44 protein-coding genes and 1 other RNA gene (1 of these 45 only partly in view) are annotated in these 57671 nt (G+C 72.4%); 19 read left to right on the forward strand and 26 right to left on the reverse strand.

What is annotated here, in order from left to right; translation table 11 throughout:
* From ACFZBT_RS29210 to ACFZBT_RS29225, 4 genes are all read right to left on the reverse strand, one after another.
* The coding region (locus ACFZBT_RS29210; RefSeq protein ID WP_391109540.1) for a hypothetical protein at positions 1 to 242 on the reverse strand (242 nt) is incomplete at its 3' end.
* Between the two features lie 105 nt (positions 243 to 347).
* A complete protein-coding gene (locus tag ACFZBT_RS29215) occupies positions 348 to 1499 on the reverse strand; it encodes a uroporphyrinogen-III synthase (protein WP_391109718.1) in 1152 nt (383 codons plus the stop codon).
* Between the two features lie 116 nt (positions 1500 to 1615).
* The gene (locus tag ACFZBT_RS29220) at positions 1616 to 3001 is read right to left on the reverse strand and encodes a NarK family nitrate/nitrite MFS transporter (RefSeq protein ID WP_391109543.1); all 1386 of its coding nucleotides are present in this window, start codon (positions 2999 to 3001) and stop codon (positions 1616 to 1618) included.
* Positions 3002 to 3154: 153 nt separating this feature from the next.
* Positions 3155 to 4099 (reverse strand): hypothetical protein, encoded by a 945-nt coding sequence (locus ACFZBT_RS29225; protein ID WP_391109545.1) that lies wholly within the window; start codon positions 4097 to 4099, stop codon positions 3155 to 3157.
* A 124-nt stretch (positions 4100 to 4223) separates the two neighbouring features.
* Here ACFZBT_RS29225 and ACFZBT_RS29230 point away from each other — a divergent pair, with 124 nt between their 5' ends.
* On the forward strand, positions 4224 to 4775 hold the full coding sequence (locus tag ACFZBT_RS29230; protein ID WP_391109548.1) for a hypothetical protein: 552 nt from the start codon (positions 4224 to 4226) through the stop codon (positions 4773 to 4775).
* Here the strand turns inward: ACFZBT_RS29230 and ACFZBT_RS29235 are convergent.
* The 10 genes from ACFZBT_RS29235 to ACFZBT_RS29280 all read right to left on the reverse strand — a co-directional run bounded on the left by ACFZBT_RS29235 (position 4758) and on the right by ACFZBT_RS29280 (position 15134).
* Positions 4758 to 5348 carry a hypothetical protein gene (locus tag ACFZBT_RS29235; protein WP_391109551.1) on the reverse strand — a complete coding sequence of 197 codons (591 nt, stop codon included), beginning with the start codon at positions 5346 to 5348 and terminating at the stop codon, positions 4758 to 4760. The two genes, ACFZBT_RS29230 and ACFZBT_RS29235, sit on opposite strands and share 18 nt — an antisense overlap.
* A gap of 8 nt (positions 5349 to 5356) precedes the next feature.
* Positions 5357 to 6748, reverse strand: coding sequence for a putative T7SS-secreted protein (locus ACFZBT_RS29240; RefSeq protein WP_391109554.1), 1392 nt, complete (start codon positions 6746 to 6748; stop codon positions 5357 to 5359).
* Positions 6745 to 7050 (reverse strand): hypothetical protein, encoded by a 306-nt coding sequence (locus ACFZBT_RS29245; protein WP_391109556.1) that lies wholly within the window; start codon positions 7048 to 7050, stop codon positions 6745 to 6747. The genes ACFZBT_RS29240 and ACFZBT_RS29245 overlap by 4 nt, the downstream gene beginning before the upstream one ends.
* Positions 7047 to 7676, reverse strand: coding sequence for a hypothetical protein (locus ACFZBT_RS29250; protein WP_391109558.1), 630 nt, complete (start codon positions 7674 to 7676; stop codon positions 7047 to 7049). Before ACFZBT_RS29250 ends, ACFZBT_RS29245 begins: the two co-directional genes overlap by 4 nt.
* Positions 7677 to 7919: 243 nt before the next feature.
* Positions 7920 to 9131, reverse strand: a complete 1212-nt coding sequence (locus ACFZBT_RS29255) for an acyltransferase family protein (protein ID WP_391109561.1) — start codon at positions 9129 to 9131, stop codon at positions 7920 to 7922.
* Positions 9128 to 11320 (reverse strand): glycosyltransferase, encoded by a 2193-nt coding sequence (locus ACFZBT_RS29260; protein WP_391109564.1) that lies wholly within the window; start codon positions 11318 to 11320, stop codon positions 9128 to 9130. The genes ACFZBT_RS29255 and ACFZBT_RS29260 overlap by 4 nt, the downstream gene beginning before the upstream one ends.
* 133 nt (positions 11321 to 11453) lie before the next feature.
* Positions 11454 to 12428, reverse strand: a complete 975-nt coding sequence (locus ACFZBT_RS29265; protein WP_391109567.1) for a hypothetical protein — start codon at positions 12426 to 12428, stop codon at positions 11454 to 11456.
* Positions 12429 to 12646: 218 nt separating this feature from the next.
* Positions 12647 to 13612, reverse strand: coding sequence for a LysR family transcriptional regulator (locus tag ACFZBT_RS29270; protein WP_391109570.1), 966 nt, complete (start codon positions 13610 to 13612; stop codon positions 12647 to 12649).
* A 409-nt stretch (positions 13613 to 14021) separates the two neighbouring features.
* Positions 14022 to 14876, reverse strand: coding sequence for a hypothetical protein (locus tag ACFZBT_RS29275; protein ID WP_391109573.1), 855 nt, complete (start codon positions 14874 to 14876; stop codon positions 14022 to 14024).
* Positions 14877 to 14888: 12 nt separating this feature from the next.
* A complete protein-coding gene (locus ACFZBT_RS29280; RefSeq protein WP_391109576.1) occupies positions 14889 to 15134 on the reverse strand; it encodes a hypothetical protein in 246 nt (81 codons plus the stop codon).
* A gap of 211 nt (positions 15135 to 15345) precedes the next feature.
* On the opposite strand from ACFZBT_RS29280, the gene ACFZBT_RS29285 reads away from it, so the two are divergent.
* Together ACFZBT_RS29285 and yicI are read left to right on the forward strand one after the other, a co-directional pair.
* On the forward strand, positions 15346 to 16566 hold the full coding sequence (locus ACFZBT_RS29285) for an MFS transporter (protein WP_391109579.1): 1221 nt from the start codon (positions 15346 to 15348) through the stop codon (positions 16564 to 16566).
* Positions 16567 to 16652: 86 nt separating this feature from the next.
* Positions 16653 to 18845: an alpha-xylosidase gene (gene yicI, locus ACFZBT_RS29290; RefSeq protein WP_391109583.1), complete on the forward strand. Its 2193-nt coding sequence runs from the start codon at positions 16653 to 16655 to the stop codon at positions 18843 to 18845.
* A 62-nt stretch (positions 18846 to 18907) separates the two neighbouring features.
* Here the strand turns inward: yicI and ssrA are convergent.
* The 5 genes from ssrA to ftsE all read right to left on the reverse strand — a co-directional run bounded on the left by ssrA (position 18908) and on the right by ftsE (position 22851).
* Positions 18908 to 19311, reverse strand: a transfer-messenger RNA (tmRNA) gene (gene ssrA / locus ACFZBT_RS29295).
* Between the two features lie 129 nt (positions 19312 to 19440).
* On the reverse strand, positions 19441 to 19920 hold the full coding sequence (smpB, locus tag ACFZBT_RS29300; protein WP_391109586.1) for an SsrA-binding protein SmpB: 480 nt from the start codon (positions 19918 to 19920) through the stop codon (positions 19441 to 19443).
* Positions 19921 to 19966: 46 nt separating this feature from the next.
* Positions 19967 to 21136 (reverse strand): S41 family peptidase, encoded by a 1170-nt coding sequence (locus tag ACFZBT_RS29305; RefSeq protein ID WP_391109589.1) that lies wholly within the window; start codon positions 21134 to 21136, stop codon positions 19967 to 19969.
* A gap of 68 nt (positions 21137 to 21204) precedes the next feature.
* The gene (gene ftsX, locus ACFZBT_RS29310; RefSeq protein WP_391109592.1) at positions 21205 to 22122 is read right to left on the reverse strand and encodes a permease-like cell division protein FtsX; all 918 of its coding nucleotides are present in this window, start codon (positions 22120 to 22122) and stop codon (positions 21205 to 21207) included.
* Positions 22123 to 22161: 39 nt separating this feature from the next.
* A complete protein-coding gene (ftsE, locus tag ACFZBT_RS29315) occupies positions 22162 to 22851 on the reverse strand; it encodes a cell division ATP-binding protein FtsE (RefSeq protein ID WP_184593314.1) in 690 nt (229 codons plus the stop codon).
* Between the two features lie 237 nt (positions 22852 to 23088).
* Between ftsE and ACFZBT_RS29320 the strand changes: the two genes are divergently transcribed.
* Positions 23089 to 23280 carry a hypothetical protein gene (locus ACFZBT_RS29320; protein ID WP_031113103.1) on the forward strand — a complete coding sequence of 64 codons (192 nt, stop codon included), beginning with the start codon at positions 23089 to 23091 and terminating at the stop codon, positions 23278 to 23280.
* A 109-nt stretch (positions 23281 to 23389) separates the two neighbouring features.
* Here the strand turns inward: ACFZBT_RS29320 and ACFZBT_RS29325 are convergent, their stop codons facing one another.
* The 4 genes from ACFZBT_RS29325 to ACFZBT_RS29340 all read right to left on the reverse strand — a co-directional run bounded on the left by ACFZBT_RS29325 (position 23390) and on the right by ACFZBT_RS29340 (position 29304).
* Positions 23390 to 24034 carry a hypothetical protein gene (locus ACFZBT_RS29325; protein ID WP_391109596.1) on the reverse strand — a complete coding sequence of 215 codons (645 nt, stop codon included), beginning with the start codon at positions 24032 to 24034 and terminating at the stop codon, positions 23390 to 23392.
* A 291-nt stretch (positions 24035 to 24325) separates the two neighbouring features.
* Entirely contained in the window at positions 24326 to 25432 is a 1107-nt protein-coding gene (gene prfB, locus ACFZBT_RS29330; RefSeq protein ID WP_189723994.1) for a peptide chain release factor 2, read from the reverse strand.
* Positions 25433 to 26239: 807 nt separating this feature from the next.
* Entirely contained in the window at positions 26240 to 27487 is a 1248-nt protein-coding gene (locus ACFZBT_RS29335) for a protein kinase (protein ID WP_391109600.1), read from the reverse strand.
* 122 nt (positions 27488 to 27609) lie between these two features.
* Complete coding sequence (locus tag ACFZBT_RS29340; protein ID WP_391109603.1) at positions 27610 to 29304, reverse strand: protein kinase; 1695 nt, start codon at positions 29302 to 29304, stop codon at positions 27610 to 27612.
* A 366-nt stretch (positions 29305 to 29670) separates the two neighbouring features.
* Between ACFZBT_RS29340 and ACFZBT_RS29345 the strand changes: the two genes are divergently transcribed.
* The 8 genes from ACFZBT_RS29345 (at position 29671) to ACFZBT_RS29380 (ending at position 46545) form a co-directional block, all read left to right on the forward strand.
* A complete protein-coding gene (locus tag ACFZBT_RS29345) occupies positions 29671 to 33873 on the forward strand; it encodes an FHA domain-containing protein (RefSeq protein WP_391109606.1) in 4203 nt (1400 codons plus the stop codon).
* Positions 33874 to 34071: 198 nt separating this feature from the next.
* Positions 34072 to 35484 (forward strand): extracellular solute-binding protein, encoded by a 1413-nt coding sequence (locus ACFZBT_RS29350; RefSeq protein ID WP_391109609.1) that lies wholly within the window; start codon positions 34072 to 34074, stop codon positions 35482 to 35484.
* A 4-nt stretch (positions 35485 to 35488) separates the two neighbouring features.
* Positions 35489 to 36835 (forward strand): ABC transporter permease subunit, encoded by a 1347-nt coding sequence (locus tag ACFZBT_RS29355; RefSeq protein WP_391109612.1) that lies wholly within the window; start codon positions 35489 to 35491, stop codon positions 36833 to 36835.
* Positions 36832 to 37692 (forward strand): ABC transporter permease subunit, encoded by an 861-nt coding sequence (locus ACFZBT_RS29360; RefSeq protein ID WP_391109615.1) that lies wholly within the window; start codon positions 36832 to 36834, stop codon positions 37690 to 37692. The genes ACFZBT_RS29355 and ACFZBT_RS29360 overlap by 4 nt, the downstream gene beginning before the upstream one ends.
* Positions 37693 to 37834: 142 nt before the next feature.
* Positions 37835 to 40093 (forward strand): CDP-glycerol glycerophosphotransferase family protein, encoded by a 2259-nt coding sequence (locus ACFZBT_RS29365; RefSeq protein ID WP_391109618.1) that lies wholly within the window; start codon positions 37835 to 37837, stop codon positions 40091 to 40093.
* A 190-nt stretch (positions 40094 to 40283) separates the two neighbouring features.
* Positions 40284 to 42494: a CDP-glycerol glycerophosphotransferase family protein gene (locus ACFZBT_RS29370; RefSeq protein WP_391109620.1), complete on the forward strand. Its 2211-nt coding sequence runs from the start codon at positions 40284 to 40286 to the stop codon at positions 42492 to 42494.
* An 8-nt stretch (positions 42495 to 42502) separates the two neighbouring features.
* Entirely contained in the window at positions 42503 to 44743 is a 2241-nt protein-coding gene (locus ACFZBT_RS29375; protein ID WP_391109623.1) for a CDP-glycerol glycerophosphotransferase family protein, read from the forward strand.
* Positions 44740 to 46545 carry a hypothetical protein gene (locus ACFZBT_RS29380; protein ID WP_391109626.1) on the forward strand — a complete coding sequence of 602 codons (1806 nt, stop codon included), beginning with the start codon at positions 44740 to 44742 and terminating at the stop codon, positions 46543 to 46545. Before ACFZBT_RS29375 ends, ACFZBT_RS29380 begins: the two co-directional genes overlap by 4 nt.
* A gap of 47 nt (positions 46546 to 46592) precedes the next feature.
* Here the strand turns inward: ACFZBT_RS29380 and ACFZBT_RS29385 are convergent, their stop codons facing one another.
* The gene (locus ACFZBT_RS29385) at positions 46593 to 47813 is read right to left on the reverse strand and encodes an RNA-guided endonuclease TnpB family protein (protein ID WP_391109629.1); all 1221 of its coding nucleotides are present in this window, start codon (positions 47811 to 47813) and stop codon (positions 46593 to 46595) included.
* A gap of 241 nt (positions 47814 to 48054) precedes the next feature.
* Between ACFZBT_RS29385 and ACFZBT_RS29390 the strand changes: the two genes are divergently transcribed.
* Complete coding sequence (locus ACFZBT_RS29390; protein ID WP_391109632.1) at positions 48055 to 49317, forward strand: hypothetical protein; 1263 nt, start codon at positions 48055 to 48057, stop codon at positions 49315 to 49317.
* Here the strand turns inward: ACFZBT_RS29390 and ACFZBT_RS29395 are convergent.
* Positions 49307 to 49720 (reverse strand): Ohr family peroxiredoxin, encoded by a 414-nt coding sequence (locus ACFZBT_RS29395; RefSeq protein WP_391109635.1) that lies wholly within the window; start codon positions 49718 to 49720, stop codon positions 49307 to 49309. The two genes, ACFZBT_RS29390 and ACFZBT_RS29395, sit on opposite strands and share 11 nt — an antisense overlap.
* A 94-nt stretch (positions 49721 to 49814) precedes the next feature.
* Here ACFZBT_RS29395 and ACFZBT_RS29400 point away from each other — a divergent pair, with 94 nt between their 5' ends.
* The 3 genes from ACFZBT_RS29400 (at position 49815) to galE (ending at position 53070) form a co-directional block, all read left to right on the forward strand.
* The gene (locus tag ACFZBT_RS29400) at positions 49815 to 50318 is read left to right on the forward strand and encodes a MarR family transcriptional regulator (protein WP_391109638.1); all 504 of its coding nucleotides are present in this window, start codon (positions 49815 to 49817) and stop codon (positions 50316 to 50318) included.
* A 57-nt stretch (positions 50319 to 50375) separates the two neighbouring features.
* Positions 50376 to 51992 carry a glycosyltransferase gene (locus ACFZBT_RS29405; RefSeq protein WP_391109641.1) on the forward strand — a complete coding sequence of 539 codons (1617 nt, stop codon included), beginning with the start codon at positions 50376 to 50378 and terminating at the stop codon, positions 51990 to 51992.
* 97 nt (positions 51993 to 52089) lie between these two features.
* Positions 52090 to 53070, forward strand: a complete 981-nt coding sequence (galE, locus tag ACFZBT_RS29410; RefSeq protein ID WP_391109644.1) for a UDP-glucose 4-epimerase GalE — start codon at positions 52090 to 52092, stop codon at positions 53068 to 53070.
* 168 nt (positions 53071 to 53238) lie between these two features.
* Here the strand turns inward: galE and ACFZBT_RS29415 are convergent, their stop codons facing one another.
* Positions 53239 to 53898, reverse strand: coding sequence for a TetR/AcrR family transcriptional regulator C-terminal ligand-binding domain-containing protein (locus tag ACFZBT_RS29415; protein ID WP_391109647.1), 660 nt, complete (start codon positions 53896 to 53898; stop codon positions 53239 to 53241).
* Between the two features lie 190 nt (positions 53899 to 54088).
* Between ACFZBT_RS29415 and ACFZBT_RS29420 the strand changes: the two genes are divergently transcribed.
* From ACFZBT_RS29420 to ACFZBT_RS29430, 3 genes are all read left to right on the forward strand, one after another.
* Complete coding sequence (locus tag ACFZBT_RS29420) at positions 54089 to 55015, forward strand: ABC transporter permease (RefSeq protein ID WP_391109650.1); 927 nt, start codon at positions 54089 to 54091, stop codon at positions 55013 to 55015.
* Positions 55008 to 55856, forward strand: coding sequence for an ATP-binding cassette domain-containing protein (locus ACFZBT_RS29425; protein ID WP_391109653.1), 849 nt, complete (start codon positions 55008 to 55010; stop codon positions 55854 to 55856). Before ACFZBT_RS29420 ends, ACFZBT_RS29425 begins: the two co-directional genes overlap by 8 nt.
* A gap of 80 nt (positions 55857 to 55936) precedes the next feature.
* Positions 55937 to 57671, forward strand: partial view of a CDP-glycerol glycerophosphotransferase family protein gene (locus ACFZBT_RS29430; protein WP_391109656.1) — the 5' portion only. Its footprint extends 461 nt past the window's final position; 1735 of the gene's 2196 nt are visible here — the first part of the coding sequence; its start codon is at positions 55937 to 55939; the stop codon falls past the right edge of the window.

A 57671-nucleotide genomic window follows, 5' to 3' on the forward strand; every position in this document is an offset into this window, starting at 1 on the left:
GCGACCAGCCACGACGCGCCCGCACCCGAGGTCGACGACGCACCCCCACGGCGCTCGCGCACCGACCCGAGCGGCGCGTGCCGCACGTGCGGCTCACCAACGCCCTCCAGCCCGGCCCGCCAGCACGCACCCGTCCCCAGGGGCGCGGGGAACTGCGCGACCAGCCACGACGCGCCCGCACCCGAGGTCGACGACGCACCCCCACGGCGCTCGCGCACCGACCCGAGCGGCGCGTGCCGCACGTGCGGCTCATCAGCCAGTGCCCCGGGGCGGCGCCTCCCAGCCCGGTAGGCCGGAGAGACGGCGTGTGCCTCGATGGCGACTTCTCGCCCGACCCCGGGGCGGCCTCACACGTCCGCGTACTTCGTCTCCGCTGCCGGGTCCAGGGCCAGGCGGTAACCCCGTTTGACCACCGTCTGGATCAGTTTCGGGGCGCCGAGGGCCGTGCGGAGGCGGGCCATGGCCGTCTCGACGGCGTGTTCGTCGCGGCCGGCGCCGGGCAGGGCACGTAGCAGGTCCGCGCGGGCGACGACCCAGCCGGGGCGGCGGGAGAGGGCACGCAGGAGGGCCATGCCGGCGGGCGGTACGGGCTTGAGGTCGCCGTCGACCAGGACGGCGTGGCCACGGATCTCCACCCGGTGCCCGGCGATCGGCAGCGAGCGCGCCCGCGAGGGCAGCTCCTGGCAGAGGAGCTGGACGAGCGGCCCGAGCCGGAAGCGTTCGGGCTGGACCGTGTCGATGCCGTGGCCCTGCAGCGGCAGCGCGGTGACCGGGCCGACACAGGCCGGCAGGACGTCGTGGCCGAGCGCCGCCAGCACCTCGGGAAGCAGTCCGCGTTCCTCCGCCCGGGAGAGGAGGGAGGCCGCGGCGGGAGCGCTGGTGAAGGTCAGCGCGTCGACGCCGCGGGACACCGTAGCGTCCAGGAGACGGTCGACCGGCCCGATGTCCTCCGGCGGCATCCACCGGTACACGGGCACCCCGACGACCTCGGCACCACCCGCCCGCAGCGACTCCACGAACCCGGGCAGCGGCTCACCGTGCAGCTGGATCGCGATCCGCAGACCGTCGACGCCCTCCTCCAGCAGCCGGTCGAGCACCTCGGCCATGGACTCCGACGACGGCGACCACTCCTCCGTGAGCCCGGCGGCCCGGACCGCGCCCTTGACCTTGGGCCCGCGCGCCATGATCCGTACGCCGCCCAGCCGCGCCAGCAGGTCCTCCCCCAGACCCCAGCCGTCCGCCGCCTCGACCCAGCCCCGGAACCCGATCGCGGTCGTCGCCACGACGATGTCCGGCACCTGGTGGATGATCTCCTTCGTCGCGGCCAGCAGCTCGCTGTCGTCGGCGAGCGGCACGATCCGCAGGGCGGGGGCATGCAGGACGGTGGCGCCGCGCCGCTGGAGCAGCGCGCCCAGCTCCTCGGCCCGGCGCGCGGCCGTGACGCCCACGGTGAATCCCGCCAGTGGGCCGTGTTCCGGTCGCTGTTGTTCCTCGTGCATGCTCTCGTCCCGCATTCGAGTCGTCGTACTCCATGGGTTCGGCGTACGTGTACGCCGAAGGAGCCTGTCAACGGCTCGTGACAGGCTCGGTTCGGCTTGATGTCCGCGGTGTTACTTCACACCTTGGCGTAGCTGAGCTGCGGCTTCGCTTCCGAGGTCGCCGTGGTGACGGGTACCCGCGGAGTCGTACGCCGAAGGTATACGGCCCAGGTGATCCCGAAGCAGACCGCGTAGAAGGCGAGGAAGGCGACGAACGCGCCGGTGCCGGAACCGTAGGAGAGGAAGGACTGGCGGAAGGCGAGGTTGATACCGACACCGCCGAGCGCGCCCACCGCGCCGATGAGTCCCATGGAGGCTCCGGAGAGCCGCCGCCCGTATGCCGCGGCCTCTTCCCCCTCCAGCCCCTTGGCCAGGGCCTTGTTCTGGAAGATGCCCGGGATCATCTTGAACGTCGAGCCGTTGCCGAGACCGCTCAGCACGAAGAGCACCACGAACGCCCCGGTGAACAGCGCCAGCGACTTCTCCATGGAGGCACCGATCAGGACCGCCGTGGCGACGCCCATGGCGACGTAGTTCCACAGGCTGATCTTCGCGCCGCCGTACTTGTCGGCCATCCAGCCGCCCAGAGGCCGGATCAGCGAGCCGAGGAGCGGACCGATGAAGGTGACGTACGCCGCCTCCAGCGGGGTGCGTCCGAACTGGTTCTGCAGGACCTGCCCGAAGGCGAAGCTGTATCCGATGAACGACCCGAACGTGCCGATGTAGAGGAAGGACATGATCCACGTGTGGGCGTCACGCGCGGCGTCCTTGGCGGCGCCGGTGTCGTTCTTGACGTTCTCCAGGTTGTCCATGAAGAGCGCGGCCATGACGGCGGCCACGAGGATGAGCGGAATGTAGATCCCGAGCAGCACGCGCGGCCCGCCGCCCGCGCCGATGATCGCGAGCGCGGCCAGCTGGATCACCGGCACGCCGATGTTGCCGCCGCCCGCGTTCAGGCCGAGGGCCCAGCCCTTCTTCCGCAGCGGGAAGAAGGCGTTGATGTTGGTCATGGAGGAGGCGAAGTTGCCGCCGCCGATACCGGCGAGCAGGCCGACGAGCAGGAACGTGGAGAAGGAGGTGCCCGGCTCCATCACCGCGAAGGCGGCGCAGGTCGGGATCAGCAGGAGGGCCGCGGAGATGATCGTCCAGTTCCGCCCGCCGAAGATCGCCACGGCGAAGGTGTAGGGGACGCGGACGACCGCGCCGACCAGCGTGACCATCGAGGTCAGCATGAACTTGTCGGCCGGGGTCAGCCCGTATTCCGGGCCCATGAAGAGCACCAGCACGGACCACAGGGTCCAGATCGAAAAGCCGATGTGCTCCGACAGAACCGAGAAGAAGAGGTTGCGGCGGGCGACCTTCTCCCCGGTCTCGTTCCAGAAGGTCTCGTTCTCCGGATCCCAGTGCCGGATCCAGCGTCCGCCCCTGCTCGGGGGTACGGGTGCCGTGCCAGGGCCTGTCATGACGCCTCCACTTGCTCCGGGACTCGGTCTTACTACGAGTGGCTGATTCCGAAGGTAGGGAGGGCGCGTTTCGTGACTGTGCCGTCGAGTGACCTCGAGGGAACTTTGCTCTCACCCCGGGCCCGGGCGGGATGAGAGGTTCGGCGGCTTGTGTCAGCGTTGCGGGTGCTGCCAGTGGGGGTTCTGCGGCGCGTAGGGGCCGGGCTGCTGCGGCGGATACGGCGCGGCAGGGGGCTGCGCCCCGTACGGACCGGGCCCGGGCGCGGGCTGCGGCGGGTAGGGGCCCGGGGCGGGCTGGGCGTACGGGCCCGGGGCGGGTGCCTGCCCAGGCTGCTGATGTCCGTACCCTCCAGGCGCCTGCCCCGGCTGCTGCTGATGTCCGTAACCCGCGGGCGCCTGCCCTGGCGCACCCTGCCCAGGCACTCCACCGGCCTGCCCCGGCGCACCGCCGTAAGGCCCGCCACCGTACGGCCCGCCGCCGAAGGGGTTGCCATGCCCGGGCAGCTGCGCCCCCGGCGGGAGGTAGCGCATCCGGCCGTTCTCGTCCGTCACCGGCATGAAGCCGGCCGCCTGCAGCCGGGCGGCGAACTTCGCGTTGCGCTTGCGGGTGACCAGGAGGCCGATGCCGAAGACCGCCATGAAGAGCAGCCAGATCACGCCCGCGGCGATGAAGGCGAAGGCGTCCCCTCCGGTGCGGAAGGCGAGGATCACGCAGCCGGCGGTGAGGCCGAGGGCCGCCCAGCCCATGCGCTTCTCGGCGCTCTTGCCGGTGAGGTCGAAGTTGATGCGGGCCTTGAGGAGCTCGAAGGCGTCGGGCACGAGCGGCGGCAGGGAGACACCGTCGGCGGCGTTCGGATACTGCGCCCAGTTCTGCGCGGCCCGGGACCGGGCGTGCGGGCTGGGGTCGGGCAGGATCAGCATCGTGAGCGCGCCGTTGCGGCCGCTGCTCTGCCGGACGTCCGCGTACTCGTAGCCGAACTGCTGGGCGACGAAGGCCAGCCGGGCCAGCTTCTTCACGGACGCCATCGGGCTGGTGAGCTCGACCGGCTCCCCGCTCGCCATCAACCGCAGCATCTTCTGTGTCTGCCGCTTACTCATCCCACCGCTCCCCCGGGCCACTTTGTTCACAAGCGCAACCCGGGCAGTTTTCCATACCGGGAAGGACCACCGGAACGGGGTCCCGTTATCCTCATGCGGACCCCACCCAGGAAGGGGAGAGTCCATGTCCGCTGAGTCCGGGGCCGAACGGCCCGAGACGCGGCGTCCGCGGCGCTCCGCCGCCTCGAGCGCCGCCTTCGCAGCCGGAGTGCTCCTCGTGCTGGCCACGGCGACGCTCGGCGCGTTCGCGGCCGTGACGCTGCTGGGCCGGGCGGTGGACGCGGCCCCGCTGTCGGCCATGGTGCCCGACGACGGGAACAACGCCCTGATCGTGGGAGGCATCGCGGTCGGCGGTCTGACCGGGCTGATGCTGCCGGTGATCCTCTTCGGCATGGTGCGGGGCAACGAGGAGACGCCCCGGGTCACTCCCGCGGCCGCCGCCCGCAAGTCGCTGGCCATCCTGGTGTTCGACGTCCTGCTGCTGGTCGTGTCGGTGCTCGTCGCCCAGCTGGGCTGGTTCCTCCCGACTCAGCTCACCACGGTCGTGGCCGTGTTCGCGGTCGGGTTCAGCTGGATGCCGCTCGCGATGGTGCCCTGGGAGCGGCTGGGGCTCGGCGACGGGTTCGGCAAGCTCCGCGGCCCGTCCGGTCCGTCCACGTCACACCAGGCGCAGTGACTCCGCCAGCTCGTCGGCGACCTTGACGAGCTCGGCCCCGAGCCCCAGGGACGTCCACAGCACCCGGCACTCCAACGCCGTCGGGTGCCTGCGCGGCAGGACGTAGTGGGCGACGCCCTCCACGACCGTGCCGCTGTCCGCGTCCGGGTCCGTCGGCTCCTGGCGGTGCACGCGCAGGGCCGCTCCCAGGGGCAGCTCGACCTCGGTGAGCACCGGGCCGTCCCCGAAGTACGGCCCCTCCGCGCGCTCCAGCTCGGCCCGGAGGGCGGCCGGGGTGCGGGACTCCGGCGGGACGTTCAGCTCCCGCACCGTGCAACTCGCCACGACCGGCCCGTCCTGGGGCGCCAGGACCGCCGCGCACAGGGCGCCCTGCCGTACGGCCGCGGCCCAGTACCAGAGCAGGTCCGTCGCGAACGCCTCACGCCACGGCTCGGGCGCCTCCTCGCCGAGGTGCTGCCCGGCGAGTGTGCGCGCCCAGGTCTCGGGGTCCTCGCTGTGGAGGTCAAGGACCAGCCAGTTCTGGTGGGCGGGCAGGTCGACCCGGCACTCCCGCCACTCCCCCGGGTTGGTCATGGCGGTGCTCACACCCCGGCCAGCGACGCGTCGGAGCCGGTGACATCGGGCTGCGGGTCGCCGCCGAACAGTCCGACGAAGCTGTTGGTGTCGGAGGCCGCGCCCGTCCCGGTGCCGCCGAGGCCCACCGCGTTGTAGGCCATGGCCTGCTTGAACGCGTCGGGCGTGCCGATGAAGGCCAGGTCCGCCGGGTCGATGTTCTTGATGCGGGAGAGTTCGTCGACCATGCCGGGACCGGCGTACATGCTGGCCAGACCGCGTGGACCGGCTGCCTGGTAGGCGTCACGGGCCGCGGAGAGGTTGTCGCCGACCTTGAACAGGTCGCGCCAGTTGCCGCGGATGGACGCCAGATCGTCCGCGAAGGAGCTCGGCAGGCCGCGGAAGGCCGCCCTCAGACCCACGTCGGGCAGGGCCGCCCCGGGGCGCGCTCCGGCCCGGGCCCCGACCATCGACTCGACGAGCGCACGGCGCGCCGCCGAGTTCATGCCCGGGTTCCAGCCGCGCACGTACTGCGTGGCCGCCGTCCAGACGCGACTGCGGCCGACCGTGGCGGCGGCCTTGGCGCCCGCGGAGAAGACGCGGCCGATGCCGAACGTGGCGAGGCCGAGCACGTCGATCGCCACGTCGCCCCAGGAGCCGTCGCCGTTGATGGCGAGCAGCACATGGCAGACCAGTGAGATCGCGGTCATCACCAGGGCGATGGTGCCGAGGACGCCGGCCAGGGCCTGTCCGATGACGGGGATCCAGCCGACGAGCAGCGACAGCACCCCGCAGACGGCGGCGATGGCCCCGGTGATGTCGCTGACGATCTTCAGGGTGTCGCGCAGGTCGTCCAGCCAGCCGTCGTTGAGGCCGTCGCCCTCGGTGGTGTCGTGGATGCGCTTGGCGGCCTTGTCGCCGGCCTCCTTGTGACGCGTCTTCAGCTTGCCGAGCTGCCCGCGCAGCCCGTCGATGCCCTCCTGGAGGTCGCTGACGGCCTTGTCGAGCTTGTCCTGGCCGGCGTCGTCGGTGCCCTTGGGCGGGTTCTCGGCCTTGGACTTCGCCGTGGAAAGGGTGCTCTGCTTCGTCTCGGCCTGGGTGAGGAGGGCGTCCGCCTCGCCCTGGATCGTCTCCAGTTCTGTGGAGTAGTCCTTGAGGGCTACCCCCGCGTCGGAGTAGCGGTCATGGGCCTTGCTGACGGTCTTGGCCGTCTCGGTCGCCTTCTCGGCGAAGGCGCGGCCGGCCTCGGAGTCCCAGCTCTCCAGGTTGCCGATGCGGCGCAGGGCGTCGGCGGTCTTGGTGATGGTGGAGGCGGTGGCGGTGAAGCGGCGGGCGAGGGCCTTCATGTCGTGGACGTCGCCGGGCACCGGGTCGCCGCTCTCGCCCAGCACCTCCCACCGGTGGTCGGCGGGGCGCGTCACTTCTTCTTCCCCTTCTTGCCCGTGAGCGCGTCGTACAGCGCGGTGTCGAGCTCGGTGTAGGCCTTGCCGGCCTCCTTGGCGATGGTGCCGAGGCCCTGGATCTCCTCGATCATCTTCTTGCGGTTGTCGTCCCAGCCGTCGGAGAACTCCTGGAGCCGGTCGTGCAGCGTCTGGTGGCCGACGGTGCGCCGGTCGTAGGCGTCCATGAGCTTGTCGAGCCCCTCCAGCTCGGTCGCCACCGTCCGCAGTCCGGTTCCGGCCGTGTCGAGATCCTGCGTCGAGACCCTGAGCCTCTTGCTCACTCCCGCTCCTCCCCCGTCGGTTCCTCGTCGCGGTGCTGCCAGCGCAAGGTTCCGGCCACCGCGTCGAACAACTCCACCATGGCGTCCGCGATCGGCTCCAGCGGTGTGCTGAAGGTGAGCATCAGCACCTCGTCGCGGTCCGGGACCGGAACGAAGTACTCGACGACGGTGTCCGCGAACTCGGAGCCCAGCTTCCGCGAGTGCTTCGTCCGCTCCTGCCGCCGCACCCGGGCCACGCGTCCCACGGCGGGCAGCGACTCCAGCGTGACCTCGCCGGTGCCGGCCAGGGAGGCGACCACGTCGAGGCCGTCGAACCTCTCCTGGATGCGGGAGACCAGCAGGGAGGCCGACAGCGGGATGCCGCCGGCCTCCAGGAACGACAGGTACAGCACGACACCGCCCTGGCCGACCGCGGTCTCGGCCGTGCCGAGCAGCTGTTCCTCGGCCTTGCGGCGCAGCACGGGCTGGTCGTCGACGCCCGTGAACTGCCGCTTGATCAGCGCCTCGACGGACGCCTCGCGGCGGTCGGCGGGCAGCAGCGGGACGCGGTACCAGTCCTCGGGCGTGATCAGCCCGAAGACCGGTGCGCGCGGCCCGGCCGGTTCTGGCGTCGGGGCTTGTGTCACTGGCGTTCTCTCGTATGCGGCCGGAAAGGAACCCTCGCCGAGGGCCTCATCGTCCGCCCCCGCCGATGCCGGGCCAGTTTAGGGGTCCTTTCACTATGCCCGCCCGGGTCGCGCGGCCTGGCACCGCACCTCGCCGCGTTGCCGGAGAGCCCTCGTAGCTCCGCTACGAGGGCTCTCCGGCGCCTTGCGATGCACGGCACCAGACCACGCGACCTGATCGGGCGCTCATAGTGAAAGGACCCCTTAGCCGCCACGTGCCGAGCGCCTCCGGCTCCCGCGAACCCTCACCCGAGGCTCACTTTTCGGCCACAACCGGGGTCGCTGCTTCGCCGCCAGGTCCTCCACCCAGCCGAACGCCAGCACACAGCCGCCGAGCAGCACCCAGACCAGGACCAGCACCGGCCAGACGCTCTCCAGCAGCCCGGGCACGTTCTGCTCCAGCACGGGGAAGCCCCACAGCCGGTCCCACAGGGTCGCGGCGATCAGGATGCAGGTGTTGTGCCACAGGTAGATCGTCACGGCACGGGAGTTGAGCAGGGTGATCGCCCCGGCCCAGCGGCGCAGCCGGCGCGGCCACTCGGACCAGGACGGGCTGATGTGCAGCAGCAGGAACACCGTGCCGAAGGACCACAGGGCCTGCGCCAGGGGCATGCTGTCCAGGTCGTTGCCGGTGCCGAAGTCGTGGCGCAGGGCGTACCAGAGGCCGGCCAGGGCGATGACGGGTGCCACCGACGGGACGATGTAGCGCGGCAGTCGCTTGAGGACGCCCTCCTGGTGGGCCATGCCGAGGATCCAGCAGGCGCCGAAGGTGGAGAAGTCGGTGAGCGCCGAGGGGAACCGCTCGCCGGGCAGCACGAGGTAGCTGTGCTCGAAGGCGACCGCCAGGGCGATCGGCGCCAGGAGCGTGACCACCGGCAGGGCGCGCAGGGCCTTCAGGAGCAGCGGGGACAGCAGGACGAACCAGAGGTAGGCGCGGATGTACCAGAGCGGGCCGGCGAGTTCGGCGGCCCAGTCCTCGCCGATGAAACCGTGGACGCCGGGCAGTCCCTCGGCGTACGGCGGGTCGCTGAGCGGGACGATCCAGAAGGTGAGGTGGAGCCACCACCAGCCGGGATGGCCGTCGGCGTCCGGACCCCAGCCCTGGAGGACCATGCCCGTGACGCCGACGACGCCCAGCAGCCACAGCGGAGGCAGCAGCCGCCGCAGCCGGCCGCGGATCACCTGGACGGGCGGGCGCTTGAGCGAGCGGGCCATCAGGTTGCCGGCGAGGGCGAACATCACGCCCATCGACGGGAACACCAGCGGCAGCCAGGCCCAGCCCGTCAGGTGGTACAGCACGACGCGGAACAGTGCGAGGGCGCGCAGCAGGTCGAAGTACCGGTCGCGGACGGGGCCGGTGGAGCCGGTCCGCTCCTTCTCCGGGGCAGGGGCGACGGCTTCGGGGTGCGTGGTCACCCGGCCTGCCTCCCGCCCACCGGCTGCTGGGGCGTGCCGCTGCCCGGCCCGGGCAGACCGACCGCGCCGGTGCGCCGCAGCTTCTGCCAGCGCAGCCGGCCGCCGGTGAGGGCGGTGATCCAGGACTGGAGCAGCACGACGTACATGAGCTGGCGGTAGAGGAGTTGCTGGAGCGGGAGCGAGATCAGGTGGGTCATGCGTTCCTTGTCGAGGTGGAACGCGTAGGCCGCGCACACGCCCTGCACCGCGAGGACGCCCAGCCAGGCGCCGATGGTCTTCTCCGTCGGGCCGAACACCAGCCCGTACAGCAGGAACACGTCGATGAGCGGGGCCAGCAGCGGCGCCACGACCATGAACAGCGACACCAGCGGCATGCCCACGCGCCCGAAGCGGCCCGAGTGCCCGCTCTCCACGAGGGACCGGCGGTGCTTCCAGATCGCCTGCATCGTGCCGTACGACCAGCGGTAGCGCTGGGACCAGAGCTGCTGGACGGACTCGGGGGCCTCGGTCCAGGCGAGGGCCTTCTCCGCGTATACGACGTGCCAGCCGTCGCGGTGCATGGCCAGGGTGATGTCGGTGTCCTCGGCGAGCGTGTCGTCGCTCATGCCGCCGACGCGTTCCAGCGCGCTGCGCCGGAACGCCCCCACCGCGCCGGGGATGGTCGGCATGCAGCGCAGCACGTCGTACATGCGCCGGTCGAGGTTGAAGCCCATCACGTACTCGATGTGCTGCCAGGCGCCGATCAGCGAGTCCCGGTTGCCGACCTTGGCGTTGCCCGCGACGGCGCCCACGCGCGGGTCGCCGAAGGGCTGCACGAGTTCGCGGACGGTGGCCGGTTCGAAGACGGTGTCGCCGTCCATCATCACGATGAGGTCGTACTTCGCGTTGGCGATGCCCCGGTTGAGCGCGGCGGGCTTGCCCGCGTTCAGCTGGCGGATGACGCGGACGCCGGGCAGGCCGAGGTTCTCGACGATGCGCGCGGTGCCGTCACTCGACCCGTCGTCGATGACCAGCACCTCGATGGGGTGGTCGCTCGCGACGAGGGACCGGACGGTCTGCTCGATGCACTTGGCCTCGTTGTAGGCGGGCACGAGCACGGACACCGGTTCCGTGACGGTCTCGCCCCAGCGGAAGCCGCGGCGGCGGACGCGGCGGGCGTGCGCGACGGAGAGGATCAGCATCAGTCCGAGCCGGGCGAAGACCAGCACGCCGACGACGGCGAGCCCGGCGACGAGCACGCCGGTCGTCTTCTCGGAGGCCTGGACGAGGAAGACCCAGGCGTCGCCCTTCAGCGCGTCGAGCCCGGTGACCGGGGTGTGCGCGCTGGGGGCGTCGAGGGCGGCGGTCAGGGTGTCGAAGCGGTAGCCCTCGCCCTTGAGCCCGGAGATGAACCGGTCGAGCGCGGCGACGGTCTGGGAGCGGTCGCCGCCGGAGTCGTGCATCAGCACGATGGCGCCGTCGCCGTTCTTCGGCGTGGCGTTGCGGATGATCTGGTCGACACCGGGCCTGCGCCAGTCCTGGCTGTCGGTGTCGTTGACGATGGTGATGTAGCCCTTGCTGCCGATGTACTCGGTCACCGGCCAGGACTTGTTGTCCATGAGGTGCGAGTACGACGAGTAGGGCGGGCGGAAGAGCGAGGTGCGGATGCCCGCCGCTCCGGCCAGCGCGAGCTGGCTCTGCGACAGCTCCCAGTCGACCCGGCTCTTGCTCTGCAGGGCGAGGTCCGGGTGGTTGAAGGTGTGCAGCCCGATCTCATGGCCCTCGTCGACCATGCGCTGGACGAGGTCCGGGTAACGGGAGGCCATGGTGCCGGTGACGAAGAAGACGGCGTGGGCGTCGTGCTTCTTCAGCATGTCGAGGACCTTGGGCGTCCACACGGGGTCCGGCCCGTCGTCGAAGGTCAGCACCAGCTCCCGGTCCGGGAGTTCCAGCGCGGTCGGCTTCTCCTCCCGGGTGTCAATGACGGGCCCGCCCTCCAGGATCTCCTTCGGGACCTGGTCGCTCGACGCGGGCGGCCCGACGCGGTGGTCGGCGAGGATCTCGCTGTGCACGTAGCCGCGCAGCATGAGCATCGCCATCAGGGCGACGAGGAGAAGCACGGGCAGCAGCAGGCGCATGGGCAGACGGCGGCGCCTGGAGCCGCCACGGGCTCGGGACGCGCGCCCGGAACGGCGGGTACGGGATGCCATGGGTGGTGGTACTCCGGGTGGTGCGGGGAGCGGGTGGTACGGCAGCGCCCTGAAGGGACGCGGGGAACCGCGCGGCCGGCCACGACGGCGCCGCCGACGAACGGCGGCACGCCGTGGCACCTTCGCGGAGCGTTCAGGCGGCGGGCTGGTCGGCTGCGGGCGGCTCGGCCGCGGGCTGGTCGGCAACGGGTGACTGCGCGACCGGCTGGGTGGTGGCCGGCCCGTCGGCGACCGTGCCGGTGCCGGTCGTCTCGGTCGGCAGGGGCGTGGGTTCACCAGGCGGCGACGGCTCGGTCACCGGCGTGCTCGGCGGGTCCGCCGGCTTGCTCGGGGTCGGATCGGTGCCGCCGGTACCCGGGGTCGGTGCGGTCCGGGGCGCGGTAGGCGAGGGCTTGGCGGTCGTACCGGAACGGCCGGGGGCCGCGGGGGCCACGGGGGCCACGGGGTCGTCGTCGGCGCTCGCACCGGGCGCGGGTGCCGTGCCCTCGACGGTCGTCGGCGTGCTGCCCGGGGCGGTGGTGCCGGTGCCGTCGGCCGGTGCCGAGCGCTCGGGCACCGGCGGGGTGTCGACCTGCCCGGCCGGCGGGGCCTTCTTCTGGCCGGGCACGGGCAGCCAGGGCGCCTGGGAGTTGCCCGACATCAGGGTGGCGACGATGACGACCGCGTAGACCCCGCAGGCCAGCGCGACGGCCATGCCGATCCGGCGGAAGCGGCGGCTGCGGCGGCCTGACTCGTCGACGAAGACGGGCGAGTCTGCGGCCTCGGAGCCCGCGCCGGGGCCTTCCTTGACCTGCCGTACGAACCCGTCCCCGAGCTGGACGGCGTCGAGTTGGACGGTGACCTCGTGCGGGTCGTGGCTGTGCCCGGCCGGGTCGTCGGTCTCCCCGGTGGGCTCCTCCGGCTCCTGCCAGGGGTCGCGGACGGCGGGCCGGGCGCCGACGTCCGGGACGGACGAGTCGAACTCGCCCTCGCTCTGCCGGGGGATGCCGCGCAGTATCTCCGTCCCGGCGGGCAGCCGGTGGGCGGTCCCCTGGAGGTCGCTCCCGGCGAAGTGCTGTGTGGCTCTGCGGTCCCGGACTCTGCCGTCCGCAGGGAGTTCATCGGTCACCACAGCGGCCTCGGGCCACTCGGGTTGGGCGTCTTCTCGCCACTTTTCCACGCGCACGCACTTCCCCCCACGGGATGGTTCAGGTGCGCTTACGACCTGAGCACCCGCCGTCGGACCGGGCCCCCTCGCCCGTCCGAGCGCCCCCCATTACCACACCGTGCTCAGGCGTTGAATGTAGCGCACGCGGAGGTTCGGTGTGGACCGCGTACCGAATCGTGTCAGTCGCGAGACGCCATGCGGACATCGCCCTCGGCCGGAATCCAGGCCCCTGCGGGCCTGTCCAGCCACCCCTCCTCCGCCGCGAGCCGGGCCGCCGCCCGGCGCAGCGCGTCGAACGCGGGGTGGGTCAGGCCCCTGCGCCACACCAGCGACACGGGAGACAGCGGAACGGGATCGACCAGGGGCCGCGACACCGTCGACGGCGGGACCGGGAACCCCACGACGGCCAGGACCGGGTTGCGTGTTCTGGCCATGATCCGCTGGAACTCCTCCTCGCCCACGGCCAGCGGCGCGGGTGGCGCGATCTCGATGCCCCGTCCCTCGAACAGCTGCCGCGCGAGACCGGTCCACTCCGGTGTGCGCGGGTTGCCGGCCCCCGCGTAGACGGTCTCGCCGGCCAGCTCGGCGAGCGGCACCGTCTCCAGCGCGGCCAGCCGGTGGTCCTCGGGCAGCACGACCGCCATCGGCTCGTACCGCACGGGCTGATGGTCGAGCCCGGCCCGCAGCGCCGGGTCCAGCCCCTCGAACCGTCCGAACGACGCGTCCAGCCGCCCGGCGAGCAACTCCCCGGCGGCTCCGGTCAGGCCGCTCTCGTAGCGCGCCATCAGCTCCTGCCCGGGAGCGAGTTCGCGCGCCCGGTGCAGCACGCGGCGCGGTGTGACCAGGCCCGGGGAGTTGAGGTCGACCAGCAGGGGCCGGGCCTGGTCGAAGGCGGCGAGCAGCTCGTCCTGCGCACGCAGCACGCGACGGGCGTACGGCAGCAGCCGTTCTCCCTCGGGTGTGAGCGTCACCTGCCGGGTTGTCCGCACGAACAGCTCGGCGCCCAGCTCCCGCTCCAGCCGCCGCACATCCCGGCTGAGCGCCTGCTGCGCCACATGCAGACGCGTCGCGGCACGCGTGAAGTGCAGCTCCTCGGCGACGGTGACGAAGCCACGCAACAGCCGGGGGTCGAGGTGGGCGGGCATGCGGTGAACCTACAGCGGGGAGCGGCGGGGCGACGCCGCTCTCCGACAGCACGGGACCCAGGTCGGCGCCCTGGCCGACAGCACGGGACCGCCGCAGCACCGCCGCCCGACAGCACGGAACCCACGCGACACCGCCCGACAGCCCGAGCGCTCAAGCGACGCCGCTGCCCGAGCGTGCGGACACCCAGGCGGCGCCCTGCCCGACAGCACCGGACGCAGGCGGCACCGCTGCCCAACCGCACGGGACCCACGCGGCACCGCTACCCGACGGCATGGGACCCACGCGACACCGCCCGACAGCCCGAGCGCTCAAGCGACGCCGCTCCCCGAGCGTGCGGGGACCCGGGCGACGCCGTTCCCGAACAGCACGAGGACTCAGGCGCGACGCCGCCTCCCGGCAACGCGGGGCTCAGGAACCGGCGGCCCGCCCGGGAGCCCCACCCCGCCCGGGAGCCTCGCTCTGGCCCGTCGCCTCGCCGGCCTCGGCGCCGGGCACGTCCCGCGCCCCGGTCTGGCCCAGGCGGTGCCGTGGCACCGTGCGCAGGGGCGGGCGGGTCAGGGTGATCTGGCGGACCACCTGCTGGAAGCAGGCCAGGGCCGCGACACCCGGCAGGGCGGCCGCCGCGGTGCCGAGCACGGTCCTCGGCGCCTGGGCGACACAGAGCAGTACGGCGACGCAGGAGAAGACCAGGACCACGCACCAGGAGTGCACGGCACGGCGCTGGTGGAGCGCGGCCCGCAGCACGGACAGGGAGGCCACCAGCCAGGGGCCGTACACCAGCAGGGGCCACCAGCTGCCGAAGCTCTTCCCCTCGGGGGAGACGCCGACCAGGCGCAGGGGGTCGTAGGCGACCATGCCGCCCAGGAGGCTCACCGCGGAGGCGATGACGGCCGCCAGGGCGGCGACGAAGAGGCTGGTGGTGCGGAGCAGGCCGGGTCTCTTGCGGGTGCGGACCTTGCGGTGGCGCCGGTGGACGTCCCGCACGGGCGGCAGTTCCTCGGTGATGTCCTGGAGCCGCCTCATGTGGGCGCCCGAGGCGACCCGGACCGGTACGGGCTCCGGATCCACCGGCTCCGGGTCCGCCTCGATCACCTCGTCACGAGGAGCGGGGACCCTCGCCGCCTGCTGCCCCAGCGCCTCCTCGAGGATGAACGCCAGTTCCTCGGCCGGATCCCACGTCGGGTCCGGTGGTGTCAGGGGGGTGAAGAACTCCCGGGCCGGAGCCCGGTGCCGGCCATTGCCTTCGATTTTATTGTCATACATCGCGCGACCCGACTATTCCGCGAGCGCGAATGCGGGCCATTCCGTGGCACTGATCCACCGCCGCGCAAGATCCTTTTCCAGCACGCTCATGGCATCGATGAAATCGCGCAGAACCGGCTCGGTCACCTGCAGCGTGACCGGGCAACCACCGTTGGTGAGCGTGCCGTTGACGGTGGCCGACGAATGCGCCGGAGCGGGGATGTAGGTGTACGGGCCGAGCGTTACCGCCCAACCATTTTTCCTGGTCGCCTCGGTCATGTACCGACTAACCGTCGGCCCACTTCAGCGGAAACGCGGCAAACGAGTGAAGGATTTCCCCGTTGAGCATCTTTTCCATGCGCCAATAGAAGCATCAGTACTCTCCATATCTCTGTATGAAGAAACACGGGGCGGTCCTACAACCCAGGTGCGTGAGTCCGTGCGGAACAGGTGTTGGACCGCTTGATCACCGCCGGGCGACGGTGGGGGCATGCCGCATCTCACCCCGTACCGCCGCCTCTTCCGCCTGCCGGGCGCCCGCGCGTTCACCGCCGGGAACCTGATCGCCCGGCTGCCGATGGGCATGTTCAGCGTCAGCGCGGTCGTCATGATCGCCGGGACGCGGGGCTCGTACGCCCTGGCCGGCGCCGTCACGGCGACGGGGCTCGCGGCGACCGCGGTGGTCGCGCCGTGGACCGCGCGGCTCGTCGACCGGCACGGCCAGGCCAGGGTGGCCCTGCCCGCGACGGTGATCGCCGTCCTCGGCTCCCTCTCGCTGCTGCTGTGCGTGCGCCACGACGCCCCGGACTGGACCCTGTTCGCCTCCTACGCGGCCACCGCCACGACCCCCAACACCGGCGGCATGGCACGGGCCCGCTGGGCGCATCTGCTGGCCGGCGACCCGAAGGGCCTGCACACCGCCCACTCCTTCGAGCAGGCCGCTGACGAAGTGTGCTTCATGCTGGGCCCGGTCCTCGCGGCCTTCCTGTGCGGGACGTTCTTCCCGGAGGCGGGCACGCTCGTCGGCGCGGTGCTGCTGCTGACGGGGATGCTCCTCTTCACGACCCGGCGTGCGACGGAGCCGCCGGTCCGCGAGCGGATACCCGCGAAGGCGCCGCTGCGCACCCCCGGCATGCCCCCACTGCTCGCGGTCTGTCTGGCGATGGGCGGGATCTTCGGCTCGACGGAGGTCGTCACCCTCGCGTTCGCCGACAGGCAGGGGCACCAGTCGGCGGCCGGTGCCGTACTCGCACTCCAGGCGGCCGGTTCCTGCGCGGCGGGCCTGCTGTACGGCACCGCGAAGCCCACCGGGCCGGCGGCGGCACGGCTGCCGTGGTGCGTGGCCGCGATGGCCGCCTTGCTGACCCTGCCGCTGCTCGCGGCGAGTCTCACCGGCTCTCTCCTGTGCGTCGCGGGCGCGCTGCTGGTCGCCGGGATGGCCACGGCCCCGACGATGGTCACCACCATGACTCTGGTCCAGCAGCGCACCCCCGAGGGCCGGCTGAACGAGGGCATGACCCTCGCGGTGACCGGCCTGCTGGGCGGCATCGCCGGCGGCGGAGCGCTCGGCGGCTGGACGGTGGAGCATGCGCCGGCGACGGCCGGATACGGCATCCCGGTGACAGCGGCAGCCCTGGCCCTGGTGCTGTCCCTGGTGCTGTCCCCGGGCAGCGCGTCGAAACGCTTCACCGATTGCTGGACACCCCATTGACGCCCTCACCCACCCCGCATACGTTCAGCTGTCGAAGCGCTTCGACACCTCTTCGCCCCCTGCGCCGGGAAGTTAGGGACCCCCACATGAAGTTCACCGACGGCTACTGGCTCCTGCGCGAGGGCGTCACCGCGGCCTACCCGGCCGAGGCCCTCGACGTCACCGAGGCGGACGGCTCGCTGGAGTTCCACGCGCCGACCCGGCCCATCCGCTCCCGTGGCGACCTGATGACGGGCCCCGTCCTGACGCTGCGCGCCCACACCCCCATGCCTGACGTCATCGGCCTGACGCTGACCCACTTCACGGGCGGGCAGGCGCGCGGCCCGGAGTTCGAGCTCTCCGACTCCCGGCCGCCCGCGCGGATCTCCTACGACGACGAGCACACGACCCTGACCTCGGGCGAGCTGTCGGTCCGGGTGGCCCGCGGCGGTCCCTGGCACGTCGAGTTCGCCGCGCGCGGCCGGGCGCTCACCCGCAGCGGCCACCAGAGCATGGGCATCATGCGGGACGCGACCGGCGCCCACCACCTGCGCGAACAGCTGGTGCTCCAGGTCGGCACCGCCGTCTACGGCCTCGGTGAGCGCTTCGGCCCGCTGGTGAAGAACGGGCAGGTCGTCGACATCTGGCAGGCCGACGGCGGCACGTGCAGCGAACAGGCCTACAAGAACGTGCCCTTCTACCTCACGGACGCCGGCTACGGCGTCTTCGTCGACCACCCGGGCCAGGTGTCCTTCGAGGTCGCCTCGGAAGTCGTGTCCCGGGTGCAGTTCAGCGCGGAGACCCAGGAGCTGACGTACTACGTCATCTACGGCCCCACCCCGAAGGACATCCTGCGCAAGTACACGGCCCTGACCGGCCGCCCGGCCCTGCCGCCCGCCTGGTCGTTCGGCCTGTGGCTGTCGACGTCCTTCACCACCTCGTACGACGAGGAGACGGTGACGTCCTTCATCGAGGGCATGAAGGAGCGTGAGCTCCCGCTCTCCGTCTTCCACTTCGACTGCTTCTGGATGCGCGAGTATCACTGGTGCGACTTCCAGTGGGATCCGCGGGTCTTCCCGGACCCGGAGGGCATGCTGGCCCGGCTCAAGGCCCGTGACCTGCGGGTGAGTGTCTGGATCAACCCGTACATCGCCCAGCGCTCCCCGCTGTTCGCCGAGGGCAAGGAGCTCGGGCATCTGCTGAGACGCCCGGACGGCGGCGTCTGGCAGTGGGACATGTGGCAGCCCGGCATGGCCCTGGTCGACTTCACGATCCCGGCCGCCCGCGACTGGTACGCCGCCAAGCTGGAGGCGCTGCTCGCCCAGGGCGTCGACTGCTTCAAGACCGACTTCGGCGAACGCGTGCCGCTCGATGTGACCTGGTCGGACGGCTCCGACCCGGAGCGGATGCACAACTACTACACGTACCTCTACAACCGCACGGTCTTCGAGGTGCTGCGCAAGCACCGCGGCGAGGAGGAGGCCATCCTCTTCGCCCGTTCGGCGACGACGGGCAGCCAGCAGTTCCCGGTGCACTGGGGCGGCGACTGCGAGGCGACCTACGAGTCGATGGCCGAGTCCCTGCGCGGCGGGCTGTCCCTCGGCCTGTCGGGCTTCGGCTTCTGGAGCCATGACATCGGCGGCTTCGAGGGCACCCCGACACCGGCCCTGTTCAAGCGCTGGCTGGCCTTCGGCCTGCTCTCCTCGCACAGCCGGCTGCACGGCAGCTCGTCGTACCGCGTGCCCTGGCTGTTCGACGAGGAGTCGGTGGAGGTCGCGCGCCACTTCACCCGGCTGAAGCTGCGGCTCATGCCCTATCTGTACGAGGCGGCCCGGACCGCCCACACCGAGGGCGTGCCGGTGATGCGGGCGATGGTGCTGGAGTTCCCGGACGACCCGGGGTGCGCGCACCTGGAGCGGCAGTACATGCTCGGCCCGGACCTGCTGGTCGCGCCGGTGTTCAGCGACGAGGGCGACGTCACCTACTACGTCCCCGAGGGCACCTGGACCCACTTCCTCTCCGGCGAGACGGTGACCGGCCCGCGCTGGGTGCGCGAGCGGCACGGGTTCCTGAGCGTGCCGCTGCTGGTCCGGCCCGGGGCCGTGATCCCGGTGGGCGCGGTGGACGACCGCCCGGACTACGACCATGCCGCCGGGGTGACCCTGCGGGCGTACGGCCTGCGGGACGGCGACCGGGTGACGGTGCCGGTCGGGGACGTGACCTTCACGGTCGTATGCGAGGGGGACGCCCTGCGGGCGTCGTGCAGCGACCCGGCGATCCCCTGGAGTCTCCTGCCATGACAGTCGGGCCATGACAAAGGCCCCGCCGCTCGGAAGCGACGGGGCCTGTGCCCACATGGGATGAGTGGAGATGGCGGGAATCGAACCCGCGTCCAACGGTGCGGAAGGAGGGCTTCTCCGTGTGCAGTCGGCTGTGCTTTTCTCGGCCCCGGAGATCACGCCGACAAGTCTCCGACGGGCCCAGTCACTGTTTGGTTTCCCTCTTCACCCCGTGACCGGGATCAAGGTTTAGTTCCCTGAATGATGCCAGGATCCGGGTCGGGAACACCCCCGGGCTGACACTCCCTTAAGTAGGGGAGCCGCTGCTCGCTACCTGAAAATCAGGCAGCGAGGGCGAGCTCGCCCTGGGAGACAGATCGCTTGGAATTGGCGATTATTTTTTTCGGCCTGTGGTTTACGAGATCATGGCCGCTTCCTCGACACGCTTCCCCTGCTTCGACAGCCGCTGTCGAAACCGATCATCCCCATGTTGATTTTTCAATCCGTGCGCCCTGCGTGGGGTGCAGGAGCCATCGTACGTGACCAACGCGGGTCGGTGCCAGCGTATTCCCCCGGTCGCCGGAGACCCCCGGGCCCCCGGGCGCCGTGCGGGGACCTAGGCCCCCTGCCTCCTGCGCACCGCGGAGACCGCCCGCTCCGTCTCGCGCCGGTCCTGCTTCTCGCGGAGCGTCTGACGCTTGTCGTACTCCTTCTTGCCCTTGGCCAGCGCGATCTCGACCTTGGCGCGGCCGTCCTTGAAGTACAGCGCGAGGGGCACGATGGTGTGCCCCGTCTCCTGGGACTTGGACTGCAGCTTGTCGATCTCGAGGCGGTGCAGCAGCAGCTTCCGCTTGCGCCGGGCGCTGTGGTTGGTCCAGGTGCCCTGGCTGTACTCCGGCACGTGCACGTTGTGCAGCCACGCCTCGTCGCCGTCGATCTGCACGAAGCCGTCGGCCAGCGACGCTCGTCCCTGACGCAGCGACTTCACCTCGGTGCCGGTGAGGACCAGACCGGCCTCGTAGGTGTCGATGACGAGGTAGTCGTGCCGCGCCTTCTTGTTCTGCGCGATCATCTTGCGCCCTTTTTCCTTAGCCATAGTGCCGTCCATTTTCGCACTACGGAGGGGGCCGCGGGAAAGTCGATTACGACGGGCCGGCGAGGCCGCGCAGCAGGGTCTCGGCCCGCTGGAGGGCTCCGTCGTCGGTCTCCAGGTCGGGCGTGATGCCCCGGCCGTCGACCCCCCGGCCGGAGGGGGTGCGGTAGTGCCCGACGGTCAGCTCCGCGACGGAGCCGTCGGGCAGCCTGCTCGGCATCTGGACCGAGCCCTTGCCGAAGGTGCGGGAGCCCACGACGAGGGCCCGTCCGCGGTCCTGGACGGCACCGGTGAGAAGCTCGGCCGCGCTCATCGTCCCGCCGTCGACGAGCGCGACCAGGGGTCTCGTCGTGTCGCCGCCGGGGTCGGCGTGCAGGGCGCGCTGTTCGCCGTCGACGTCGTAGGTGGCGACCAGGCCGCCGTCGAGGAAGGCGGAGGCGGCGGTGACGGCCTCGGCGACCAGGCCGCCGGAGTTGGCGCGCAGGTCGAGGACGATGCCGGCGCCGCGCGGCGCCCGCCGTACGGCTTCGCGGACCCGGTCGCCGGAGCCCTTGGTGAAGGTGTCGACCCGGATGACGGTGACCGAACCGGCGACTTCCCGGACGCTGACCGGGTCCGTGGACAGCCGGGCCCGGCGCAGCGTCTCGCTCCACGCGCGCGTGCCGCGCTCCAGGCCGAGACGGACGGTGGTGCCCGCGGTGGCGTCGTCGGCGTCCCCGCGCAGTAAGGAGACGACCTCTGTGACGGGCCGCCCGTCGGCCTTCTCGCCGTCGACGCTGCGCAGCAGGTCCCCGGGGCGGATCCCGGCGGTGGCGGCGGGCGAGCCGGAGCGCACCTTCGTCACCTCGATACGGCCGTCCCGTTCACTGCGGGCCCACAGGCCGACGCCGGTGTACTGGCCGTCGAGGGACTCCTCGAACTCCTCGTACTCGCCCTGGGAGTAGACGGCGCCCCAGCGGTCCCCGCTGCGGCTGACCGCGCGCTTCGCGGCCTCCATCGGGGACTTGCCGTGGGCCATGGCCTCCTCTGCGGCCCTGGCGACATCGGCGTGGCGCCCGGCCTGCTCGGCCGAACGGGCCTCGTCCGGAGCGGATTTCCGGTCGGCCTGCGGGAGGGACCCGGTGGCCGCGCCGGCGACGAGCACGCTCGTGAAGAGCAAGGTCAGGGCGGCCCCGCGGCGGATACGGCGGGGCTGACAGAACGGGTCACGACCTGACATGCCGGTGAGTCTAGGACAAGGGGAAGGGCCGTACGGTCTGTTGTCCGTACGGCCCCTGTTGGCATGTGTCACACCTTCAAGTACTTGCGCAGCGCGAAGAACGCGGCCAACGCCGGCATCAGCAGACTCGTGGCGAGGATGAGCGGCAGCTTGGTCAGGACCGCGTCCCAGCCGATGAAGTTGATCAGATTCAGCTTCTCGGACAGCGCCAGACCGTGGTCGATGATGAAGTACCGCGCGACCACGAGGAACCCGCAGGCGACCGTCCCGCCGATGAGTCCGGCGACCGCGGCCTCCATGATGAACGGCGCCTGGATGTAGAAGCCCGAGGCGCCGACCAGGCGCATGATGCCGGTCTCGCGCCGCCGGCTGAACGCCGAGACGCGCACGGTGTTGACGATCAGCATCAGCGCGACGACGAGCATCAGCGCCATCACCGCCCGCGCCGCCCAGTTCATGCCGTTGAGCAGCCCGAACAGGTTGTCCAGGATGCCCTTCTGGTCCTGAACGGACTGCACGCCGTCCCGCCCGTCGAAGGCGGTCGCGATGACCTGGTACTTCTGCGGGTCCTTCAGCTTGATGCGGTACGACTCCTGCATCTGGTCCGGCGTGAGGGAGCTGGCCAGCGGGGAGTCGCCGAACTGCTCCTTGTAGTGCTTGTACGCCGCGTCCTGGGACTCGTACGTGACCTTCTCGACCACGCCCATCTTGCCGAGGTCGGTCTGGATCTGCTTCTTCTGGTCGTCGGTCACCGCGCCCTTGGCGCAGTTGGGGTCGGACTCGGCGTCGCTCTTGTTGCAGAGGAAGACCGAGACGTTGACCTTGTCGTACCAGTAGCCCTTCATGGTGTTGACCTGGTCGCTCATCAGGAGCGACCCGCCGAACAGGGCGAGCGACAGGGCGACGGAGACGATGACGGCGAAGGTCATCGTCAGGTTGCGGCGGAGACCGACGCCGATCTCCGACAGGACGAACTGGGCGCGCATGGCGACTGGTTATGCCTTTCCGTGATCTAGGGTGCGGTCTCAGTGCTGGTAGCCGTAGACACCGCGGGCCTGGTCGCGGACGAGGCGGCCCTTCTCCAGTTCGATGACGCGCTTGCGCATCTGGTCGACGATGTTCTGGTCGTGCGTGGCCATCACCACGGTGGTGCCCGTGCGGTTGATGCGGTCGAGCAGCTTCATGATGCCGACGGAGGTCTGCGGGTCGAGGTTGCCGGTGGGCTCGTCGGCGATGAGGAGCTTCGGCCGGTTGACGAAGGCCCGCGCGATGGCGACGCGCTGCTGCTCACCACCGGAGAGCTCGCCGGGCATCCGGTCGTCCTTGCCGCCGAGCCCGACGAGGTCGAGCACCTGCGGGACGGACTTGCGGATCTCCCCGCGCGACTTGCCGATGACCTCCTGCGCGAAGGCGACGTTCTCGCCGACCGTCTTGTTCGGCAGCAGGCGGAAGTCCTGGAAGACCGTCCCCAGCTGGCGCCGCATCTGCGGCACCTTCCAGTTGGAGAGGCGTGCGAGGTCCTTGCCCAGGACGTGCACCTGCCCGTGACTGCACCGCTCCTCGCGGAGGATCAGCCGCAGGAAGGTGGACTTTCCGGAGCCGGAGGACCCCACGAGGAAGACGAACTCGCCCTTCTCGACCTCCAGGGAGACATCCCTGAGGGCGGGGCGGGTCTGCTTGGGGTAGACCTTGGAGACGTTGTCGAATCGGATCACGGATGCACCACGGGTCGCCGGGGGTAGATGAGCGTGACCATACGCGAACCGGGGAGGGCAGCGCAGTCACCGACTGTGGTTGCGCCACGGATGTTCCGTTTTGTGCCGGCCCCCGGGGGACGCACACCTTCGGCAGCGGCCGCGCACCCCGCCGGGGAACCTGGCAAAGTGGAGAGGGGAACATTCTCCTCCCCGCACACGTTGGACACGTGGAACCGTCGCAAGGAGGGCAAGCGCATGACGTACGACCGGCTGGTGTGCGCGAACTGCGCGGCCCCCGTCAGCGAGGGCCGCTGCCCCGTCTGCCGCGCGAACCGCGAGCGGCTGCAGCAGGAGAACTTCCTCGCGAATCTGAACCCGATGGCGCTGATCGCCCTGCTGACGGTCCTGATCGCCGCGGTGGCCCTGCTGGCCCACCAGACCGCGTAACAGCGCGCACCGCAGACCGCACCACAGACACGGCCGAGGGCCCGGAGCGAAATCGCTCCGGGCCCTCGGCTTCGCACTGTGCCTACGGTCCGTTCGGATGTGGCTACCGTCAGGCGGCAGCCCCGCCGCGGCCGCCCACGAGGCGCGGCAGGAGGCGGAAGCCGACACCGCCGGCGATCATCGTGGCGGCGCCGATCACCAGGAAGGTGGTCTGCGCGGCACCCGTCTCGGCGAGCTCCGCGCCGTTGCCCTGGGCCTGAGCCTGGGCCTGGCCCTGCGGGGCCGCCGGGGTGGAGTCCGAGCCGGTGTCCGTGAGGGAGGAGGAGCCCTCCTCCTGCGGGGAGGTGCCGCCGTCGGGGTCGGTGTTGTTGCCGCCGGTGCTGCCACCGTTGCCGTTGCCGTTGCCGTTGCCGCCGCCGGTGCCGTTCCCGTTACCCGGGTCGGTGGGCGCGTCGGTCGGGTCCTCGGTCGGCTCGGTGGGCTCGTCCGTGGGCTCGGTCGGCTCGTCCGTGGGCTCCTCGGTCGACGGCGGCGGGTCGGTCGGGAGACCCGTCGGCACGTCGGTGGGGATGCCGGTCGGCTCACCCGTCGGCGTCGGGATCGGGCTGGGCGACTCCTTGGCGCACAGGATGCCGAGCAGGCAGTTGTCGGCCTCCGCGGCGGATGCGGCACCGGCGGCGGTCAGCGAGGCACCGGCCGCGATCACGGCGCCGGCCGCTATCCGTGCGACACGGATCCGCGTCTTCTTCGTCATATGGTTGCTACCCCCAGTAGCTCATCGTCATTAGGCATCGCTCGGGGCTGTGCTCGACGGGGAAGGCTGCGGTGAAGAGGCCCCCCGGTTCACATGCGCCCCAGAGACACGCATGCCGCGCTTTACCCTTCCCATTTTTCAAGAACACGTCAAGGGCGTTTGCGGGCGCCATGTCCAACTCTGAGGGCTATGCGGAGAGTCGAACTCTGTGAGTGTGATGTAAAACCCAGACATCCGGGCACAGAAAAGGCAACCGCCGCGCTCATGGCGGCAGTTGCCTTGTCGACAAACTTACTTCTCTTGCTGCTTGCGCCAGCGAATTCCGGCCTCGAGGAATCCGTCGATCTCGCCGTTGAAAACGGCCTCGGGGTTACCGACCTCGCACTCGGTGCGCAGGTCCTTGACCATCTGGTACGGGTGCAGCACGTAGGAACGCATCTGGTTGCCCCAGGAGTTGCCACCGTCGCCCTTGAGGGCGTCCATCTTGGCCTGTTCCTCCTGGCGGCGCCGCTCCAGCAGCTTGGCCTGGAGCACGTTCATGGCCGTCGCCTTGTTCTGGATCTGCGACCGCTCGTTCTGGCAGGAGACGACGATGCCGGTGGGGATGTGGGTGAGGCGCACCGCGGAGTCGGTGGTGTTGACGCCCTGGCCGCCGGGGCCGGACGAACGGTACACATCGACCCGCAGTTCGGACTCGTCGATCTCGATGTGGTCGGTCTGCTCGACCACGGGCAGGACCTCGACGCCGGCGAAGGAGGTCTGGCGGCGGCCCTGGTTGTCGAACGGCGAGATGCGCACGAGGCGGTGCGTGCCCTGCTCGACGGAGAGCGTGCCGTACGCGTAGGGCGCCTGGACGGCGAAGGTGGTCGACTTGATGCCGGCCTCCTCCGCGTACGACGTCTCGTAGATCTCGGTCTTGTAGCCGCGCTGCTCGGCCCACCGCAGGTACATGCGCTGGAGCTTCTCGGCGAAGTCGGCGGCGTCGACGCCACCCGCCTCGGCGCGGATGTTCACCAGGGCCTCACGGGAGTCGTACTCGCCGGAGAGGAGGGTGCGGACCTCCATCTCGTCCAGCGCCTTCTTCACCGCCGTGAGCTCGGACTCGGCCTCGGCGCGGGTGTCCGGGTCGTCCTCCTCCTCGGCCATCTCGAAGAGGACGCCCAGGTCGTCGAGGCGACCGCGCAGGGCCTCGGCCTTGCGCACCTCCGCCTGGAGGTGGGACAGCTTGCTGGTGATCTTCTGCGCCTCATCGGGGTTGTCCCACAGGGACGGCGCGGCCGCCTGCTCCTCGAGCACGGCGATGTCTGCCCTCATCTTGTCGAGGTCCAGAACGGCCTCGATCGACTCCATGGTCGAGGAGAGGGACTTGAGCTCTTCGGATACATCGACGACTGCCACGCCTCCAGCGTAACGGCTCCGCCCGGCGGCCCACGCCGGGCGGGCGGCACGGGCCGCCGGAGGCACTGGGCACTGCGGCGTCGCCGGGGGCGGGGCTGGGGCGCGGGTGCCCTGTTGTCGGAGTCCTGGCGGGACGAGGCCCGGAGTCCCGGCGGGACGAGGCCTCGGACGCCCGGTGTGCCGGCGGGACGGCTTCCTGTACGCGGCGGAACAGCTCCCGGTGTCCGGACGGGAGGGGACCCGGAGTCCGGCAACACCGGGGCCTCGGACACCCGGAGTCCCAGCGGCAGGGGACCCGCTGCCCGGCGGCAAGGGACACTGTGTCCCAGTAGCACCACGGCCTCGGACCCGGAGTCCCGGGCGACGAGGCTCGGTGCCCGGCGGCACGGGAACCGGTGCCCAGGTAGCACCACGGCCTCGGACCCGGAGTCCCGGGCGTACGAGGCTCGGTGCCCGGCGGCACGGGAACCGGTGCCCAGGTAGCACCACGGCCTCGGACCCGGAGTCCCGGGCGTACGAGGCTCGGTGCCCGGCGGCACGGGAACCGGTGCCCAGGTAGCACCACGGCCTCGGACCCGGAGTCCCGGCGGCACGGAGCCCCGTGCCCCGGCAGCACCGCGGCCTCGGACACCCGGCGTCGGCAGACCGACCCCCGCTCAGATCGTCACCGCACCTGCCCCAGCATGTCGGCCAATGCCGGGGGCAATCGGCTCGCGGCGGTTCTCCGGAACGGACCGGGCAGACCGCTGAGCCGTGTTCTCCGTGTCCGGAGGCGTCGCACCAGGGTTCCAGCGACGGCCCGGTCCGTCAGGGCGACTGTGGGGCCGAGTTCCTCGTGTCCTGGGGAGGGGTGCTCGTGTCGTCGTCCGAGGTGGAGAGCCAGGCGCCCACGCCGATCGCGGCCGCCAGGGCGATCGCGGCGGCTCCGAGCGCCAGGCGGCGGCGTCGGGCGGCGGCACGGTTGCGGGCGGAGCCGGGGCGTGGGGTGCCGGTGGTGCGGGGGGCGCGGGCCGTGCCGTGGGCGCCGCCCGCCAGCTCGTCGGGGGCCGGGACGCGCATCGAGGTGTGGGTGTCGCGGTTGGAGTCAGCCGGTTTCGCGCCCGGGACGAGGGGGACCGCGCCGCGCCGCCGGATCCGTTCCCCGGAAGGGGCCGGGCCGGCCGGCTGCTCCTCCCGGTCGGTCTCCTCCGCGGACTCCGGATCGGGCTCGTCCACCTCCAGCGGCGGCATGCCCGCCAGCATCGGCAGCAGCTCCCGCAGCCGCGCCCCGAGCTCCGAGGCCCGCAGCCGCGAGGCCGGCGCCTTCGCCAGGCACTGCACGAGCAGCTGCCACAGCTCGTCGGGGATGCCGGGCAGCGGGACGACCGTCTCCGTGACGTGCCTGCGCAGCACCGCGCCCGGATGGCCGCCGCCGAACGGGGTGAAGCCCGCGAGCAGCTCGTAGAGGACCGTGGCGAGCGCGTAGATGTCGACGGAGGCGCGTGGCGGAAGGCCCTCGACGATCTCCGGGGCGAGGTAGTCCGGCGTGCCGATGATCTTCGTGGCCTTGGTCCGGCGCGGGGTGTCGATGAGTTTGGCCACGCCGAAGTCGGTCAGCAGCGCACGGTGGGAGCCTCCGGGGCCGAGCGGGCCCTGCATGTCCAGGAGCACGTTCTCCGGCTTCACGTCCCGGTGCACGACGCCCGCCGCGTGCGCGGCCGCCAGCCCGTCGGCGATGTCGGCCGCGATCGCCACGGCCGCCTCGGGCGGCAGCCGGCGTTCCCGCTCCAGCCGGGTCCTGAGGTCCGTACCGCGGACGAGGTCCATGACCAGCGCCAGGTCGTTGCCGTCCACCACCAGATCGCGCACCGACACGACGTGCGGGTGCTCCAGGCCGAGCAGCGCCGTCCGCTCCTGCACGAAGCGTCCGACGAGTTCCTGGTCGGACGCGAGGTCCTCGCGGAGCAGCTTGACGGCGACCGGGCCCTCGGGACCCTCGCCCAGCCACACCGTGCCGGCGCTGCCCCGCCCCAGGATCTGGTGGGCGGTGTACCGGCTGCCGATCTTCCGTGCCAAGGCTGCTCCTACCGACGCGTGTTGTCGCTAAAACTACGCGCAGGAAGAGCCAACCTTCACCGCCCGGGCGGAAATCACCCGCCAGGTGTCGACAAATCACCAACCTCGCAGGCCGGTTCGGGTCAGTTCGTGCCCGAAGAGCCGCCGAGCTTCTCGATCCAGCCGGTCACCGTGCCGAACCAGTCGGTGAGCTGGTCCCAGTAGCCCTTGCCGGTGCCGATCCACTCCTGGAGCGGGCTCAGTTCCCAGATCAGCCAGCCGGCGACGAACAGGATGACGATCGTGAAGAGGCAGCCCTTCAGGCAGCCCAGCCCGGGGATCCGCATCGGGTTGGCGCTGCGCTGCCTCGGCTGCCGGGGCTCGCGCTGCGGCTGCTGGGGCTGCTGCGGCTGAGGAGGCGGCGGGGGCGGGGCGTAGCGCTGCGGCTGCTGGGGCTGGTGCTGCGGGGCGTACTGCTGGGGCTGCTGCTGCGGATGGCCGTAGCCGGGTCCGGGCTGGGGCTGCCGACCGCGCTGCGGAGGCTGCTGCGGGGCCTGCTGCGGCCGGGAGACCTGACGCTGGGGGCGGCGGCGCAGCGGGTCCTGCCCCGGGTCGAGGTAGTTCTGGACCTGCGTCTGCTCGTTGCGGTCGCGGGCGGCCCGCAGCTGGTTCTGCCAGGGGTGCGGGTCCTCGGGCCCGCCGCCCTGGCCCTGCTGGCCGGGCGATCCCGGCGGGACCGGCGGCATGACGGCGGTCGGGTCGGCCGCGCCCCGGTGGGGCATGACCGAGGTGGGGTCGGAGGCGCCGGCCGGGCCGCCGGTGTGCGGCATGACGCTGGTCGCCGCGTTCGGGTCGTACGAACCCGCGCCCTGCGGGAGGACCTGGGTGGGGTCGGCCTGGCCGGACATGTCCGGGACGGGCGCGGGCGCCGGGTCGGGGGCCAGGAGCATGCCGACGCCCTCGGCGGCGGCGATCTGCGCGGAGTTCGCGTGCACGCCGATGCCCTCGGCGACGACGCGCAGGCCGCGGGCGAGGTTCTCGGCGCTGGGCCGCTCGTCCGGGTTCTTGCGCAGACAGCGCTCGATGATCGTCCAGAGCGGGTCCGGGACCGTGGAGGGGCGGCGCGGCTCGGCGCTCAGGTGCTGGTGCAGCACCTCGAGGGCGGAGCCGCCGGCGAACGGCGGACGGCCGGTGACCAGCTCGTACAGCAGGATGCCGGCGCCGTAGATGTCGACGGCGGAGGTCTGCGGACGGCCTTCCGCGCCCTCGGGCGCGACGTACGCCGGGGTGCCGACGAACTCCTGGGTGCGAGTCAGGCCCGGGGAGTCGGCGAGGCGCGCGATGCCGAAGTCCGTCAGCAGCGGGTGCATCTGCCCGTCGTACTGCTGGAGCAGGACGTTCGCCGGCTTGAGGTCGCGGTGGACGACGCCGTCCGCGTGGCTGGCGGCGAGCGCGTCGGCGATCTGGGCGGTGAGCAGGGCCGCGGCGACGGGGCTGAAGGGGCCGTTGTTCCGCAGATAGTGGTGCAGGTCTGGGCCCTCGACGAGGTCCATGACCAGGGCCAGCAGATCGCCCTCGACGACCAGGTCACGGACCCGGACGATGTTCGGGTGGGTCAGCCGGAGCAGGACGGAGCGCTCCCGGAGGAACCGCATCACGACGTCCGCGTCGTTGGCCAGCTCCTCCTTGAGGACCTTGATGGCGACGGTCTCGCCGGGCTGCCCCGGCACGGCCGCCTCGGCGCCCGCGGTCTCGCGCTGGCGGGCTCGCCAGACGGTGCCCGTGGCGCCGCGTCCGAGCGGCTCCTCGAGCAGGTACTTGCTGCCTACCGGCCGCACGTCATGCGCTCCCTGCTGCTTGCCTTGCCTGCTGGCCTGTGTGTCCGACCCACTGTAGTGCCGCGATGCCGGGGGCCGGGGTGTCGGCTTTCTGTGGGTCTTACGTAGCCGTTCTCACATCCGTTCGAAGCAAAGACGCTCACCTCGGTCTTGTGGTTGCTGATAACGAACGTGACTGATCTCAAGAGGTCGCCTGTGGGTCATCTCTCAGGCACTTTTGCGGGCAGAGCCGACCAATCAAGATCACCTTTTCCCGAGCGAGGGGCGCGGTGTCAGTGGCAGGTGCGAGGATGCCTGCAGTATTGGCCGACGTGCTGGGGCGGGGCGGGGGACTCCGCGCCCGGGCAGAAGGGACCGCTGACGGCGATGCAGATCCGGCTGACCGTCGTAGACCCGCTGGGCCCGTCGGCGCCGGCGCAGGGCCGCGCCCCACGCAGCGACGTGCTGGTCACCGCGCCGGCCGGTACGGCGCTCGCGGCGGTGTCCTCGGCGCTCGCCCAGGTGGTCTCCGGCGGCGACGGCTCGGGCACGGTGGTGCTGTACGCCGGGGAGCAGCGGCTCGACGCCCAGCGCTGCACGCTCGGCGAACCTCCGCTGACCGACGGTGCCGTGCTGTCCGTGGGCGCGCCGGGCGAGCCGGAGCCGCACCCCGAGCTGGACGACGCCCCGGCCCAGCTCCAGGTGGTCGCGGGTCCCGACGCCGGCGGTGTCCATCTGCTGCACGGCGGCGAGATCCGCATCGGCCGTTCCGCCGACGCGGACGTGCCCCTGGACGACCCGGACGTCTCCCGGCTGCACTGCGCGGTGACCGTGGGCGCCGACGGCCGCGTCTCGGTCGCCGACCTGGACTCCACGAACGGCACGACGCTCGACGGCAGGCCGGTGAGCGGCCGGGCCGTCCGGTTCGCGCCCGGGGCGCTGCTGCGGATAGGCGAGTCGGCCCTGCGGCTGGCTCCCGCCGGAGGACCGGGCGCCCGGGTCGGCACGACACCGGACGGGGAGGGGCACGTGCGCGTGCCGGGCCCCGCCGACGGTGGTCCGACGACCCACCCGCAGTCGACGAACCCGGCACCGGCCGGGCCGTCCGGGCCCACGCGGCATGCCTACGGCTCGGCGGCCTGGGGCACGCCGGGCGCGACCGGGCAGGGCTCCGTCGACTCGGCCGTGGTGCCGGGGCAGGGCGGGGCCCCCCGGGTGGAGAGCAGGGGTGCGCAGGGGCCGGGGCCGGTTGGCCGTGGGGCGTATCCGGGGCCCGGACAGGGCAGGTCCGGAGCCGTGCCGGGTGCGCGGGGGCGGCGTGTCTCAGGGGCCCGGGGAGATGCCGCCGCCGTCCCTGAGGACTCCACTCGTGCGGCGTCCGGGGAAGAGACGCGTGCGGCCTCGCCGGACGGGGTGGCCCGGGCCCCCCGTCAGCGCGGTGCCGCCGAGGGCTCGTCCTCCGTGGCCTCCCCGGACGGCCCGGCGCAGGCTTCCCGGCAGCGCGATGCCGCCCAGGGCTCGTCCTCCGTGGCCTCCCCGGACGGCCCGGCGCAGGCTTCCCGGCAGCGCGATGCCGCCCAGGCGGGGCTCGGCGACGGGGACACCCATGCGGGGCGCTTTGGGGTAGAGGCGCTGGGCGGGGCGTACGCCGGTGGCGGCGCCGACGGCACCGGTGAGGCCTACGGCAGCGGGCACGGCGGGTCTCGTGGCGGAGCCGTCGACGGGTCGGCTTCCGCGGACGCCGGGCGGGGACGGGACGGTCGCCCCGTTGGCGGCCCGCGCCGGGGCGCCCCGGTCGGATCCGCAGACGCCGGGCGGGACGCACACTCCGGTGGCGGCCCCGGGCAGGACACCCCGGCCGGCTCCCCCGACGCGCGACGAAACGCCCGCCCCGATCGCAGCCCAGGCCAGGACACCCCGGCCGGCTTCCCGAACGCCGGGCGGGACGCTCGCCCAGGTGGCAGCCCCGGGCAGGACACCCCGGCCGGCTTCCCCGGCGCGCGACGAAACGCCCGCCCCGATCACGGCCACGGCCACGGCCCCGGCCCCGGCCACAGCAACCCGGCCGAGTTCTCAGACGCCGGACGGAACGCTCGCCCCGGCCAGGACACCCCAGCCGGTGCCCCGGTCGAGCCCTCCGCGCACGGCCGCAAAGGCACTCCCCTCCGGGGCACCGACATACCGCAGACGCCCCGCAGGCGGGGTGGGATCGGGGCGTGGGCGCGGCGGCTGGCCGGAGGGCGGGGCGATCGGGAGCCGGACGCGCCGGAGGCATACGAGGACGAGCCGGGCAACGGAGCGGCGGAGCACGCCGCCGCCGTCGGGCCGGCGGTGCCGGAGACCTGGCCGGATCCGGCCACCCTGCTGCTGACGGCACTGGGTCCGGGACCCCGGCTGTGGGAGCGCGGCCCGGGCCATCCGGAGGCGCTCGCGGTGCGCCTCGGCACAGCCGACCGGGCGGTGCCGGACGGCTCGGGCCTGCTGCCCGCAGTGCCGGTGACCGCCGGACTGCGCGAGGTGGGCGCCCTGGGTCTGGCCGGGCCGCGGGCGCGGCTCGGCGGGCTGGCCCGTGCCCTGCTGGCCCAGCTCACCGCGTTGCACTCCCCCGACATGCTGGAGATCGTCCTGATCGCCGCGGACCGCTCCCGCCCTCTGGAGGAGCGCACCGCCGAGTGGTCCTGGCTGGGCTGGCTGCCGCATGTCAGGCCCGGGCACGGCCAGGACTGCCGGCTGCTCCTCGCCCACGACCGCGAACAGGCCGCGGCCCGCACCGACGAGCTCCTGCGGCGCCTGGAGGACCAGCTGGCGGAAGCCGGGCCGGGCAGCGGCACCCCGCAGGCCGGCGGCCATCCGGCCGACACCCCGGTCACCCACGCCCGCGGCGGCGACACCCCGTTCACCAGCACTCCCCAGGCCCCCACCGGCCTGCCGCTCCCAGGCCACCGGCCCCCGGAAGACGCCCCCGGTACCGACGCTTCCGCCCCCTTCCCCGGCCCGTTCACCGTGCTCGTCGTGGACGGCGACCCCGGCGGGGCCGATCTGCGCGAGGCCGTGGCACGGCTGGCGGCTCAGGGCCCGCGGGCCGGTGTCCACGTGGTGTGTCTGGCCGAGACGGCCGCCGCCTCCCCGGCCTCGCCGGTGACGGAGACGTACGAGGCGGCCTGCGCGGTGTCGCCGACGTTCCGGGAGTGCGGTGCGGTCGCGCTGCTCAGCGGGGACGTGGCGACGGCGCTGCGGCTGATGCGCGTGGCCCGGGCCGGAGCGGGCTCCGCACCGGCCGGTCACGGCACGGTCGCCACCGTCGACGCGGTCTCCCCCGCCTGGGCGGAGCGCTTCGCGCGGGCGCTGGCGCCCCTGCGGACGGACGCGGCGACGAGTGAGCGGCAGCCGCGCGTCTCCGCCCCGCTGCCCCAGGCGGCCCGGCTGCTGGACGAGCTGGGCCTGGCCCGGGCCACCCCGGCGTCGCTGATGGCGCGCTGGGCGGACGCGGCCGACGACACGGACGCGCTGGGCGGCCGGGTGCGGGCGGTGCTGGGCGCCGGGCCGCGCGGCCCGGTCGTCGCCGACCTCGCGGTCCAGGGCCCGCATCTGCTGATCGAGGGCCCGCCGGGCAGCGGCCGCACGGAGCTGCTGCGGGCGGTCGTCGCGTCCCTGGCCGCCGCCGAGCGGCCGGACCGGCTGGGCATCGTGCTGGTCGACGGCCGGGGCGGTCCCGGCCCCGGCTCGGGCGCGGGCTCGGGCGGCGGGCACGGCGAGGGCCTGCGGGTGTGTACGGACGTACCGCATGTCACCACGCATCTCTCGGCTCACGACCCGGTCCGGATGCGGGAGTTCGCGCAGTCGCTGAGCGCCGAGCTGAAACGGCGCGCCGAGTTGCTGGGCCGGTCCGACTTCGCCGAGTGGCACAGCGGTCGTGAGCTGTCGGGCCGTGTGGTCGCCCAGCGCACGGGCACGGCCCGGGGCGGCGTCCAGGGCGAGTCGGCCGCCGGGGCCGGTGCCGGGGACCTCGACTCCCCTTCCAGTTCGACCATGCGGCTGCGGCCCGGAGCGGCCCGGCGGCGGACGGAGGCGGCGCCGCCGCTGCCCCGGCTCGTCGTGGTCGTCGACGATCTGGACGCCCTGGTCTCCCCCGCGCTCGGCTCGACCGGGCGGCCCGCGGCCGGTTCGGTGATGCGCGCGCTGGAGGCCGTGGCCCGGGAGGGCGAGCGGCTCGGCGTCCACCTGGTGACGGCCTCCGGCCCCTGCCCCCGAACGGCGGAGACGGAACCGGCCCGCCGGGCCACCCTGCGCGTAGCGCTGGACGCCCCGGCCCCGGGTCCGGACGAGCCCGCGCCCGGCCGGGGCAGCCTGACGTGCGCGGACGGGCGCGTCACACCGCTCCAGGGCGGGCGGGTCACCGGTCGTATCCCCCGGACGGCGACCCTGCGCCCCACGGTCGTACCGCTGGAATGGCACCGCATGGGTGACCCTCCGGCCCGGCGCCCGGTGCGGGAACTCGGAAACGGCCCGACCGACCTGGCACTGTTGGCCAGCGCGCTGGAAAGGGCGGCGAGGGAGGTCTCGGCGGCACAGGTGCCGTCACTTCTGTAGGACTCGCCGGCACGCGTACGTGGCACTGGCCGGAAGCCGACCCCTCCCGATGATCAGGGGTTCAGACCCTGGTCACGAGGGGGTCACGATCCCCCGCTTGACAGCCGACGCCATCTTGCCGCCCCGCACACCCGGGCGTAGACCAGATCGCACGGGAGCGCGCTCGACGTTCGACGAGAAACGAAGAACGGGGCAGTCATGCGCATGACGAGCAGCACCATCCGGACACGTCGGTCGCCGCAGCGGGACAAGGCGACCCCTCAGAGCCGCAGAGCCATCAGGGCGGCGGCCGCCGTCGCCGCGGGAGCGCTCGCGCTCTCGCTCACCGCCTGCGGAAGCAGCGACAACGACAGCGGTGGAAGCACGGGCGACACCCAGCCGACCACCGACAACGTCACCCTTCCGAAGCTGGACGGGACGAGCCTGGAGGTGGCCGCCGTGTGGAGCGGCACCGAACAGGCCAACTTCAAGAAGGTCCTGGAAGAGTTCGAGAAGCGCACGGGCGCCACGGTCACGTTCGTGCCAGCGCAGGACCCGATCATCAACTTCATCGGCTCGAAGGTGGCCGGCGGGCAGCCGCCGGACATCGCGATGCTGCCGCAGCCCGGCGCCATCAAGCAGGCCGTCGACAAGGGCTGGGCCAAGCCTCTCGGCTCCGACGCCCTCAAGGAGCTCGGCGAGAACTACTCGCAGGGCTGGCAGGACATCGGCAAGGTGGGCGGCAAGGAGTACGGCGTCTACTACAAGGCCGCCAACAAGTCCCTGATCTGGTACAACAACCAGGTCTTCGAGAACGCCGGGGCGAGTGAGCCCGAGACCTGGCCGGATCTGCTCAACACCGCGCAGACGGTCTTCGACTCCGGCGTCACCCCGTTCTCCATCGGCGCCGCCGAGGGCTGGACGCTGACCGACTGGTTCGAGAACGTCTACCTGTCCCAGGCGGGACCGGAGAAGTACGACCAGCTGGCCAAGCACGAGATCAAGTGGACGGACCCGTCCGTGAAGGACGCGCTGACCACCCTCGCGCAGGTCTGGGGCAAGCCCGACTGGATCGCGGGCGGGGCGAACGGGGCGTTGCAGACCGACTTCCCGGCCTCCGTCACGCAGGTCTTCACCGGCGGGGACCAGCCCAAGGCGGCCATGGTCTCCGCGGGTGACTTCGCGCAGGTCAACATCCCGTCGAGCATGAAGATCGGGACGGACGCGAAGGTGTTCCCGTTCCCCGCGGTCGGTGACAACGGCCCGGTGGTCTCGGGTGGTGACGCGGCCGTGATCCTGGAGGACTCGAAGGGCGCCCAGGCCCTGGCCACCTGGCTCGCCTCCCCCGACGCGGCGCAGATCCAGGCCAAGCTGGGCGGCTACCTCTCGCCGAACAAGAACGTGCCGAACTCCGCGTACCCGAACGCGGTGCAGCAGAAGATCGCCAAGGCGCTCATCGACGCCGGTGACGACTTCCGCTTCGACATGTCCGACCAGGCCCCGCAGGCCTTCGGCGGCACGCCCGGCAAGGGCGAGTGGAAGATCCTCCAGGACTTCCTGAAGAACCCGAAGGACATCGCGGGTACGCAGGCGAAGCTGGAGGCCGAAGCGGCAGCGGCCTACGGGAACTGATGCCATGACGTCTGCCACGGCGGCAGGGGGCAGCGAGCCCCCTGCCGCTCCCAAGACGCGCAAGAGTGTGACCGGCACCCGCAGGACCGTCGCGGCGCTCTTCCTGCTGCCCGCGCTCGTCCTGCTCGGCGCGCTCGTGGTGTACCCGATCGGGTACTCGGTCGTACGCAGCTTCTACGACCAGTCCGGTGACGGCTTCGCCGGAATGGACAACTACAAGTCCCTCTTCACCGACGAGGGCATCCGCACCGCGCTGAAGAACAACATCATCTGGGTGGTGTTCGCGCCCACGGTCGCGACGGCGCTCGGTCTGATCTTCGCGGTGCTGACCGAACGGGTGCGTTGGGGTACGGCGTTCAAGCTGGTCGTCTTCATGCCGATGGCGATCTCGATGCTGGCGGCCGGCATCATCTTCCGCCTGGTCTACGACCAGGACCCGGACAAGGGCGTGGCGAACGCGGTGTGGGTGGGCGTGCACGACACGTTCTCCCAGGCGTCGGCGTTCCCGAAGGCCCACCCGGGCCGGGACTCGCCGCTGGAACCGGCCGGCGGCGGCGCGTTCATCACCAGGTCGCCCGTCCGCGCGGGCGAGGCCGTCTCGCTGCCCCTGGTGGGTGTGGCGCCCGATCTGATGCCCGACGACGCGAAGGCCGCGGTGGCGCCGAAGCCCGAGCCGGACAAGATCACGGGGACGACCTGGCAGGACTTCACGCGGGGCAAGGGCGTGGGCACGCTGGGCGGGGTCGACGCGGCCGAGCTGGGCTACGCCGGTATGAAGGTCGAGGCCGTGAAGGACGGCAGGGTGGTGGCGTCGGCGACGGCGGCCGACGACGGCACCTTCACGCTGCCGGCCTCGGCCGACGGGTCCCAACTGCGGCTTCCCGCAAGCAACTTCAAGGAGCCGTACAACGGCCTGGACTGGCTCGGCCCGTCCCTGGTCACCCCGTCCATCATCGGCTCGTACATCTGGATGTGGGCGGGCTTCGCGATGGTGCTGATCGCGGCCGGCCTCGCCAGCGTGCCGCGGGAGCTGCTGGAGGCCGCCCGGGTCGACGGCGCGTCCGAGTGGCAGGTGTTCAGACGGGTCACGGTGCCGCTGCTGGCGCCGGTCCTCGCGGTCGTCATGGTCACCCTGATGATCAACGTGCTGAAGGTCTTCGACCTGGTCTTCATCATCGCCCCCGGCTCCTCCCAGGACGACGCGAACGTCCTGGCCCTGGAGCTGTACCGCAAGGGCTTCTCGGAGGACCAGCCGGGCATCGCCAGCGCCATCTCGGTGTTCCTGCTGCTGCTGGTGATCCCGGTGATGTGGTTCAACGTGCGTCGGCTGCGGCGGGAGGTGCGGCGATGAAGGCCAAGCAGTCGCTGGGGGCGCGGCTCGCCGAGGGGGTGAGCGGTGGGCTGCTGCGGGTGTTCCTCATCGTGGTCGGCCTGTTCTGGCTGGTGCCGACGATCGGTCTGCTGCTGTCCAGTCTCCGCTCGCCGGAGGACATCGCGGCGAGCGGCTGGTGGAAGGTGTTCACGGAGCCGTCGCAGATCACCTTCGACAGCTACTCCAAGCTGCTGGAGAACGAGGACATCACCAGCTCCCTGCTGAACACGGTGTGGATCACCGTCCCGGCGACCCTGCTGGTCGTGATCATCGGCTCGCTGGCGGGCTATGCCTTCGCCTGGATGGAGTTCCCGGGCCGGGACTGGTGGTTCCTCGGGGTGGTCGGCCTGTTGGTCGTACCGGTGCAGGTCGCGCTGATCCCGATCGCCGAACTCTTCGGCAACATCGGCATCTTCGGCACGGTGCTCGGCGTGGTGCTCTTCCACGTCGGCTTCGGCCTGCCGTTCGCGGTGTTCCTGCTGCGGAACTTCTTCGCCGAGATCCCGAGAGAGCTGCTGGAGGCCGCGCGCCTGGACGGAGCGGGTGAACTGCGCCTGTTCTTCCGCGTCGTGATGCCGCTCGGCGGCCCGGCGATCGCCGCCCTGGGCATCTTCCAGTTCCTGTGGGTGTGGAACGACCTGCTGGTCGCGCTGATCTTCTCGGACTCCGGGAGCCAGCCGATCACGGTCGCGCTGCAGACGCAGGTACGGCAGTTCGGCAACAACATCGACGTGCTGGCACCCGGCGCGTTCATCTCGATGGTGATCCCGCTGGCCGTCTTCTTCGCGTTCCAGCGGCAGTTCGTGTCCGGCGTGATGGCCGGAGCGGTCAAGTAACCCTAGTAGCAATGGAGTTGAAGGGGCGGGCCGGTGGCGGGCCGCCCCTTCGGCATTCCCCCGGATGACGTAGCCGCCGTAACCAAGTGGCCTCTCCGGCCGTTCCCGGGCCGAACGCCCGCGCCGACCGATGGATGGCCTCTTGCCCAGGTTCAGTGTCATTGTCCCCGCGTACCAGGTTCAGGCGTACCTGCACGAGTGCCTGGAGTCGGTGCTCTCCCAGTCCTGTCCCGATCTGGAACTGATCGTCGTCGACGACTGCTCACCGGACGCGTGCGGCGCGATCATCGACGAGTTCGCCACCCGCGACGCGCGTGTACAGCCCGTCCATCTGCCGGAGAACGTCGGCCTGGGCCCCGCCCGCAACGCGGGCGCGGCGCGCGCGAGCGGCGACTACCTGCTGTTCCTCGACAGCGACGACACCCTCACGCCCGACGCGCTGCGCTCCATCGCCGACCGGCTGAAGGAGACCGGCGAGCCGGACGTCCTGGTCTTCGACTACGCGCGCACCTACTGGACAGGCGAGGCGGTCCGCAACCAGGCGGCCCTGCAGCTGACCGAGCAGGGTCCGGCCCCGTTCCGCCTGGAGGACCGGCCGGGCCTGCTGAAACTGCTGATGGTCGCCTGGAACAAGGCCTACCGGCGGGAGTTCGTCGAGGAGAAGGGGTTCGCCTTCCCGCCCGGCTACTACGAGGACACGCCGTGGACGTACCCGGTGCTGATGACGGCCGAGTCGATCGCGACCCTCGACCGCGTCTGCGTGCACTACCGGCAGCGGCGGATGGGCAGCATCCTGCGCACCACCAGCGAGCGCCACTTCGACGTCTTCGACCAGTACGACCGGATGTTCGCGTATCTCGACGAGCGCCCCGAACTGGACCGGTGGCGGCCGGCGCTGTTCCGCCGCATGGTCCACCACCTGGCGATCGTGTACTCCCGGCCGGACCGGCTGCCGCGCGGCTCACGGGCGGACTTCCTGCGCCGGGCCCGCGCCCACTACCGCCGCTACCGCACCCCCGGCCCGCCCGCACCGCTGCGCACCCGGGTGCACCACACCCTGATCCGCTTCGGCCTGCACCGCACCTACCGCACGCTGCACCTGGCGGCGGCCCTGCACCGCGCCGCCGCCAGGACCACCGGCACGCTGCTCCACGGCCTGCGGACCGCCGCGCTCAGGGTCCACTACGGCGTCCAGCGCCGCCTGCCCGTGCGCGACCGTGCCGTCTTCGCCGCCTATGACGGCCGCGGCCACGGCTGCAACCCGGGCGCGCTGGAGTCCACGATCCGCGACCTCGCGCCGCACATCCGCACGGCGTGGATCGCCCGCCCCGAGCACCACCACGCCAGCCCGCCCGGCCCGCGCTGCATCGTCCCCGGCACGGCCGCCTACTGGACGGCGCTCGCCCGCTCCCGGTACCTGGTCAGCAACACCGACTTCGACGACCGCCTGGTCAAGCGCCGGGGCCAGGTCCTGATCCAGACCGGGCAGGGCACCCCGCTGGGGCACATCGGCCTCGACCTCCAGGAACGCCCGGCGGCCGCCCGCGGCAGGGACTTCGCCCGGCTGCTCAAGGGCGTCGACCAGTGGGACTACGTGCTGTCCGCCAACCGCCACACCACCCTGACCCAGGAGCGCGTCCACCCCGGCCGCTACACCACGCTGGAGTACGGCTACCCCCGCAACGACGTGTTCCGGACGGCGACCCCGGCGGACGTGGCCCGGCTGCGCGCCTCGCTGGGCATCCCGGAGGGCACGGTGGCGATCCTCTACGCGCCGACCCACCGCGACTACCGCCGCTCCCAGCACCGCACCCTCGACCTCCAGCGGATCGTGCGGCGCCTCGGCCCGCGCTTCGTCGTCCTGGCCCGCGCCCACCACGCCTACGGCGCCCCGCTGACCACCACCCGCGGCCGGGTCGTCGACGTCAGCGGCCATCCGAGCGTGGAGTCGCTCTGCCTGGCCTCGGACGCCCTGGTCACGGACTACTCGTCGCTGATGTTCGACTACGCCAACCTGGACCGGCCGATCGTGATCCACGCCGACGACTGGGAGGCGTACGAGGCGGCCCGCGGCACCTACTTCGACCTGCGCGCCTCCCCGCCGGGCGCCCTCGCGCGCGGCGAGGACGAGCTGATCGACATCTTCGCCACCGGCCACTGGCGGGGCTCCCGCTCGACCCAGCTGCGCGCGGCGTTCCGCGAGCGGTTCTGCGCCTACGACGACGGACGGGCCGCCGAGCGGGTCGTCCGCCGTGTCGTTCTCGGGGAGTCGGAGCTGCCGCCGGTCGTCCCGCTCGGCGAGCGGCGCCCGGTGCCGTCGGCGGCGGCCTCGCTGGCGCGCGAGCCGCTCGCCACGGTGCCGCGCCCGGCCGGTCCCCCGAACGTCACCGACCACCTCTGACCACGGTTCTCACGCCGGGGAGTCCGCATGCCCTCCAGCCCGTCGCGGCCGACCCCCAGCCGGCCGCCGTCCTGGCGTCCGTCGGGGCGGCCACGCTCCTGAAAAGCGTCCGCGGCACCTCGAAGACCCGAACACCCGAAGCCCCGGAAGCCCCCGAAGCCCCTCAACGCCCCTCGACAGAAAGAGCAGAATGCCCCGCTTCAGCATCGTCGTCCCGTCCCATGGGGTCGCGGGCCGGCTGTCCCTGGCGCTGGACTCGGTCCTCGCCCAGTCCTTCGGCGACTTCGAGCTGATCCCGGTCTGCGACGCGCCCGACGCACCGGCGGCCGACGTCGTCGCCGGGTACGCCGAACGGGACTCCCGGGTGACGCCGGTGCACTCCCCGCCCTCGGCGGGTCTTGCCGGGGCGCGCAACACCGGGCTGCGGGCGGCCGTCGGCGGCCATGTGCTGTTCCTCGACGGCGACGACGTCCTGGTCCCGGGGGCGCTGGCGGCACTGGACGCCCGGCTGAACGCGGTGGGCGACGGGGACGCGCCGGTGGACGTCCTGTACTTCGAGCACGAGCGCACCCCCTGGTGGGAGGGCGAGCCGGCCAACCCGGCCGCGCCCCTGCTGGCCAGGACACCGGACCGGGTCTTCTCCCCCGACCGGGCCCCGGAGCTGACGGGCGTGACGCTCCCGGCGTGGAGCGCGGTGTACCGCAGGGCCTTCCTCACCGAGCGGGACATCGCCTTCCCCGGGGACCACTTCACCGACGTCGGGTTCGGCGCCCTGGTCGCCCTGCGTGCGGAGCGGGTGGCGGCCCTGCGCGCGGTCGTCGTCCGGCATCTGCTGCGCCGGCAGGGCAACCGGCTGAACCTTCCGGGCGAGCACCACACCGAACTGCTCGACCAGACCGAGCTGGTGCTGACCCGGGCGGCGGAGCAGGGGCTGTCGGCGGACCGGCTGAAGCCGCTGTTCACGCAGCTCTTCGCCGCTTTGCTGAAGACGGCCGCCCACCCCCGGCGGCTGCCCGCCGGACGCCGCGCCTTCTTCCGCCGGGCGAGCGCGCTCTACCGGCGGCACCGCCCCGCCGGCTACCGGGCGCCCGGCGGCAGCCTCGGCGTCCAGCACCGGCTGATGGCGGCCGGTTCGTACCCGGCGTTCCGCGCCCTGCGCGCCGCCAACCAGAGGGCGCTGCGGGCCGCCGCACTGCTCCCGCGCCCCCGGGGGCTGCGCACCCGCCTGCGCTACGCGGCGAACCTGCGCCTCCCGCTGGACAGGAACCTCGCCGTGTACTGCGCGTACTGGGGCCGCGGCTACGCCTGCAACCCGGCCGCGATCCACGCCAAGGCCCGCGTACTCGCCCCGCACCTGCGCTCGGTGTTCCTGGTGGAGCCGGACGCGGTGGACGGCCTGCCGAAGGACGTGGAGTACGCGGTCATCGGCAGCCGGAAGTACTGGGAGGCGCTGGCCCGCGCCAAGTACCTGGTCAACAACGCCAACTTCGCGGACGCCGTGGTCAAACGCCCCGGCAGCACGCACCTCCAGACCCAGCACGGCACCCCGCTGAAGACGATGGGCGCCGACCAGGCGACGTACCCCGTGGTGGCGGCGGCGACGGGGAGCTTCGCCAGGCTGCTGGCCCGGATGGACCGCTGGGACTACAACCTCACCTCCAACCGGCACTCCACCGAGATGTGGGAGAAGGCGTTCCCCGGCGCGCACGAGACCCTCGAGTACGGCTATCCGCGCAACGACGTCTACTACACGGCGTCCGCCGAGGACGTCGCCCGCGTCCGCAAGGAACTCGGCGTCCCCGAGGGCAAGAAGGCGATCCTCTACGCGCCCACGCACCGCGACTACGCCACCGGCTTCTCGGCCGGCCTGGACCTGGCCGAGTTCTGCGAGGCGATCGGCGACGAGTACGTGGTGCTGCTGCGCGCCCACTACTTCTATGACCAGGGGCCGGGCCGGGGCGGCGACCGGATCATCGACGTCACGGGGCACCGGTCCTCCGAAGACGTGTGCCTGGCGGCCGACGCGCTGATCACCGACTACTCGTCGATCATGTTCGACTACGCCAACCTGGACCGGCCGATCGTCGTGTACGCCGACGACTGGGACGTCTACCGGGAGACGCGGGGCGTCTACTTCGACCTGATGGAGCTCCCGCCCGGCCGCGTCGCCCGCACGCCCGGGGAGCTGGCGGCGGCCTTCGCCGACGGCACCTACGCGGACGAGTCCGCGACGGCCCTGCGTGCCGCGTTCCGGGAGCGCTTCTGCCAGTTCGACGACGGGCGGGCCGCCGAGCGCGTCGTACGCCGGGTGCTGCTGGGGGAGCCGCCCGAGTCGCTCCCGCCCGTGATCCCGCTCGCGGAGCGCGTCCCGGCCCCCGCCGCCACCCTCGTAAGGAGCTGACCGAAGAAGTGCCCCGCTTCAGCATCATCGTCCCCGTCTACAAGGTGCAGGGCTTCCTGCGCGAGTGTCTCGACTCGGTGCTCTCCCAGTCGTACGGCGACTTCGAGGTGATCGCCGTGGACGACCGCTCCCCCGACGGCAGCGGCGCGATCCTCGACGAGTACGCCGCCCGCGACGCCCGGGTGCGAGTGCTGCACCTGCCCGAGAACGTGGGCCTCGGCCGGGCCCGCAACGCCGGGCGGGAGCGGGCGGCCGGCGACTACGTCCTGTTCCTCGACAGCGACGACCGCTACACGCCGGGTCTGCTGGCCGCCGTAGCGGCGCGGCTGGAGGCGACCGGCGACCCGGACATCCTGGTCTTCGACCATGTGCGCACCCACTGGTGGGGCCGGGGCGGGCGCAGCGAGGCGGCGGACCTGCTGGCGGAGGCGGGCACGGAGACGTTCCGCGTCCGGGACAGTCCGCAGTACCTCAAGCTGTTCCTGGTCGCCTGGAACAAGGCCTACCGGCGCACGTTCCTCCAGGAGCACGGCCTGGAGTACGCGGCGGGGCTGTACGAGGACGCGCCGGTCACCTACCGGGCGATGGTGCTGGCGGACCGCATCGCCTGTCTGGGCCGGATCGGGGTCGAGTACCGGCAGCGCAGGCAGGGCGCGATCACCAGGACCCCGGGGCGGCGGCACTTCGAGATCTTCCCGCAGTACGAAGGGCTGTTCACGTTCCTGGAGCAGCGCCCCGACCTCGACTGGGCGCGTCCGCCGCTGCTGGAGCGGGCGCTTGACCACATGCTGTTCGTGCTGGCCCGCGAGGACCGGGTGCGGCCCGCGGACCGGGGCGACTTCTACCGCGAGATCCGCTCCTTCCACCGCCGCCACCTCCCCGAGGGCGGCTTCCCGGAGCCGGAGGGCTGGCGCGGGGTCGAGATGCGGCTGCTGGCGTCGGCGCCCTACGCGTCGTACGCGGCGGTGCGCGGTCTGCGGGACCTGCGCGCGAAGGCCCTGGGCCGGAAGCGGCGGGTGGTGCGGAAGGCGTCGGGGACCGCGCTGCGCACCTGGTACGCGGCCCAGTCGCAACGCCCGCTCGATCCCCGGCTCGCCGTCTACTCGGCGACCCACCACCGGGGCGTGAGCGGTGATCCGGCGGCGATCTACGAGAAGGCCCGCGAGATCGCCCCGCACATCCGGGGCGTGTGGGTGGTGAAGGAGGACGCGGTGGAGGCGCTGCCGCCCGGCGTCGACCATGTGACACCGGGCTCGCGGCGCTACCACGAGGTCATGGCGCGGGCCACGTACTGGGTGAACAACGTCAACTGGCCCGGCACCCTGGCCAAGCGGCCCGGCAGCGTCCACATCCACACCCACCAGGGCACCCCGCTCAAGTACATGGGCGCCGACCTGCTGACCAAGCCGGGCGCGCGGCACGGCTTCGACGTGCCGCAGATGCTGCGCCGGGCCGACCGCTGGGACTACAGCCTGGTCGCCGGCCTGCACGCGGAGCGGGCCTGGGAGCGGGCCTACCCCTGCCACTTCGCCTCGCTGCGGACCGGCAGTCCGCGCAACGACGCCCTGGTCGGCGCGGACCCCGAGCGGGGCCGGGAAGCGCGGGAGCGGCTCGGCGTCCCCGCCGGTCACACGGTCGTGCTGTACGCGCCGACCCGGCGCGACTACCGCAAGGGCGGCCATGTAGAGCGGTTCGACCCGGCCCGGTTCGCCGAGGATCTCGGCCCGGGCCACACCCTCGTCGTCCGGCTGCACCCCTCGCTGGCCGGGGGCGTGGCGCGCGGCCTGGGGCTGGCCGAACTGCACCGGCGGGGCGTGCTGGTGGACGCGACCGACGAGCCGCACGTCGAGGACGTGCTGCTCGCCTCCGACGTGCTGGTCACCGACTACTCGGCCCTGCTGTTCGACTACGCCCTCCTCGACCGGCCGATCGTGGTGCACGCCGACGACTGGGGCGCGTTCGCGGCCAGCCGGGGCGCCTACTTCGACATCACGGCCGACGCGCCGGGGCATGTGTCGCGCTCCTACCGGGAGCTGGCCTGGCTGTTCGCTTCCGGCACCTGGCAGGACGGGGAGTCGGCGCGGCTGCGGGCGGGCTTCCGGGAGCGGTACTGCGAGTTCGAGGACGGGCGGGCCGCCGAGCGGGTCGTACGCCTGCTGATGCTGGGCGAACGGGGCGGTTCGCTGCTGCCCGCGGCCCGTCGGACCGCGGGTGCCGGTACGAGGCCCGAGGCGCTGGTCGAGCGATGAGAACACCCGCCACCCCCGAGGCCGTCCCCTCCCTGCCCGGCCAGCGGGCCGCCTCGGCCCGTCCGCCGGCCGCGGCCGACCGGTTGCGGCCGGTGCGCTGGTGGCACGCGGCGCTGGTCGCCGTGCCCACCGCGGCCCTGTTCGTGCTGGGCTACCGGCGCCGCTGGATCTGCGACGACGGGCTGATCTATCTGCGGCCGGTCCGGCAGATCCTGGCGGGCAACGGGCCCGTGTTCAACGTGGGAGAGCGGGCGGAGAGTTCGACCGGGACCCTGTGGCAGTGGCTGCTCGCGCTCGCCACCTGGGTCACCGGCGAGGACCCCGCGTTCCTCGCGGTCGGGCTCGGGCTGCTGCTGAGCACCGCCGGGTTCGGGCTCGCGCTGTACGCCACGTGTTTGCTGCACCGGGGCGCGAGGCTGCTGCTCCCGGCGGGGGTGTGCGTGCTGTTGGCCGTGCCCCCGTTCTGGTCGTACATGACCTCGGGCCTGGAGAGCGGCCTGGGCGCCTTCTGGACCGGCCTGTCGTGGTGGCTGCTGACCCGTACCCGGCGCGGGCAGGAGGCCCGGCCGGCGTACACGGCCGCCTTCGTGTTCGGGCTGGGTCCGCTGGTCCGGCCCGACCTCGCGGTCGTCACGGCGTGTTTCCTGGCGGCGCAGTGGTGGGTGCTGCGCCCCTCCCGGCGGGGCACCGCCGCGATGCTGGCCTCGGCGGGAGCGGTGCCACTGGCGTACGAGGTCTTCCGGGCGGGTTACTACGGGATCCTGGTGCCGCTGCCCGCCATCGCCAAGGAGGCGAGCGCCAGCGACTGGGGCCGGGGCGCCGGCTATGTGCAGGAGACGCTCGGACCCTACTGGTTGTGGCCCGTCGTCCCCGTGCTCGGCGCGCTGACCGTCCTGCTGGTGCGGCGCACGCGCCGGGAACGGCGGTACCGCGCCCCGGGGCGGACCTCGCTCGCGGTGGTGCTGGCCCCACTGGCCGCGGGCCTGCTGCTGTCCGCCTACGTCATCCGTGTCGGCGGTGACTACATGCACGCGCGCATGATCCTGCCCGCCCTTCTGCTGCTGCTCCTGCCGGTGCTGGTCGTTCCGGCGAACCGATTCACCGGCGTCGCGAGCGCGCTGCTGCTGGTGTGGCTGTGCGCGGCGGTCAGCCCGCTGCGGGCGCCGTTCGACGTGCGCGGCACGCCCGGGTCGTTCAATGTGCGCAGCTCCGACGTGGAGGCCCTCGGAGACCACAACCCGGTGCGCACCGCCACCTGGGTGGCCAACTGGCCCGCCCTGCCGGAGGCGCGCGGCATGCTCGCGCGGGCCGTGCGGGCGCCCGGGCCGACGCTGCTGTACTTCGACTCCGCGCGGCGGCTGCACGCCACGCCGATGCGGCCGGGCTCCCGGTACCACGTGGTGATCGTGGGCCGTCATCTCGGCGTCACGGGAGCCGCGGCGCCGCTCGACGCCTACGTCAACGACGCCTGGGGGCTGGCCAGTCCCGTCGGCGCGCATCTCGCGCTGGAGCGGTGGAGCTGGCCCGGGCACGAGAAGTTCCTGCGCAACCACTGGGTCTTCGCGGAGTGGGCGGCGCGGCGTCCGCCGGAGCGGGACCTGCTGCGGGCCGGGGCCTCGCTGGAGACGGTCGTGGCGGCCCGGGCCGCGCTGGGCTGCGGCGAACTGGCCGAACTGAAGGAGTCGGTGCGCGCGCCGCTCACCGCCGAGCGCTTCTGGCGGAACCTCACGGGGTCCGTCGAGCGGACGGGGTTCCGGTTCGCGCGCTGGCCCGCGACGGCGGAGAGGGCGCTCTGCGACTGACCCGATGAGTTGAATCCTCCCCTCCCTGAAGGGAGGGGATTCCTGGCTCAGGCTGCCTCCTGGAGCAGCGCTCCAGGAGGTCTTGCGCCATCAGCACCAGCCGGGTTGAGACCAGCCCGGACGAGCATCACACGTGCGGAGTTCTTGTCCCGTGGGGACACGAGCCCGCATGCGGTGCAGGTGTAGGTACGTTCCGACAGCGGCAGTGCGTGCTTGGCTCTCGCATCGCAGTTGGCGCAGTCCATCGTGGTGTGCGCGGGGTGGACCAAGCGGATGTCCCGCGCGTGTTTGCGGCCCATCTCGATCAGCGCCTGCTTGGTGGCGCCGATGGCGGCGTCCGCGGCCCTGCGTGCCATCGTGGACTTGGCCAGGAACTTCGGACGGAAGTCCTCAACCGCGATCGCGTCGTGGTCGCGGACCACCTTCTTGGCCCACTTGCGGCCGGTGTCCGCACGCTGCCCGGCGACCTTCTTGTATGCCTTCGCCCGCAGCTTCTTCGCCTCGCGGTAGCCCCTGGATGCGGGCTGGCCCTTCTTCGGCCTGCGGCGGGCCGTCATCCGGTCATACCGGGTCAGCTTCTTCTGGGCCTTCCTGCCGTGTTCGGCGTGCGGCAGGTCATACGCGTCGGAGGTGGTGGTCGCGGTCTCCTTCACGCCCCAGTCGACACCGAGCACCCGACCGGTCTCCGGCAGCGGCTGTACTTCGGCGGGCACGACGAAGGAGCAGTACCAGTGGCCGAGGCTGTCCTGGTACACGCGCACCGAGGACGGCTCAGCCGGCAGGTCCCTCGACCACACCACCGTCAGGACGATTCCGCCCGCCAGGTGCAACCGGCCGTCCTTCAGCCGGAACCCGCGCCGCGTGTAGTTCAGGGTCGCCAGTGCCTCGCGCTTCTTCTTGTGCGCGGGCATCCCGGCCCGGCGTGCCAGGGGCAGGCGCTCCTTGATGTCCTTGTGGGCCTTGGCGCGGGAGCGGCCGAAATCACGGATGACCTGCTGCTGGACCACCGACGAGCCCTCACCCAGCCACGGGATCGCCTTTCGGGCTGCGGTCAGCATCCTGTCCAGCTGCGCCGGGCCACACGTCCGCTTCTCCCCACTCACCTTGTTGTGCAGGTACACGGCCCGGGACTTGGCCACACACTCATTCCACAGCCACCGGCACCGGTCCCACTCCGCCACCAGGGCCGTGCGGGCGGCGGACGACACACGCAACCGGTAGGTGTAGCGGGCATGCCCGCCCTCCACAGCCGCCCCCACATGCGCCATCCCGCCCCCTCACAGTGTCGAGACCCAAGCACCGTGCCGTCCCGAACTCTGTGAAGGACCGTATGTACGACAGCCGCACACACGCACCCCAATCCCACCGCCACCACCCCGACCAGCGACCACAGGCACACACGTTCGCATCACCTCGCCGACGCCGACAGCGGTACGGGCGCTCCGCGTCGCAACACCCGCATGCGGTTCCTCCCCGGCGTGAACGCCGGGGCATCCTCGCAAGAAACAGGTGAAGCTGGCGGGACCGGTGCATCTGCTGGTGCTGCTGACGGGGCTCGGCCGCTTCGTCCGGACCCTCACGCCGCGTCCCTGGGCGCCGGTACTGGCCCTGCTGTTCATGACGCTGCTGTGGGGCACCGCCCGGACGGTGTGGAGCGGCCACCTCGGGCTGCTGCCGATGACGACGAACCTGGGCCATCCGTCCGCGCTCGCGATCGGGCTGACGCTCTGGGCGTGGGCCTGGACGGCGACGCGTGCGCGTGCGGACGCCCCCGTGCGGTTCGTCGGTCCGAGCGGGCTCGGCGGCCGGGCGGGGTACGCGGGACTCGGCGCCCTGTACGGGCTGATCCTGCTCACCCACTTCGTCACGGCCGCCTCGGCGCTCATCGGCGCGGTGGCGATCGTGGCGTCCCGGCAGCGCGGGTGGCGCCGGTCTGTCGTGGCGCGCTGGGCGCTCGCCGGGGCCGTCAGCGGGGCGGTCGTGGTGTCGTGGCCGTACTACGACGTGCTGGATCTGGTGAGCGGGACCGGCCTGGACACGAGGGACCGGCGGCTGTACGACGAGATGATCGCAGGCTCCTGGCTGGCGCTGCTCGGCCTGCCCGCGCTGTGGATGCGGGCGCGCGGGTCTCCGCGTGATCCGCTGGTGCTGGTGTTCCTGATGGAGTGCCCGCTGGTGGCGTACGGCTGGGTGAGCGGGCACTACGCGTACGCCGGTGCGCTGTGGGCCGTACTGCTGCCGCCGCAGTGCGCGCTCGCGGTGGAGCTGGTGGTGCCCCGGCCCTGGCGGCGGGCCCGGAAGGTGCTGGGCGGGGCCGCGGCGGCCGGGGTGTGCGCCGGGTTCGTCACCGTGCACGCCGGGGCGGTCGTGCCGCGCTCGGCCGACCCGGTGGGGTTCGCACAGCCCGTGCGCCGGCCGGCGTACGACTGGGCGGCACGGCACATCGGCCCGGGCGAGGTGGTGATCACCGACGGGCACCGGGCCGGTCACGCCCTCGCCGGGTACGGACCGAACCTCGTCGCGCCCGTACGGCCCGACCCTGCCCTGGACGAGCGGGAGCGGGAGCGCCGGTCGGCCGACGTCCGGGCCTATCTGGCCCCCGGTTCGACCCGCGCCGGGCGTGCCGCCGTCGTCCGCCGCTACCACGTGCGCTGGCTGCTGCTGACGCGCGGGCACCCGATGCCCGAGGAGGCCGTGGTGGTGGCGTGGAGCGGGGAGACGGGGGAGGTGCTGGCGCGGGTCGGGGGTGACGTGCCGGTGGCTACTCGATGACGAGGTCGACCTCGATGTTGCCGCGGGTGGCGTTGGAGTACGGGCAGACCTGGTGGGCCTGCTCGACGAGCTTGCGGCCGGTCGCCTCGTCCACGCTGTCGGGCAGCTCGACGCGGAGCGTGACGGCGAGACCGAAGCCCTCGCCCTGCTTGCCGATGGAGACCTCGGCGGTCACGGCGGCGTCGCTGACATCGACCTTGGCCCCGCGGCCGACGAGTCCGAGGGCGCTGCCGAAGCAGGCGGCGTAGCCGGCGGCGAAGAGCTGCTCCGGGTTGGTGCCCTGGCCGTTGCCGCCCAGCGCCTGCGGCATGCCCAGTGCGAGGTCGAGCGTGCCGTCGGAGCTGACGGCACGGCCCTCGCGGCCGTGGGTGGCGGTGGCGACAGCGGTGTAGAGCGCGTCCATGGAAATCTCCCTCTCGCATCATCGTTCCGGCGGCCCGCTTCCGGGCCGCCTGACATCCATGATTAGAGCACACAATTAAGTTGTGCACAATTAAATGGTGGGTCCGGGCTACCCTGGAGCCATGAACACGCCGGACGACGACTGGCTCCGCCTGGACCAGCAGATCTGCTTCTCCCTGCACGCGGCCTCCCGCGCCTTCAACGGCGTGTACCGCGTGATCCTCAAGGACCTCGGGCTCACCTACCCGCAGTACCTGGTGATGCTGGTGCTCTGGGAGCAGGGCGAACTGCCCGTGAAGAAGCTCGGGGAGCATCTGCGCCTCGACTCCGGCACCCTGTCGCCGCTGCTCAAGCGACTGGAGGCGGCGGGTCTCGTGCACCGGGAGCGCAGCGCGCGCGACGAGCGGTCGGTGGAGGTGCGGCTGACCGAGGAGGGCGCGGCCCTGCGGACGCGGGCACTCCAGGTGCCGCGCCGGATCGCCGGCGCGACCGGCTTCGACGCCACCGAGGTCCGCGCCCTGCGCGCCCGCCTCGACGAACTCACCTCGGCGCTGGACGCGGCGGCCCTCTCGGAGGCGCCGGGGGGCGGGCACTCTTAGCGATGTAGGGCGTTTTAACGCCTTCTGCGGCATTCTCCCGACTTACGATCCGTTGTAATGAATGCCGCTGTGGATGCCGACAGGCCTCGCCCCCAGGTCGCCGTCGTGGTCATCGGCTATGACGACGCCGCCCATGTGACGGACGCCGTGCGCTCGGCGCTCGCGCAGGGCCCGGCCGTGCGCGAGGTCGTGGCCGTCGACGACTGCTCGACGGACGGCAGCGCCGGCCTCCTCGACCGGCTCGCCGCGTCGGAGCCCCGCCTGAGGGTGATCCGCCGCCGGGTCAACAGCGGCGGCTGCGGCACCCCGCGCAACACCGGGCTCGACGCGGTGACGTCGCCGTACGTGATGTTCCTGGACAGCGACGACGTCCTGCCGCCCGGCGCGGTCGACGCGCTGCTCGGGGCCGCGACGGGTGCGCACGCGGAGGTCGCGGGCGGTCTGTGCGTACGCCGGGAGCTGCCGTCGGGGCGTGAAGTGCCCTGGCAGGCGCGCCTCTACGCGCTCCACGCCGTGGTGCCGCGCCCCGCGCTGCGACCGCACCTGGTCCAGGACCCGCTCTGCGTCAACAAGCTCTACCGCACCGACTTCCTGCGCGAGCACGGCATTCGCTTCCCCGAGGGCCGCTTCCCGTACGAGGACATCGTCTTCAGCGCGCGTGTGCTGGCCGCGGACCCGCGTATCGCCCTGGTCCCGGACCTGGTGTACGTCTGGCATGTGCGCTGGTCCGCCGAGCGGCTGTCGATCTCCCTGGACCGGAGGGGGGTCGGCAACTGGCGGGCCCGGACGGAGGCCTGCCGACAGGCGTACGAGACCCTGCTGGGCGCCGGGCAGAAGGAACTCGCGCGGGCCGCGCGCGCCAGGTTCCTCGACCACGAGCTGCGGATGTACGTGCGCGAGCTGGGGTTGCGCGACGCCGCCTACCAGCGCGCGTGGTGGGAGCTGACGCGGGCGCATCTCACGGAGTACGACGCCGACGACTGGGCGCTCGACCCGGCCGCTCCGGGCCGGCTGGCCGGGCGGGTCGTCCTGGCGTCCCCGGAGCCGCGTGACCTGCCCCGGCTGCGGGAACTGGCGGCCCGTCCGGCCCGCCTCTGTCCGCCGTACGCCCGAGCCGCCGACGGCACGCCCGTCTGGTCGGAGGACCTCCCGCAGGTCTCCCTGGAGCCCCTGCTGACCCGGCCGGTGCGGGCGCTGCCGCTCGCCGTGGACGCGGAGCTGCGGCCACGCGCGCGTGACGCCCGGCTGCGGCTGCGTCTGCACGAGCTGTACGGCCGGGTGGCACGGGCGGGCCCGAAGACGGTGGAGGTGGAGTGGCGGCACCGGGACGACGGGGACGTCAAGGTCCGCGCCACGACTCGGTTCGCGGCCTCCGCCGACGGCTGGTCGGCCGAGGCCGGCCTCGACCTCCCCGCACTGGCCGCCCTCGGTGCGGGCACCTGGGACCTGCGCCTTCACCTCCGCTTCCGTGACGGCGTGAGCCGCGAGGTCTCGGCGCACGCGCTCGCGGGCGCCGGCCTGCTGCGCCGCAGCGCCGTTCCGAGCGCCCGGTACGGCGTGGTGCTCGTACAGCCGTACGCCACCTACTCCGGCGCGCTGGCACTGCGGGTGGCGCCCGGCGTGCGCGGTGTGCTGTCCGTCGCACGCGCGCGAGTGCGCCGACTGCTTCACTGAGATGCCGCCTGCTTCACCGAGCAGGCGCCTGCTTGACTGAGAAGGCGCCTGCTTGACTGAGTACACGACGGGACAGCTGACGAGGGGACGGTCGCACATGACCTGGTTGATCACCGGCGGCGCCGGCTACATCGGCGCGCACGTCGTACGGGCGATGACGGCGGCGGGCGAAGAGGCGGTGGTCTACGACGACCTGTCCACCGGCATCGCCGGGCGCGTGCCCGAGGGGGTGCCGCTGGTGGTGGGCTCGACGCTGGACGACGAGCGGCTCGCGCGCGCCCTCGCGGACCACTCGGTCACCGGCGTCGTCCATCTCGCGGCGAAGAAGCAGGTGGGAGAGTCGGTCGAGCAGCCGCTGCGCTACTACCGGGAGAACGTCGAGGGCCTGCGGATCCTGCTGGACGCGGTGACCGCCGCGAAGGTGCCGTCCTTCGTGTTCTCCTCCTCGGCGGCGGTGTACGGCATGCCGGACGTGGACCTGGTCACGGAGGAGACGCCCTGCGTGCCGATGTCGCCCTACGGCGAGACGAAGCTGGCAGGTGAGTGGCTGGTCCGCGCCGCGGGCCGGGCGAGCGGCCTGTCGACGGCGTCCCTGCGCTACTTCAACGTGGCGGGCGCGGCGAGCCCGGAGCTCGCGGACACCGGTGTCTTCAACCTCGTGCCCATGGTCTTCGAGAAGCTCACGGAGGGCGCACCGCCACGCGTCTTCGGCGACGACTACGCGACCCCCGACGGCACCTGCGTACGCGACTACATCCACGTCGTCGACCTGGCCGAGGCCCATGTGGCGGCGGCCCGGGCGCTGCGCGCCGCCCCCGGCCGTAACCTCACGCTCAACATCGGCCGGGGCGAGGGCGTCTCCGTCCGCGAGATGATCGACCGCATCAACGCGATCACCGGCTACGACCGCCCGCCCACGGTCCGCCCCCGCCGCCCCGGCGACCCGGCCCGCGTCGTCGCCTCGGCCGACCGCGCCGCGACGGAGCTGGGCTGGAAGGCCCGGCACGACGTCCAGGACATGATCGCGTCGGCGTGGGAGGGGTGGGTACGGCTGCACCCGGAGGCGAGGCGGGGCTGAACCCCCTCTCCTACCGGCGAGCCCCCTCATAGCGCCCGCAACGCCCCCGCCCGTCAGCGCTGCCGGGCCGTCGGCCGACACCGGCGCCGATCAAGCCCGGCGTGCGGCCGCCTGCCCACACCCCCGGCAGATCCCCGACAGCCCGACGCCCCTGAGCCGGCCCCAGCCCTACAGCGCCCGCAACGCCCCCGCCGTGGCCCGGGCCAGTGATCCCAGGTAGCCCTGCGGGAGCTTCGGGCTGCGGATCACCACCGAGCGCCAGTACAGCGGGCCCGAGATCAGGTCGAGGGCCAGGTCGTGGTCGAGGCCCTGGCGGAGCTCGCCGCGACGTTCCGCCGCCGTGACGATGCCGGTCGCGACGCCGTCCTGGCCCTCGCGCAGGGCCTTCTGGAGGGCCTCGGCGATCTCGGCGTTGCGGGCCGCCTCGGCCTGGAGGTCGGGGATGATCTGCGAGGCGACGGGGTGGCGCAGGGCGCGGGACGTCACCTCGTACAGCAGCCGCAGATCCCCCTCCAGGGAGCCGGTGTCCGGCACGGGCAGGCCCTGCACGGCGAGCGCCGAGACGATGTCGAGCACGAGGTGCAGCTTCGAGCGCCAGCGGCGGTACACCGCCGTCTTCCCGACGCCCGCCCGGCGGGCGATCCCCTCGATGGACATCCGCGCGTAGCCGACGGCCGCGAGCTCCTCGAAGACGGCCGCCCGGATCGCGTCCGTCACGTCCTCCCGCAGCACGGCCGCGCCCGCGGGGGCCCGGCGGCGCGGACGCGGCTGCGACTGCGACTGCGGCTGCTGCGGCGGCGGCTCGTCGGCGTTCGCGTTCGTCGTCATGCCGACAGCATAGGGGCGTCACGACGAAACGGTTGCGTTCCGACGCTCGAAAGGCCTACGCTCACGTTGCGACGATACGGTCCCGTCCCGACGTAAGAATTCGTGAAGAGTCTGGTGAACACCCACTTTCCGCTCCTCACGACCCAGGTCCCACACCCCACACCCCCTCCCCCGAACGAAAGCAGCGGATGTGAGCCAGGTCCTCGACACACCGCCCCAGCCCCCCACCCCGGCCCCGACCCCCGCCGCCGACGACCTCGCGACCCTCGCCGCCCGTCACGGCCTCGCGGTCAGCGGCGCCCGGCCCTCGCTGCCCGCGTACGTCCGGCAGCTGTGGGCCCGCCGTCACTTCATCACCGCGTTCGCCACCGCCAAGCTCACCGCCCAGTACAGCCAGGCGAAGCTGGGCCAGGTCTGGCAGGTGATGACCCCGCTGCTGAACGCGGCGGTCTACTACTTCATCTTCGGCGTCCTGCTCGGCACCAAGCACGGCGTGCCGGACTACATCCCGTTCCTGGTCACGGGCGTGTTCATCTGGACGTTCACGCAGAGCTCGATCATGGCGGGCACCCGCGCCATCTCCGGCAACCTGGGCCTGGTCCGCGCCCTGCACTTCCCGCGCGCCGCCCTGCCCCTGTCGTTCTGCCTCCAGCAGCTCCAGCAGCTGCTGTTCTCGATGGGCGCCCTGGTCGTCATCCTGCTCTGCTTCGGGGTGCCGGTCGGCGTGTCCTGGCTGCTGGCGCTGCCCGCGCTGTTCCTGCAGTTCACGTTCAACGCCGGTGTCTCCATGGTCATGGCCCGGATGGGCGCCAAGACCCCGGACATCGCCCAGCTGATGCCGTTCGTGCTGCGTACCTGGATGTACGTCTCGGGTGTCATGTGGAGCATCGACAAGCTGGCCGACAAGGACAGCCTGCCGCGCGCCGTGACGATCCTGCTGGAGACCAACCCGGCCGCGATCTACATCGACCTGATGCGCTTCGCCCTGATCGACAGCTTCCACGCGAGCCAGCTCCCGGCCCATGTGTGGGCGCTCGCCGTCGGATGGGCCCTGGTCGCCGGCGTCGGCGGCTTCATCTACTTCTGGAAGGCTGAGGAGACGTACGGCCGTGGCTGAGCACCCGAGCGAGAAGATCCCCACCGTCGTCGCCGACGGCGTCGACATCGTCTACCGCGTCAACGGCACCGGCGCCGGACGCGGCTCCGCGACGGCGGCCCTCAACCGCATCGTGCGCCGCAAGAAGACGGAGAAGGCGGCCGGCGTGCGCCGGGTGCACGCCGTGCGGAACGTGTCCTTCGTCGCGTACAAGGGCGAGGCGATCGGCCTGATCGGCACCAACGGCTCCGGCAAGTCGACGCTGCTGAAGGCCGTCGCCGGGCTCCTCCCCGTGGAGAACGGCCGCATCTACACCCACGGCCAGCCCTCCCTGCTCGGCGTCAACGCGGCCCTGATGAACGACCTGACCGGCGAGCGCAACGTGCACCTCGGCGGCCTGGCCATGGGCATGTCCCGCGAGCAGATCCGGGACCGCTACGAGGAGATCGTCGACTTCTCCGGCATCAACGAGAAGGGCGACTTCATCACGCTGCCGATGCGGACGTACTCCTCCGGTATGGCGGCGCGGCTGCGGTTCTCCATCGCCGCCGCCAAGGACCACGACGTGCTGCTGATCGACGAGGCGCTGGCCACCGGCGACCGCTCCTTCCAGAAGCGCTCCGAGCAGCGCATCCGCGAGCTGCGCAAGCACGCGGGCACGGTGTTCCTGGTCAGCCACAACAACAAGTCGATCCGCGACACCTGCGACCGGGTGCTGTGGCTGGAGCGCGGCGAACTGCTCATGGACGGGCCGACGGAGGACGTCCTCAAGGAGTACGAGGCGTTCACCGGGGACAAGTCCGCGAAGCCCAAGCCCAAGCCAAAGCCGAAGCCGGAGCCGAAGGTTCCTGTTCGCTCGTGAGGCGTACCCCGGTCGGCCGTTTTGTCTTATTGATGACACGATGACCGCATACGGTGTACCGGCGTGAAGGAGCCCTCGCGATGGCCGAGCTCAGCCTCATCGTCCACGGGGCGAACGTTCAGGACCATCTGACGGAACTCCTCGACTCCCTCGCCGCGCATCCCCTCCCCGACGCCGAGGTGATCGTGGCCGCGGTCGGCGACTGGGCCCAGGAGACCGCCGAGCGGCACACGCCGGACGTCCAGGTGCTGCCGGTGCCGGACGGCATGGGCGACGCGGCGGCCCGCGCGGCGGGCGCGGCCCGGGCCTCGGGCCGCTGGCTGCACTTCGTCCACGCCAAGGACGGCCTGCCCGCCGGCGCCCCGCGCACGGTCGCCGAGCGGGTGGCCGAACTGCCCGCCGAGGTGGACGTCCTGCTCCTCGACCACGTCCGCAGCACCTGGCACACCTCCGGCATGCCCTCCCCGAACGGCGCCCTGCTGGCCCGGGCGGGCCGCGCCGACGTCGCCCTCGACGCCTGCGCGCCCCTGCTGCGCCTCACCCCGCTGCTCGGCACCCGCGTCCTGCGCGCGGACTTCTGGAGGGCGCACGAGCAGCAGCTCACCACCGACGACGAGCCGCACGCCGCCCTGGCCGCCCTGCTGCTAGCCGACCGCGTGGCCTGCCTGCCGCACGTCGCCTACGAGGACCGCGTCCTGCGCCCCGCGAGCCTGCCACCGGTCACCCCCGAGCAGCGCTACGGCCTCGTCGAGCGCTACGAGTCCCTCCTCGACCTCACCCGGGGCCGCCCCGCCGCCCACGCCGTCCTCTACGACGTGATGGTCCGCGAGTGCCTTCGGGTCTTCGCGCGTGGCGGCATGGAGGAGGAGGTCGCCCGGGAGTTCTTCCGCCGGGCGTCCCTGGCCGCCCTGCGCCGCCGCCCCGAGGGCTACAGCCGCCCCGCCGGTCTCGAAGGCGTCCGCCGCTCCCTGCTCGAAGAGGGCGCCTACGCCAGGTACCGGGCCTTCCAGGCCGTCAACCGCACCCGCCGCACCGCCAAGTCGGCCGTACGGACCCGGAAGCGCCAGGCCGGAGCCAAGCTCCGCGACCACCAGTACCGCCGGGCACTCACCCGCCCGGTCAACCCCCATCTCGCCGTGTTCGCCGCGTACTGGAACCGCGGCGTCGCCTGCAACCCCGCCGCGATCGCCGCCGAGCTCTCCGAACTCGCCCCGCAGATCCACCCGGTGTGGGTGGTCACCCAGGAGAACGAGGCCCTCCTCCCGCCCGGCACCGACCATGTCGTGCCCGGCAGCCGCCGCTACTGGGAGGTGCTGGCGACGGCCAAGTACCTCGTCAACAACGTCAACTTCCCGGGCGCGGTGGTCAAACGCCCGGACGCGGTCCACGTCCAGACCCACCACGGCACGCCGCTGAAGCGCATGGGCCTGGACCAGATGGCGTACCCGGCCGCCGCACAGGGCCTGGACTTCAAGGCGCTGCTGGAGCGCATCGACAAGTGGGACTACAGCGTCTCCGCCAACAGCCACACCACCCGTATGTGGGAGCGCGCGTACCCCTCGCACTATGTCTCCCTCGACCACGGCTATCCGCGCAACGACGTCTACTACACGGCCACGGCCGACGACATCCGCGCCGTCCGCGACCGCCTCGGCATCGACCCGGGCCGCCGGGCCGTCCTCTACGCGCCGACCCACCGCGACTACGAGGCCGGCTGGACACCGCGCCTGGACCTCGCCGCCCTCGCCGACCGCCTCGGCGAGGACACCGTCCTGCTCGTGCGCGGCCACTACTTCTACGGCGGCGCGGCCTCCC

It is taken from the genome of Streptomyces sp. NPDC008137 (assembly GCF_042957035.1).
In the GTDB taxonomy this organism is placed as follows: domain Bacteria; phylum Actinomycetota; class Actinomycetes; order Streptomycetales; family Streptomycetaceae; genus Streptomyces.

Excerpts from the sequence above, each read along its gene's own strand:
- ACFZBT_RS29235 (WP_391109551.1), bottom strand. The coding sequence starts at position 5,348 with ATGACCAACCCGGGGGAGTGGCGGGAGTGCCGGGTCGACCTGCCCGCC.
- ACFZBT_RS29275 (WP_391109573.1), bottom strand. The coding sequence starts at position 14,876 with ATGTATGACAATAAAATCGAAGGCAATGGCCGGCACCGGGCTCCGGCC.
- ACFZBT_RS29350 (WP_391109609.1), top strand. The coding sequence starts at position 34,072 with ATGCGCATGACGAGCAGCACCATCCGGACACGTCGGTCGCCGCAGCGG.
- ACFZBT_RS29230 (WP_391109548.1), top strand. The coding sequence starts at position 4,224 with ATGTCCGCTGAGTCCGGGGCCGAACGGCCCGAGACGCGGCGTCCGCGG.
- ACFZBT_RS29280 (WP_391109576.1), bottom strand. The coding sequence starts at position 15,134 with ATGACCGAGGCGACCAGGAAAAATGGTTGGGCGGTAACGCTCGGCCCG.
- ACFZBT_RS29345 (WP_391109606.1), top strand. The coding sequence starts at position 29,671 with ATGCAGATCCGGCTGACCGTCGTAGACCCGCTGGGCCCGTCGGCGCCG.
- ftsX (WP_391109592.1), bottom strand. The coding sequence starts at position 22,122 with ATGCGCGCCCAGTTCGTCCTGTCGGAGATCGGCGTCGGTCTCCGCCGC.
- ACFZBT_RS29370 (WP_391109620.1), top strand. The coding sequence starts at position 40,284 with ATGCCCCGCTTCAGCATCGTCGTCCCGTCCCATGGGGTCGCGGGCCGG.
- ACFZBT_RS29355 (WP_391109612.1), top strand. The coding sequence starts at position 35,489 with ATGACGTCTGCCACGGCGGCAGGGGGCAGCGAGCCCCCTGCCGCTCCC.
- smpB (WP_391109586.1), bottom strand. The coding sequence starts at position 19,920 with ATGGCTAAGGAAAAAGGGCGCAAGATGATCGCGCAGAACAAGAAGGCG.
- ACFZBT_RS29285 (WP_391109579.1), top strand. The coding sequence starts at position 15,346 with ATGCCGCATCTCACCCCGTACCGCCGCCTCTTCCGCCTGCCGGGCGCC.
- ACFZBT_RS29325 (WP_391109596.1), bottom strand. The coding sequence starts at position 24,034 with ATGACGAAGAAGACGCGGATCCGTGTCGCACGGATAGCGGCCGGCGCC.
- ACFZBT_RS29405 (WP_391109641.1), top strand. The coding sequence starts at position 50,376 with ATGAATGCCGCTGTGGATGCCGACAGGCCTCGCCCCCAGGTCGCCGTC.
- ACFZBT_RS29320 (WP_031113103.1), top strand. The coding sequence starts at position 23,089 with ATGACGTACGACCGGCTGGTGTGCGCGAACTGCGCGGCCCCCGTCAGC.
- ACFZBT_RS29415 (WP_391109647.1), bottom strand. The coding sequence starts at position 53,898 with ATGACGACGAACGCGAACGCCGACGAGCCGCCGCCGCAGCAGCCGCAG.
- ACFZBT_RS29305 (WP_391109589.1), bottom strand. The coding sequence starts at position 21,136 with ATGTCAGGTCGTGACCCGTTCTGTCAGCCCCGCCGTATCCGCCGCGGG.
- yicI (WP_391109583.1), top strand. The coding sequence starts at position 16,653 with ATGAAGTTCACCGACGGCTACTGGCTCCTGCGCGAGGGCGTCACCGCG.
- ACFZBT_RS29270 (WP_391109570.1), bottom strand. The coding sequence starts at position 13,612 with ATGCCCGCCCACCTCGACCCCCGGCTGTTGCGTGGCTTCGTCACCGTC.
- ACFZBT_RS29380 (WP_391109626.1), top strand. The coding sequence starts at position 44,740 with ATGAGAACACCCGCCACCCCCGAGGCCGTCCCCTCCCTGCCCGGCCAG.
- galE (WP_391109644.1), top strand. The coding sequence starts at position 52,090 with ATGACCTGGTTGATCACCGGCGGCGCCGGCTACATCGGCGCGCACGTC.
- ACFZBT_RS29225 (WP_391109545.1), bottom strand. The coding sequence starts at position 4,099 with ATGAGTAAGCGGCAGACACAGAAGATGCTGCGGTTGATGGCGAGCGGG.
- ACFZBT_RS29215 (WP_391109718.1), bottom strand. The coding sequence starts at position 1,499 with ATGCACGAGGAACAACAGCGACCGGAACACGGCCCACTGGCGGGATTC.
- ACFZBT_RS29400 (WP_391109638.1), top strand. The coding sequence starts at position 49,815 with ATGGTGGGTCCGGGCTACCCTGGAGCCATGAACACGCCGGACGACGAC.
- ACFZBT_RS29260 (WP_391109564.1), bottom strand. The coding sequence starts at position 11,320 with ATGGCATCCCGTACCCGCCGTTCCGGGCGCGCGTCCCGAGCCCGTGGC.
- ACFZBT_RS29395 (WP_391109635.1), bottom strand. The coding sequence starts at position 49,720 with ATGGACGCGCTCTACACCGCTGTCGCCACCGCCACCCACGGCCGCGAG.
- ACFZBT_RS29360 (WP_391109615.1), top strand. The coding sequence starts at position 36,832 with ATGAAGGCCAAGCAGTCGCTGGGGGCGCGGCTCGCCGAGGGGGTGAGC.
- ACFZBT_RS29385 (WP_391109629.1), bottom strand. The coding sequence starts at position 47,813 with ATGGCGCATGTGGGGGCGGCTGTGGAGGGCGGGCATGCCCGCTACACC.
- ACFZBT_RS29220 (WP_391109543.1), bottom strand. The coding sequence starts at position 3,001 with ATGACAGGCCCTGGCACGGCACCCGTACCCCCGAGCAGGGGCGGACGC.